The following is a 56,663-nucleotide window of genomic DNA, read 5'->3' on the forward strand; positions in this document are numbered from 1 at the left end:
CAACACCGCGATCTGACCCCGCTCACCCGCATCCAACCGACGACCCGGCATGCAACCACCCCTCCGTTGCAACAACCGTATGAAACCGCCCCCGGCGTCAGCGCAGCGGCGCCGTCGACGAGCGCAGCACCAGGCGGGCGGTGACCGCGGTCCGCTCCTGGCGCTCGCCGGTGCGGATCCGCGTGGCCAGCATCTGCAGGGCCTTCTCGCCCAGCAGCTGGTGGTCGAGGTGCATCGTCGTCAGCGGCGGCGAGTAGTACGCGGAGTCCGGCATGTCGTCGACGCCGACGATCGAGTAGTCGCCGGGCGCCGTCCGGCCGCGCTCGGCCATCGCGCGGAGGAAGCCGAGCGCGATCTGGTCGTTGGCGGCCGAGACCGCGGTGAAGGACTCCGGATCGACGGACCGGCCCTGCGCGGCTCCCGACTCGGCGTCCCACTCCGTACAGCGCAGCACCTCGAGCGGGGCGACCTCCGCCTCCGTCAGCGCCGCCCGGTAGCCGCGCTCGCGGTCGACGGCCTCGTTGCGGTCGCCGGGGCCGGCGAGGTGCAGGATCCGCCGGTGCCCGAGCTCGAGCAGGTGCCGGGTGCCGAGATAGCCGGCGCCGTAGGAGTCGGCGTAGGTCGAGTCGCCCGCGGGGCCGCCGCGCTCGGAGCGCGTCACGACCGGCACCGAGGCGGCGATGTACTCGACCAGCTCGTCGAGCCCGCCGTACGGCGTGCCGACGATGATCCCGTCGACCTGGAACGAGAGCAGCTTGTCGACCGCGTGCCGCATCTCCTCGCGGGCTCCAGGAGCGTCCGGCCCGACCTCGAGCAGGGCCGTGATCAGCGAGAGCCCCTCGGCGCGCGCGGCCCGGCTCACCCCGGTCAGCAGCTCGGAGTGCCCGTAGTTCAGCGGCCCCATCGCGAGGAAGCCGACGGTGTCGGTGCGCTGGACCCGGAGGTTCCGGGCGACGCGGTTGTGCCGGTAGCCGAGCTCGGCGATGGCCGCCTCGATGCGCACCCGGGTCGCCGGAGCGACGTAGCCGCCGGTGAAGAAGCGGGAGACGGTCTGCGCCGAGACCTCCGCATGCCGCCCGACGTCGGCCATGCTCGGCCGCGCGCGGGGCGGGGACGTGCTCGACATCGAGGCTCCCTCCCTGGCGGCGACCCGCTCACTCTACTGAGCCGGTCCCAAGCCGATCGCCGTTACCCGATCGTGACCCATCAACCGGTTGCGCGCATTGTCGCCCGAATGTGTTATCGATAACGTATCCCTCATCCACCGCCGCTGGAGCTCCAGTCCCGGCCCTGATCGGCGGATCCGACGTCGATGTCGCGCTGCTGCGATGTCGAGCAGCGAAAGGACGCGACGATGCGTGCTCTGACCCGTTCCAATGCTCTGACCCGATCCGTCGCCCTCGCCACGGGCGCCCTCCTCCTCGCAGGCCTGGCCGGCTGCTCCGCGAGCGGCGGCGACTCCGGCGGCAAGACCGAGATCACCTGGTTCAAGCTCACCGAGTCGGCCGACTCCGCGAACGCGACGATCAACGAGATCGTCAGCGACTTCGAGGAGGCCAACCCCGACATCACCGTCAAGGTCGAGCAGCGGGCGGTGGACGCGCACAAGGACGCGCTGCGCACCACGCTCGGCACGAGCGGCGCCCCCGACCTCTTCTTCTCCTGGGCCGGCCCCGGTCTCGGCGGCGAGTTCATCGACGCCGGCGCGAGCCTGGACCTGAAGGAGTACTACGACGAGTACGGCTGGGCCGACCGCTTCTCCGACACCACGATGTCCACCGTCACCCAGTACGGCGGCTACGACGGCGTGCCCTACACCCAGCGCACCGAGGCGGTCTTCTACAACAAGGACCTCTTCGAGCAGGCCGGCATCGACGCCGCGCCCACCTCCTACGACGAGCTCGTCGAGGACGCCGGGAAGCTGAAGGACGCGGGCATCACCCCCTTCGAGTTCGGCGGCACCGTCAACTGGCACGTGATGCGCCTGCTCGACAGCCTGCTCGAGACCGAGTGCGGCGCCGACGGCTACCAGGCCCTCGTCACCGGCGAGGCGAGCTGGGCCGACGAGTCCTGCGTCACCGACACCTTCACCGAGTTCGCCACCTGGACGTCGGACTACGTCAACGACGGCTTCATCTCGATCAACAACGACGAGTCGAGCTCGCTCTTCTTCGCCGGCAGGGCGGCCATGGCGATCGAGGGCGACTGGTTCAACCAGCAGATCCGCGACGCCGGGATGTCCGAGGACTCGGTCGGCATCTTCGCCTTCCCCACGGGCACCGACCGCATCTACGGCTTCAACGAGAACAACTACATCTCCGCGAACTCGGAGCACGCCGACGAGGCCGCGAAGTTCCTCGACTACCTGACCTCGCCCGAGGCGCAGTCGAAGTTCATCGCCACCTTCGGCAGCCGCTCGGTCAACGTCGACGTCACCCCCGAGGACCAGAGCGCCTTCGACGCCCTCTGGAACCCGATCACCGAGGCGGCGACCGGCGTCTACATGAACAACGACCAGAACCTCTCGCAGTCGCAGACCACCGAGTACTGGCGCATCCAGAACCTGGTCGCGACCGGCGACCTCGACCCGGCCGACGCCGGCGCCGAGTTCCAGAAGTTCATCGACCAGCAGTGACGCCCGGGGCGGAGGGGGCCGCGCGTCCCCTCCGCCCGAGCGCCGCCGTGCCCGAGCACCCCGCGTCCGAGACGTCCGAGAGGTCCGCCATGACGACATCCACCCCCGCCCGCCCGCGGCAGTCCGCGCCGGAGCAGCCGCGGAGGAAGCATCCGCGCCGCCGGGGCCTCGCCCGCTTCGGCGGCACCGGCTTCCTCGCCGCCCTGCCGTTCCTCGCGCCGGCGCTGGCCGCCTACCTCGTCTTCGTGGTCGGCCCCTCGCTCGAATCGGTGCGGCTCAGCTTCTTCGAGTGGTCCGGCTTCCAGGGCGCCCCGCAGGTCTTCGTCGGCCTGCAGAACTACGTCCGCATCCTCACCCAGGACCCGGTGTTCTGGACCGCGTTCTCGAACACCCTCATCTGGGTGGTGCTCTCGCTGTTCATCCCCGTCGGCCTCGGGCTGGTGATGGCGCTGGCGCTCAACCGCCCGCTGTTCGGGCGCAACGCCTTCCGCTCGCTCTTCTACATCCCGGGCGTGCTCGCCCCGATCGCCATCGCGAACATGTGGCGCTGGATGTACAACCCGAACTACGGCGTGGGTGTGAACCTCGCCCAGCTGTTCGACCTGCCGTGGCTGGCCGAGGTGCAGTGGCTCGGGGACAAGAACCTCGCGCTCTACTCGATCTTCGCGGCCTTCGTCTGGCAGATCGCGGGCACGAACATGGTGCTCTTCCTCGCGGGTCTGCAGAGCGTCTCGCCCGATCATGTCGAGGCGGCCCGGCTCGACGGCGCGAACGCCTGGCAGGTGTTCCGCAACGTGACGATCCCGGCGCTGCGACCGACCACGGTCATCGTCGTCGTCCTCACGATCATCAACTCGATCAAGGTGTTCGACCTGATCGTCGGCATGACCGGCGGCGGCCCGGCGCAGCAGACGCAGGTGCTCGCGCTGTGGTCGTTCCAGCAGTCCTTCAACAACCACGAGTACGGCCAGGGCAACGCGATCGCCACGGTCCTGCTCGTGATCACCCTCGTCATCGTCGTCCCCTACATGGTGTGGACGGCTCGTCAGGAGAAGAACTCATGAGCGTCACGAGCATCCCGACCAGCGCGCCCGGCCTGGTCGCGCCGTCCAAGCGCACCCGCCGCCCGGTCGGCGGCCGCGACTGGATCCGGATCGGCCTCTGGATCGCGCTGGTCTTCGCCGTCCTGATCTGGGCCGTCCCGCTGATCTTCATGGTCTTCACCTCGCTGAAGAGCGAGGCCGACATCTTCAGCACTCCGGCCTTCGTGCCGCCGTGGTCGCCCGACTTCGGCAACTACGTCGAGGCGCTCGACCGCGGCAACCTGCTCACCGCGGGCGGCAACAGCCTGATCATCGCGCTCTTCAAGGTGCCGATCGGCCTCTTCATCTCGGCGGCCGCCGCCTTCGCGCTGGCCCGGATGCGGTTCCGCCGGCAGCGCCTGCTGATGGGCGTGATCGCGCTCGGCGCGATGGTCCCGATCCAGGTCGCGATCGCGCCGCTCTTCCAGGTCATCAACGGGCTGGGGCTGCTGAGCAGCAATTTCGGCATCATCCTGCCGTACATCGCGTTCGGCCTGCCTTACCAGACCTTCATCCTCTACGGCTTCTTCCGCCAGATCCCCGAGGAGATCGACGAGAGCGCGCGGATCGACGGCGCCGGCAACTGGCGGCTGTTCCTGACGATCATCCTGCCGCTGGCCCGCCCGGCCCTCGCCGCGCTGTTCATCCTCGACTTCGTCTCCACCTGGAACGAGTACTCCATCGCGCTCGCGCTGCTGCAGAGCCAGGACTCCTGGACGATCCCGCTCGCGCTGCAGGGCTTCCAGTCGCAGTTCACCAGCTCGTACGGGCCGCTGAACGCCTTCACCATCATGTCCGTGTTCCCCGTGCTGATCGTCTACCTGATGTTCCAGCGCTACTTCGTCGAGGGCGCCTTCGCCGGCGCCGTGAAGGGCTGACCGTGCCGCACACCACCGACACCGCCGAGCGGTTCTCGCGCGAGACGCGCCTGTTCGAGGTCCTCCGGGACCCTCGCGGGCACGCGATCGTCGAGCGCCGCCTCCCCGGGCTGGTGCACTCCTCGATCCTGCACACGCTGCACGGGTATCCGATCGGGCTCGTCGTCGACACCGAGGAGTCGCTCGACGCCGCCGAGCGCGAGGCGCTGCTGGTCGAGGTCGCCGCGATCCCGACCGAGGAGCCGGCCCCGGTCCGCGAGCAGGAGCGGTACGTCGAGCCCTCCGGCGACTACGAGACCGCGGACGTCCCGCTGGCGTCGGCCGTCGTCTCCGCGCCGGCCACCGCCTCCGTCTTCGGGCGCTTCGAGATCGAGCTGCGCGGGCCCGCGCACGGCAACCCGTTCGTCGACGTCGCGCTGTCGGCGATCGTCGACGGGCCAGACGGGTCGGTGCGCGTGCCCGGCTTCTACGACGGCGACGGCGTGTACCGCCTGCGCTGGATGCCCGAGGCGCCCGGCGAGTACGCCTGGACCACCTCGAGCAGCGCCCGCTCGCTCGACGGCGTCACCGGCTCCGTCTCGGTGACCGCGGCCGTGGCGGGGCGGCACGGCCCGGTGCGGGTGGCCGACACCTTCCACTTCGCGCACGCCGACGGCACCCGGCACCGCCCGCTGGGCACCACCTCCTACGCCTGGACGCACCAGGGCGACGCGCTGGAGGAGCGCACGCTCGCCGCGCTCGCCACCGCCCCCTTCACGAAGATGCGGATGTGCGTCTTCCCGAAGTCGTACCTCTTCAACGAGAACGAGCCGGAGCTCTACCCGTTCGAGGGCTCGCCCGAGGCGGGGTTCGACTGGCAGCGCTTCGATCCGGCGTTCTGGGCGCACCTCGAGCGGCGGATCGAGCAGCTCGGCGAGCTCGGCATCGAGGCCGACTTGATCCTCTTCCACGCCTACGACCGCTGGGGCTTCTCGACGATGGACGCCGTCGCCGACGACCGCTACGTGCGCTACGCCGTGGCGCGGCTCGCCTCGTTCGCGAACGTCTGGTGGTCGCTCGCGAACGAGTACGACCTGCTGTTCGAGAAGACCGAGGAGGACTGGGAGCGCTTCGCCCGGATCGTGGGGGAGGACGACCCGTCGCGGCACCTGCTCTCGATCCACAACTGCCGCGAGTTCTACGACCACTCCCGCCCGTGGATCACGCACGCCAGCATCCAGCGGCAGGACGTCTACAAGACGGCCGAGATGACGACCGAGTGGCGGCGCTGGGGCAAGCCGGTCGTGATCGACGAGTGCGCCTACGAGGGCGACATCGACCAGGGCTGGGGCAACATCACCGGCGAGGAGCTGGTGCGGCGCTTCTGGGAGGGCGCGCTGCGCGGTGGCTACGTCGGGCACGGCGAGACCTACGTGCACCCGGACGACGTGCTCTGGTGGTCGAAGGGCGGCGAGCTGCGCGGGACGAGCCCGGCGCGGATCGCGTTCCTGGAGTCGGTGCTGGCCGAGGGGCCCGCTCGCGGCCTCGAGCCGATCCCGCTCGACTGGGACGTGCCGCGCGCCGGTGTCGAGGGCGAGTACTACCTCTACTACTTCGGCTTCGACCGGCCGACCTACCGCCGCTTCCTGCTCGAGCCCGACGTCTCGTACACGGTCGACGTCCTCGACACCTGGGCGATGACCGTCGAGCGCCTGCCCGGCACCTACTCGGGCCGCTTCCGCATCGACCTGCCGGGCCGCGAGCACATCGCGGTCCGCCTGCAGCGCGCGCCCGCATGCTGATCGAGTAGCCCGCGGAGCGGGCGCTTGCATGCTGATCGAGTAGCCCGCGGAGCGGGCGTATCGAGATCCACCCTGCTGACGACGGTGGTCTCGATACGCCCCTGCGGGGCTACTCGACCAGCATGGGCGCGGGTGCATCCGAAGCGTGGACACCTGTTTATCGAGGACTCGAATCAATTCGACTAGGCTCGACGGCATGACCGAGAACACAGGCACGACCGAGATCCCGGGGGAGCTGCGCGTCGGCGTCGTCGGCCTCGGCTTCGCCGGCACCACCCACCTCGACGCCTTCCAGGCCCTCCCCGGCGCGCGCGTCGTCGCGCTCGCCGGCCAGGAGGAGGAGCGCCTGCGCGAGCTCGGCGCCACCCGCGGCGTCCCCGACCTCTATGCCGACTGGGAGGAGCTCGTCGCCCGCGACGACCTCGACGTCGTCTCCATCGGCGTGCCCAACCACCTCCACCACCCGATCGCCGTCGCCGCGCTCGCCTCCGGCAAGCACGTCTTCTGCGAGAAGCCGCTGGCCACGACCGCCGAGCTCGCCGCCGAGATGGTCGACGCCGCCCGCGCGAACGACCGCGTCCTCGAGATCGCCTACAACCACCGCCGCCGCGCCGACGTCGCCTACCTGCGCACCTATCTCGACGACGCCCCGCTCGGCGAGATCTACCACGCCCGCGCGAGCTGGCAGCGGCGCACCGGCATCCCGGGCATCGGCTCCTGGTTCACCAGCAAGGAGCTCGCCGGCGGCGGTCCGCTGATCGACCTCGGCTCGCACGTCCTCGACATCGCGCTGCACCTGCTCGGCGAGCCGCGGGTGACCAGCGTCTCCGCCGTCGCCTACGGCGAGATCGGCCGCTCCGGCCGCGGCGGGCGCCCGCACGGCGTCGCCGCCACCGGCACGCACGCCTTCGAGGTCGAGGACTTCTCCAGTGCGCTGCTGCGCCTGGACAACGGCCGCAGCCTGCAGCTCGACGCCTCCTGGGCCAGCTACTCCAAGGTGCACGAGGACATCGAGGTCGAGCTGCTCGGCTCGGCCGGCGGCGCCCGCCTGCACGTCGCCGACTACGCGACGGAGGGGACGCTCACGTTCTACTCCGAGGTCGCCGGCGCCCCCACGGTCTCCCGCCCGGACGTGCCGGTGCCCGCCGGTCACCACCGCTCGGTGATCGCGGAGTTCCTGGCCGCCATCGCCTCGGGTGCCGACGCGCCCGCCGGCGGACCCCGCTACGCCGGCCACTACGGCGACTACGCGCTGCACCGCAGCCGGGTGGTCGACGCGATCTACCGCTCCGCCGCCGAGAAGAAGGAGGTGGCGGTCGCATGAGCGCACCCCTCGAGGTCCTGGTCTGGAACGAGTTCCGCCACGAGACGCGCGGCGACGAGACCGTGATGCGGCACTACCCCGACGGCATCCACCGCGTGATCGCCGACGGGCTGACGGAGTCGCTCGGCGACGCCGTCTCGGTGCGCACCGCGACCCTCCCCGAGCCCGAGCACGGCTTGACCGAGGAGGCGCTCGCGAGGACCGACGTGCTGCTCTGGTGGGCGCACATCGCGCACCCGGAGGTGTCGGACGAGGTCGTGCAGCGGGTGCTGCGGCACGTGCAGGAGGGCATGGGCATCCTGATCCTGCACTCCGGCCACTACTCGAAGATCTTCCAGGCGCTGATGGGCACGACCTGCTCGCTGAAGTGGCGGAACGACCACGACCGCGAGCTGGTCTGGACGATCGCGCCGACCCATCCGATCGCCGAGGGCGTGCCGAGCCCGATCGTCATCCCCGAGCAGGAGATGTACGGCGAGTACTTCGACATCCCGGTGCCCGAGGAGACGGTGTTCCTCTCGACGTTCTCGGGCGGCGAGGTCTTCCGCTCCGGAGTGACCTACACCAGGGGCCTGGGCAAGGTGTTCTACTTCTCGCCCGGCGACCAGGACTACCCCGTCTACCACCACCCCGACATCAAGCGGGTGCTGGCCAACGCCGTGCAGTGGGCGCGCCCCAAGCGCGAGCGCACGCCCCTGACCGCTGACCACCACCCCCGAGGCTGGTTCGAGTCCTGACCCCTCCCGCGAGATGCCACTTGTGCACGCTTTTCACGGCGTGTCGCGCGCACAAGTGGCATCTCGCGAAGGTGCGGTTACTCGGTCGGCGAGGCAGTCCGGCGGGCGTGCCAGGCGCGCAGGGCCGCGACGCCGAGGGCAGCGACCACCAGCGCCGTCGCGGGCGTGCGGAGCGAGACGGCCGGGAGCATCAGCGCGCTGGTGAAGACGGCCTGCGCGTAGTCGAGCATCTCGAGCGGATGGCGGGCCAGCACCCGCGAGCCGGCGGCGGCCGAGACGGCGGTGACCAGCACCGGCCCGACCCAGAGCACGGCGAGGCTCACGATCCACGCGATCACGCGGCCGACGGAGAGCACCCCGCACCAGGCGAGGGCGAGACCGGCCAGGATCCCCGGCAGCCACTGCACCGCGTTCAGCAGCGCGACTCCGGCGGCCGAGCCGTCGCGGCTGAGCGGCGCGACAACTCCGGTCAGCCAGCCGCCGGCGGCCACCGCCGCGAGCGAGATCGCGACGGCCGCCCCCGCCCGCGGTGCCCGGGCGATCACCAACATGAGGAGCGCGCCGACCGCGATCGCGGCGACGGTGCCGCCGACGATCGCCGCGAGGTAGAGGTCGGAGTCGCGGTCCTCCCGCAGCCCCGCGGACACGGTCAGCGCCGACTGCACCAGCGCGACGATCTGCACGCCGACCGCGCCGAGCGCCGCGCCGAGCGGGCCGATGCCGCGGCGCCGGCCGACGCGCGCCGCGAGTCCCGCGAGGGTCGACCCGACCACGATCACCGAGACGATCAGCGTCAGGAAGTACTGGCTGAACGGCAGCAGCGCGAGCGGCATCTCCTCGGGCAGCACGTCGGTCGCCCACAGGTTCTGCAGCGGCAGCCGCAGCCCGGTGAGCAGCCACGGCAGCAGTCCGAGCACGCCGGCGGCGACGCCGACCCCGAGACTCGGGAGCAGGCGCGGGCGAGGGTGGACGGGCGCTGCGGAGGAGGTCACCCGACCATCCTCGCGCGAGTGCTGTCCCGCGGGGGCCCGGTCGTGCGACTGTGAGGAGTCCCCGCTCCACCCCGCACCCGCGCCCCACACGAGAGGAGGGCCGCCGTGGCCCTCGACCAGACCGTCCGCTCCTCCGCGGCCGAGCTCGACCGCCTCGACCCGCTCGCCGGCTACCGCTCCCGCTTCGTCGGCGCGGACGACCCGGCGCTGCCCGCCTACGTCGACGGCAACTCGCTCGGCCGCCCGCTGAAGGTCCTGACCGAGCGCTACGCCGCGTTCGTCGAGCAGGAGTGGGGGACCCGCCTCATCCGCGGCTGGGACGACAGCTGGTTCCAGCTCCCGCTGACGCTCGGCGACCGCCTCGGCCGCTCCGTGCTGGGCGCCGGCGCCGGCCAGATCGTCGTCGGCGACTCGACCACCGTCTCGCTCTACAAGCTGATCCGCACCGCGCTGACCGCCCGGCCCGGCCGCTCCGAGATCGTCATCGACCGCGGCAATTTCCCGACCGACCGCTTCGTGGTCGAGGGGATCGCCGCCGAGACCGGGGCGACGATCCGCTGGATCGAGACCGAGTCGGGCTCCGGGGTGACCCCGGACGACGTCCGCGCGGTCGTCGGCGCCGACACGGCCGTGGTCGTGCTGAGCCAGGTCGCCTACCGCTCCGGCTACGCCGCCGACGTCCCGGCGATCACCGAGATCGTGCACGAGCACGGCGCGCTGGTGCTCTGGGACGTCTGCCACTCGGTCGGCGTGCTGCCGATCGAGCTGGACGCCTGGGGCGTGGACCTCGCGACGGGCTGCACCTACAAGTACCTCAACGGCGGCCCGGGCGCCCCCGCCTTCCTCTACGTGCGCCGCGAGCTGATCGCCGGGGCTCGGCAGCCGATCCAGGGCTGGATGGGCGTCAAGGACTCGTTCCGGATGGGCGAGGACTACGACCCCGCCGACGGGATCCGCCGCTTCCTCAGCGGGACGCCGCCGATCGTCGGGATGCTCGCGATGCAGGCGATGCTCGACCTGATCGAGGAGGCCGGCCTGCCCGCGATCCACACCAAGTCGATCGCGCTGACCGCCTTCGCCGTCGAGCTCTTCGACGAGCACCTCGCCCCGCTCGGCGTCGAGCTGTCGACCACCCGCGAGCCCGCGCGCCGCGGCGGCCACATCACCGTCGACCACTCGGAGTTCGCCGCGATGGTGCCCGTGCTCTGGGAGCGCGGGATCATCCCGGACTTCCGCACGCCCAGCGGTATCCGGCTCGGCCTCTCGCCGCTCTCCACCTCCTTCGCGGAGGTCGAGACCGTGATGCTGGCGGTGCGCGACCTGCTCCTCGAAGGGGCGCGCGAGTCCCGAGAGGTCCACGGCGGCGCGTGAGCGGGGTCCTCGACCTCGCGGCGCGCGAGGCCGACCAGGTGCTCCGCTACGGTGAGGCGCCGGAGCAGATCGCCGAGCACTACCGCGGCTCCGGTCGGGGTCTCGTGCTGTTCGTGCACGGCGGCTTCTGGCGCGCACGCTGGGACCGGAGCCACGCGCGACCGCTGGCCGCCGCGCTCGCCGACGCGGGCTGGTCGGTGCTGCTGCTCGAGTACCGGCGCGTCGGCGACGCGGGCGGCGGATGGCCGGGAACCTTCGACGACGTCCTCGCGGCCGTCGCGGCGCTCCCGCCTCTGGTTCCCGTCGCGGAGCGCCCGCGCACCGTCCTGGTCGGCCACTCGGCCGGTGGGCATCTGGCGCTGTGGTCGCAGGCCGCGCATCCGTCGCCGCACGTCGACGCCGTGGTCTCGCTCGCCGGAGTCGCCGACCTGCGCGCCGCCGCGGACGAACGACTGGGAGACGGCGCCGTAGCGGAGCTGCTCGGCCCGGACGGCCCGCTCGACGACCTCGACCCGGCGCGGCTCCCCGCCCCGCCGATGCCGACCGTGCTCCTGCACGGCGCCCTCGACGACGAGGTCCCGATCGCGTACAGCCGCCGCTACTGCGTCGCGCACCCGTCCGCGCGCCTCGTCGAGCTCCCGGACGCCGACCACTACGCCCCGATCGACCCGCGCACCCCGGCGTTCGCGACCCTCCTGGCCGTCCTCGATGGTCTGTGCGCGTCGCCTCAGAGGTGATCGTCCGCTGCGCGCGGGAAGACGACCGTGCGTCGTGCGCCATCTCGACAGTCCCCCTTTCCTTGTCGTCGTCAGGGGGGCTGTAATATCCTGGTGCCGAAGCCGCAGAAGTATCGAGATGTCGTATCGTTCCTTCGCTCGCGCGGGTGGGTGCTCCTGCGGCGGGGCAAGGGCAGCCACGAGATCTGGGGTCTGCCCGACGAGTCGGTGAAGGAGACGATCCCACGGCATGCCGAGGTATCGGCGGGCGTGATTCGTCAGCTCGGCAAGAAGCTTCCCGATGTCCCGAGGGAATGGCGCTAGGAGGGTGACCGTGACGAAGTACGACCTTGCAGCGACCGCTGAGCGGGACGGCCGCTGGTGGCTGGTGACGATCCCCGAGCTCGACACCGTGGGTCAGGCCCGAACGGTGGGCGAGGTCGACGCCGTTGCTCGAGAAGTGGCCGCGCTCTTCCTGAACGTCCCTGAGGAGGCCGTGAGTGTCACGGTCACCGTGCACGTGACTCCCGCCGCGGAGGCGGCCTGGCGCGAAGCGGAGGAGGCCGAGCGCGAGTCGCGGGAGGCGCAGGAGCGCTCGGCCGCCGCTCGACGCCGGGCCGTCGCGATCGCTCGCGCGGACCGCTACACGCTCGATGCGGCCGCCGCTGCCTTCGGTGTGTCCCGGACCCGGGTGCAGCAGCTCGAGCGCGGGACGACGCCCGTCGCCTCCTGAGTAGCGCTGAGAGGACGTCGCTTCGCGTCGTCATGCTGGGCGCAAGAGCGCGGCCGTCGGGCGTCGTCATGCTGGTCGAGTAGCCCCGCAGGGGCGTATCGAGACCCGCCCACCCTCGGCGCGGCGGGGTCTGCCGACTCGTCCTGCTGGCGGTGGTGGATCTCGATACGCCCGCTCCGCGGGCTACTCGATCAGCAGGGGCGGCTCTGCACGGAGGCGATGAGCGACCCGCGAGACGGCGGGTTCCGCCGCTACAGGGCGGGCGGGTAGAGGAAGAGGGGGACCTGCGCCGTGGGGAAGGTGCGGGTGACGTAGCTGTGGCGGCCGCCGTAGTTGTACTCCTCGAGGAGGACGGTGCCGTCGTCGTTGACCTGCTGCACGTAGGAGACGTGGTTGTAGGTCCACCAGGCGACGCAGCCGACGATCGGGACGGAGCTCGTGGCCCAGCCCTTCGCGGCCCAGTTGTCCGGCCACTCCCAGGCGCTGCCGCCCATCGGCGTGATGGTGCCCCAGGTGTACTTCCACGGCGCGGCGGTGGCGCCGGCGTCGCGGTTGAGGCGCCAGGCCACGAAGTCGACGCACTCGCGGTAGTAGTAGCCGAGCGGGGAGAGCCCGCCGCCGTTGTCGTCGATGGTCTCGTAGGGCCACGGGTAGTCGTCGCCGACGGCGCGGGTCTGCACGGTGCTGAAGCCGCCGCCGTTCGCGTTCTGCAGCACGGCCGCCTGGCGGCTGGCCTCGTCGAGCTGCGCCTGCGTCGGCGCGGCGAACGCGTCGCGGACGGCGGTCTGCCCGGCCGCCTCCGACGAGACGGTGAGGTTCTGCAGGCCGGCCCGGTTCGCGGCGGTGCCGGCCGCGGTGGCCGCGGTGCTGCGGGCGCCGTAAGCGGGGAGCGCGGCGGTGGCGAAGAGGCCGCCGACGATCGAGAACGTGGCGAAGCCGAGGGTGCGCCGGCTGAGCCCGCCTGAGCGAGCGGGCTGCGGGGCGGCGGGAGTGCGCGGGGCGACCGGAGTGCGCGGGGCGGCCGCGGCGCGAGGAGTCGCGACGGGCACGGAAGCGACGGGCACGGAAGCGGTGGGCGCAGAAGCGCCGGGCACGGAGGCGACGGTCGCGGCAGCGACAGGCACAGCGGCACTGGCCGCCCGTGAAGCGGCGGCGGCCTCAGCGGCGCGGGCCTCGCGGCGGGTGCGGTGCACCGGCGCGGAGGGAGAGGTGTCGTGACACTCCTGCGGGTCGGGAATGCCAGTGGTCGACACGCGTGCGCTCTCCTCGGGTGGGCGGACTGGGGTGGTGCAGGGGGGCCTGCGGGGTGGTGCGGGGCGCCGGCAGGGCCCGGCGACTCGTCACTCTAGCCCGCCACCGCGCGGTAACGGAATGATCACGACGGAACTCGTCGCGCAGCGTCTCCTCCCGCTCCGGCCCCGGTGGGAGGATGGAACGACCAGGGAAGGAGCCGTCCATGACCGAATCCACTCCCTCCGGACCCGTGCTCGTCGGCGTCGTCGACGGGCAGCGTCCCGAGGTCGTCCGCACCGCCGCGCAGCTCGCCTCCGGGCTCGGCGCACCGCTGCTGCTGCTCACCGTGGTCGCCGATCCGTACCTCGTCGGCGAGTACGTCGACCCGATGACCGGCGGCATCCCCGTCGGCCTCGTGCCGCGCTCCGGCGGCACCGGCGCCGGCCCGACCGAGCCGCCCGGACTCCGCGAGGAGATCGGCGCGGCCCTCGCCGGGACGGACGTCGACTGGACGCTGCGCACCGTCCAGGGCGAGCCGGCGCTGGTCCTCACCGACGTCGCCGAGGAGGTCGACGCGCGCATGATCGTGGTCGGCACCCGCGACGCCGGAGTGCTCGCGAGCATCGCCGAGTTCCTCAGCGGCAGCGTCGCGGTGCACCTCGCGCACCGCCAGCGCCGCCCCGTCCTCGTCGTGCCCCGCGCCGACGAGGGCACCCGCCGCCGCGTCCCGTGGGACACGGGGGAGTGACTCCGCCCCGCGCCAGCCCGCCCGTCGCCGCGTCGCTCAGCACCCGGCCGCCGCACCTTCGGCCGGGCGCGATCCTCCTGGTCGCCGCGGGCGGCGCCGTCGGCACGGCCGCCCGCTACGGGACCGCGCTCGCCCTGCCGCCGCTCGGCGCCGTCCCGGTGGCGACGATCGCGGTCAACCTCCTCGGCGCCTTCCTGCTCGGCCTGCTGCTCGCCGGCCTCGCCCGCCGCGGGCCGGACACCGGCGGCCGGCTCACCCTCCGCCTCCTCCTCGGCACCGGCGTGCTCGGCGGCTTCACGACCTACAGCACCTTCTCGCTCGACACCGTCGCGCTCGTCGAGGGTGGACGCTGGGCCGACGTCCTCCTCTACACGGCCGTGACGCTCGTGCTCGGCACCCTCGCGGCCGCGCTCGGCGTCGTGCTCGCGAGCCGGCGGCGGAGCGGGGCGATCGCGTGACGGAGCCGCTCCTCTTCCTGGGCATCGCTCTCGCCGGCGGCGTCGGCGCCGCGGCTCGCCTCGTCCTCGACGGCGTCGCGCGCTCGCTGATCCCGGTGCGCTGGCCCGTCGGCACGCTCCTGATCAACGTCTCCGGCTCGCTGCTGCTCGGCGTCGTCACCGGGCTGGCCCTGACCGGCGCCCTGGACGACTCCTGGCGCCTCGTGCTCGGCACCGGCGTCCTGGGCGGCTTCACCACCTTCAGCACGGCGAGCGTCGAGGCCGCGCGGATGCTGCTCGAGCGGCGCTGGGCCGCCGGCCTCGGCTACGGCCTCGGGATGTGGGCGGCGGCGCTCGCCGCGGCGGCGGCCGGGCTCGCACTGACGCAGGCGATCCTCGCTCGGTGAGACGGGATGTCTCCTCGACCGCTCCGCGACCCACCTCGCCTGCATCCCAGTGCCCCCCTTTGACGGGGTCCAGGGGCCTCTGAGCACGATCTCCGCCGATCCCGCCCCCGGCGCCGGGACAAGATATGCGGTGTGACGTTCGGGGGCGGTCTGCGGGAGCTGCGGCTCGCCGTCGTCGACGACCAGCCGCTCTACCGGCAGATGCTCGCGTCCCTGCTGCGCGCGGTGCCCGGAGTCCGGAGCGTCGTCGAGGCGTCCTCGGCCGCCGAGGCGCGCGAGCGGCTGCGGCCCGCCGAGCTCGACGTCGCCGTGATCGACATCGAGCTGGGCGACGGCGACGGGATCGAGCTCGGCCGCGAGCTGCGCGCCGGCGACCCCGAGCTCGCCGTCGTGCTGCTCTCGGCGGTCGACTCGATGCACCGCTTCCTCCGCCTCAGCCGCGACGAGGTGCGCGGCTGGAGCTACCTCTCGAAGAGCTCGTCGCTCTCGTCGCCCGCGCTGATGACCGCGATCCGGGCGACCCTCGACGGCCGGACCGTGCTCGACCCCGCCCTGGTCGCCGCGCGCACCGCCCGCCGGAGCTCGCCCGTCGACGCGCTCAGCCGCCGGCAGTACGAGGTGCTCGGCGCCCTCGCCTCGGGCCTCACCAACGCCGCGATCGCGGAGCGGCTCGGCATCGCGGTGCGCTCGGTCGACAACCACGTGAACGCCCTCTACGGAGCGCTGAGCCTGCGCTCCGACGGCTCGCGCAACCCCCGCGTGGAGGCGACCCTGCTGTTCCTGGAGCACACCCGGTGACCCTCCCCGACGACTCCCGGCCGCGCCGCGCGGACGACGCCGAGGACAACCGGATCCTCCGCGGGACCGTCGCGATCCTCGGCGGGGTGCTGGCCGTCCTCGCGGCGCTGCAGGCGGTCTTCGCGCTGGGCATGCTGTCGCAGACCGTCCGGGGGGTCGAGAGCGGGCCGGTCGTCGACGTCGTCGTGCGCGTGGTCGTCAACACCGCGTCGATCGGCCTCGCGGTCGTGCTCGTCGCTCTGCTGCGTCCCGAGCGCCGCGCGCGCACCGGGCGGCTGCTGGTCTCGGCGGGGATCGCGGCGGCCGTCGCCGTCGTCCGGGTCGCGCTGCAGCTCATCGTCGGGGTCTACCTGCCGACCGCGCTCGACGCCCTCGTGGTCGAGCTCGTGGTGGGCGCGGTGGTCGTCGGCCTGATCGTCTCGTTCGGGTTCCTGCTCGTCGATGCGACCCGACGGGTGCGCGAGAAGGAGCGGGAGCGCGCCCGCGTGCTGCTGCAGGCCGTCGACGCGGTGCAGGCGCTCCAGCAGGAGGAGCTGCGCGTGCGCCGCGAGGTCGCGCAGGGCCTGCACGGCCGGCTGCAGAACACGCTCGTGGTGCTGGCCGCGGAGCTGCGCGGGCTGGCCGCGACTCCTCCGTCCGCCGCGACCGCCGAGCGCCTGAGCGGGATCGCGAGCCGGCTCGACGAGCTGCGGGAGCAGGAGGTCCGCGCGGTCAGCGGGGCGCTCTACCCGGTCGACATCGAGCACGGGCTGGTCGCCGCCGCCCGTGATCTGCTCTCGCGCCTCCCGCCGGAGATCGCCGTCGACCTGGACGTCCACGACGACTACCCGGGCCTCGAGGAGCGCGGTGTCCCGATCGAGCAGCGGGTGCTGCTGGTGCGGCTGATCGAGGAGGCGCTGACCAACGCGCTCAAGCACGGCGGCGCACGGGCCGTGCGGCTGCAGCTCGACGTGGCGCGCGGGGAGCGGGAGCACGCCGTGGTGATCGGTCTCGACGACGACGGCGGCGGGCTCGCGGCCCCGCCGGTGCTCTCCGGGCTCGAGCGCCTCTCGCGCCAGTTCGCGGTCTACGGAGGCTCGATCGAGCTGGCCCCGTCGGCCGCCCTCGGCGGTGCGCGGCTCGCCGGCCGGCTGCCGCTGCGGCTGTCCTGAGCGGACGAGCCGTCCTGAGCGGACGGGCCGTCCTGGCACGACGAGGGGGAGGCGGATCCGTCCGCCTCCCCCTCGCTCCGCGCCGTCTCTGCGGCGCTCAGCCCGCCGTCAGCTCTGCGGCGGCGTGTAGAACTGGAGGTCGTTGCCCTCGGAGTCCTTGAAGGGGAGGATGCGACCCCACTCGTGGTCGCTGATCTCGCCCTCGATCGACGCTCCGCGGGCCTTCAGCCGCTCCAGCTCGTCCTCGATGCTGCCGTCGGGCTGGAACGAGATGACCGCTCCGCCGCTCTCCGCGACCGAGGCCGACTCGCGGGCGTTCAGCCCGATCATCAGTCCGCCCGCGTCGAGCTCCGACCAGTCGCTCGAGGTGCTCTTCACGTCGAGGCCGAGGGTGTCGCGGTAGAACGCGACCGCCCGCTCCATGTCCTCGACCGGCACCCATACCGTCGCCACTCCTGCTGCCGCCATGATCCGGTCTCCTTCGATCGATGTTCCCGTCCGCTCACGGTAGGGCGGGGCCCGAGGCGCGGAGGGGCGTCCTCACCGTTCGTCCAGCCGGCGGCCCGGTGACTGACGGCCGGCGACGCGGAGATCCACAGCAACGCGGGCGGCCAAGGGGTTGCTTCTTCGCCGGGCGTTTCGAGCGGGAGGGGCGCCTCTGCGCCGGCGCAGGGCGCGGGAGAGACCGACGTCCTCGGGGTGGGGAGGTCTCGATACGCCCCTTCGGGGCTACTCGACCAGCATGTATGGCCCTTTGCTGGTCGAGTAGCCCCGCAGGGGCGTAACGAATCTTGCTGGTCGAGTAGCCCCGCAGGGGCGTAACGAATCTTGCTGGTCGAGTAGCCCCGCAGGGGCGTATCGAGACCCACCTAGCTACAAACGTCGGCCTCCTCCCCGCCCTGCGCGCGAACCTGACGCGCTCCCTCCGCTCGATACGCTGACGGGAGACCGCGGCCGATCGCGCCGGTGCCCGCCGCGCCGCTCGCCCGCCGCTCGAAGGGACTCCCGTGACGACGCCCGCTCCGACTCCGCCCCGATCGACCTCGCCCCGCCCGGACCGCACCGATCGCGTGCGCGTCGTGGCCGCCACGCCGATCAGCGACGAGCTGATCGCGCGGGTGGTTGAGCTGGAGCCGCGGATCGACTTCGTCGCGGACCAGTCGCTTCTGCCGCCGATGCGCCACCCCGGGGACCACCCCGGCGACCCGTCGTTCGAGCGGACTGCGGAGCAGCAGGCGGCGTTCGAGGAGCTGGTCGACTCGGCCGAGGTGCTCTACGGGATCCCCGGCGAGGACCCGTCAGAGCTGGCCCGCACGGTCGGCGCGAACCCGGCGCTGCGCTGGGTGCAGACGATGCCCGCGGGCGGCGGCGCGCAGGTCAAGAAGGCCGGCCTGAGCGAGGAGCAGCTCGCCAGGGTCGCGTTCTCCACCTCCGCGGGCGTGCACTCCGACCCGCTGGCCGAGTTCTCCCTCTTCGGACTGCTCGCCGGCGCGAAGACGCTGCCCAAGCTGCAGGCACTGCAGGGCAGGCGCGAGTGGGGCTCGCGCTGGACGATGGCGCTGCTCTCGGAGCAGACGATCCTGATCGTCGGGCTGGGCACCATCGGCCGGGCGACCGCGCAGAAGCTGTCGGCCCTCGGCGCCCGGGTGATCGGCACCAGCCGGCACGCCGACTCCGTCGAGCACGTCGACGAGATCGTCCAGCCGTCGGCGATCGCCGACGCCGCGGGGCGGATCGACGGCGTCGTCGTCACCCTCCCCGGCACGGAGCAGACCGAGAAGCTCGTCGGCGCGGACTTCTTCGCCGCGCTGCGCCCGGGAGCGACGCTCGTCAGCGTCGGCCGCGGCACCGTCATCGACGAGGACGCGCTGCTCGCCGCGCTCGAGGACGGCCGGGTCGGCTTCGCCGCCCTCGACGTCGTCGCGGAGGAGCCGCTCGCGCAGGACAGCCCCCTCTGGAGCCACCCGAACGTGCTGCTCAGCCCGCACACCGCCGCGCTGAACGCGGCCGAGGACCGCCTGATCGCCGAGCTCTTCGCCCGCAACGCCACCCGCTACCTCGACGGCGAAGAGCTGATCAACCGGGTCGACACCGTCGAGTTCTACTGACGGCAGGGCCCGCGCGGCCCCCCGAGACCCCTCCACAACCGCCGATCCGGCGCGAATGCCCGCTCAGAGGCCGGATCTGCGCTCGCGCGCGCCTCCGACGGCCTACCGTTGCACTATGGCGTCCACCGATACACCCGAACCCGCCCCCCAGGCCGACGGCGCGACCGCGCCCGCCGCCGACAGCACCGCCCCGGCCGCGCCGGCAGACGAGACCGCCCCCTCGCTGGTCTTCTCGGACCTGGGTCTCAGCGACCCCGTCCTCAAGGCCCTCAAGGAGGTCGGCTACGAGACGCCCTCGGCGATCCAGGCCGCGACGATCCCCTCCCTCCTGTCCGGCCGCGACGTCCTCGGCGTCGCGCAGACCGGCACCGGCAAGACCGCGGCGTTCGCGCTGCCGATCCTCTCCCGCCTCGACGTCTCGCAGAAGACCCCGCAGGCGCTCGTCCTCGCGCCGACCCGCGAGCTCGCGCTCCAGGTCTGCGAGGCGTTCGAGCGCTACGCGTCCGGCCTGCGCGGCGTGCACGTGCTCCCCGTCTACGGCGGTCAGGGCTACGGCACCCAGCTGTCCGCGCTCCGTCGCGGCGTCCACGTCGTCGTCGGCACGCCCGGCCGCATCATGGACCACCTCGAGAAGGGCACCCTCGACCTCACGCACCTGAAGTACCTGGTGCTCGACGAGGCCGACGAGATGCTCAAGATGGGCTTCGCCGAGGACGTCGAGACGATCCTCGCCGACACCCCGGTCGAGAAGCAGATCGCGCTGTTCTCGGCGACCATGCCGTCGCAGATCCGCCGCATCTCGCAGAAGTACCTGAAGGACCCGGAGGAGATCACGGTCAAGGCCAAGACCACGACCTCCGCCAACACCACCCAGCGCTACCTGATGGTGTCGTACCCGCAGAAGGTCGATGCGCTGACCCGCATCCTCGAGGTCGAGAACTTCGAGGGCATGATCGTCTTCGTCCGCACCAAGAGCGAGACCGAGACGCTCGCCGAGAAGCTGCGCGCCCGCGGCTACACGGCCGCCGCGATCAGCGGAGACGTCGCGCAGGCCCAGCGCGAGCGCACCGTCGAGCAGCTGAAGTCGGGCAAGCTCGACATCCTCGTCGCGACCGACGTCGCGGCCCGCGGTCTCGACGTCGACCGGATCAGCCACGTCGTCAACTACGACATCCCGATCGACACCGAGTCCTACGTGCACCGCATCGGCCGCACCGGCCGGGCCGGCCGCAGCGGTGCCGCGATCAGCTTCGTGACCCCGCGCGAGCGCCGCCTCCTCTCCGCCATCGAGAAGGCGACCCGCCAGCCGCTGACCGAGATGCGCCTGCCCAGCGTCGAGGACGTCAACGTGACTCGCCTCTCCCGCTTCGACGACGCCATCACCACGGCGCTGGCCGACCGCGAGCGGCTCGACCGGTTCCGCGACATCATCGGCCACTACGTCGAGCACCACGACGTGGTCGAGTCCGACGTCGCCGCCGCGCTGGCGATCGTCGCCCAGGGCGACGAGCCGTTGCTGCTCTCGCCGGACGACCCGCGCTTCCGCCGCGAGGACAGCCGCGGCGACCGCCCCGAGCGCTCCGACCGGTCCTCGTACGACAACGACCGCGAGCGTCCCGAGCGCCGTCAGCGCTCGTCGAACAGCAACCTCGCGTCGTACCGGATCGAGGTGGGCCGCCGTCAGCGCGTCGAGCCCCGCCAGATCGTCGGCGCGCTCGCGAACGAGGGCGGTCTCAACCGCGGTGACTTCGGGCACATCGACATCCGCCCGGACTTCTCGATCGTGGAGCTGCCGGCCGACCTGCCCCAGGACGTGCTCGACCGCCTCGCCGGCACCCGCATCAGCGGCCAGCTGATCGAGCTCAAGCCCGACCGCCGCCCCAGCCGCGCCGGCGCCGACCGCGGCGGCCGCCCCTCGGGCCCGTCCCGCTCCACCGACCGCCCGGAGCGCAAGCCCCGCTACTGAGCCCTGCCCCCTCCTCCGCGAGATGCCACTTGTGCACGCCTTTCACGGCGTGTCGCGTACACAAGTGGCATCTCGCGGAGGTGTTAAGGCGCGTCAGAGGATGTCGGCGTCGGCCAGGCCCTCGGGGCGGAGCAGCTTCCATGCGCCGAGGATCTCGACGCCGATGAGGTGCCCGGCGGCGTCGAAGTCGAGGATGATCTCGCCGAACCCGTGCGGGTCGGCGATGTCGCACACCTGCTCGACGGACTCTCCGGCCTCGGGCTCACGCCCGACGGGCAGGTACGCGGCGTTCGCTTGCGGGTCGTATCGGATCCTCATGACTCCCACCGTGCTGACTCCTCCCGCGAGATGCCACTTGGGTACGCGTTTCGCGGCGTGTCGTGTACGCAAGTGGCATCTCGCGGAGGGGGGAGGGGCGGGGGTCAGCGGCGGAGGACTCGGCGGGCCAGGACGTTGCCGAGCAGCTGGACGAGCTGGACGATCACGATGATGACGAGAACGGCCGCCCAGGTGACGACGGGCTCGAACTGGCGGTAGCCGTACTGGATCGCGAAGGTGCCCAGGCCGCCGGCGCCGATGTAGCCGGCGACGGCCGACATGTCGATGATCGCGACGAAGACGAAGGTGTAGCCGAGGATCAGCGGTCCGAGAGCCTCGGGCAGCAGGACCGTGCGGACGATCCGGAAGCGGCTCGCACCGACCGAGCGTGCGGCCTCGATCACGCCGGGCTGCACGGTCAGCAGGTTCTGCTCGACGATGCGCCCGATGCCGAACGCCGCGGCGAGCGAGAGGGTGAAGACGATCGCGTCGGTGCCGATGCCGGAGCCGACCACCAGGCGCGCGAGCGGCTGGGCTGCGGCGATGAAGATGATGAACGGGATCGGCCGGAAGACGTTGACGATCACGTTGAGCAGGCCGAAGACGAAGCGGTTGGCGTAGAGCGCACCGCCGCGGGTGACGGCGAGTCCGAGCCCGATCAGCAGGCCGCCGAGCCCGCCGAAGAGCAGGCTGAGGGCCACGATGTAGAGGGTCTCGCCGGTCGCCTCGGCGAGCTGGGGCAGCAGCGGGATGAGCTCGTTCATCGGGGCACCTCCGTGAGGGCGACGCGGGCGCCGAGGCGGGCCAGCAGGGGGTCGATCACGGCGTCGGACGCGTCGAGGGCGACGGTGAGGTGGCCGAAGGCGCGGCCGCGGACGTCGGTGATGCCGCCGTAGACGAGCTCCAGCGGGACGCCGGCCTGCGCGATCTCGGCGAAGACCTCGCCCTGCGAGGCGGAGCCGTCGGAGAAGGACAGCGTGACGAGGCGGCCGGGGTGGCGCGCGCGCAGCACCGCCGCCTCCTCCCGCGAGGGCACCGTGCGCACGACCGTGGAGACGAAGCGGCGGGTGACCGCCTCCCGCGGGGCCGAGAAGACGTCGAAGACCGGGCCGCGCTCGACGATGCGCCCCGCCTCCATCACGGCGACCTTCGTGGCCAGCTGCTGGACGACGTCCATCTCGTGCGTGATGACGACGATGGTGACGCCGAGCTCCTCGTTGATCCGGCGCAGGAGCGCGAGGACCTCGCCCGTGGTGTCCGGGTCGAGGGCGCTGGTGGCCTCGTCGGCGAGCAGGATGCGGGGCGAGGCGGCGAGGGCGCGGGCGATGCCGACCCGCTGCTTCTGGCCACCGGAGAGCTGCTCCGGGTGGCTGCGGGCCTTGTCGGAGAGGCCGACGAAGCGGAGCATCTCGTCGACGCGGGCGCGCAGCTCGGCACGCGGCGTGCCGGCGACCTGCAGCGGATAGGCGACGTTCTGCTCGACGGTCTTGGAGCCGAAGAGGTTGAACTGCTGGAAGACCATGCCGATCCCGAGGCGCAGCCGGCGCAGCTCCCGCTCGGGCAGGCCGACGATCTCGCGGCCGTCGATCTCGATGCTGCCGCCGGTGGCGGGCTCGAGGGCGTTGATCAGGCGCGCGAGCGTGCTCTTGCCGGCGCCGGAGTAGCCGATCACGCCGTAGACGTCGCCGGCCTCGATGTCGAGGCTGACGCCGTCCACGGCGGTCAGGGCGGACGCGCCGCGCGCGAGCGGCGGGTAGACCTTGCTCACGTCGGCGAGGCGGATGAGCGGCACGGCGCTTCCTTCACTGCTGGTTGGGGCACTGCTGGGCCGCGGGGTCGCGGCGGGAGAGGGGCGGGTCAGCCCTGGGCGGCGGCGTCGGCCTCGACGGTGGCGAGCGTCGACTGCAGCTCGGCGGCGGGGGTCGTCGCGAAGACGGCGGTGCCGCCCGACTGCTCGGAGACGCCGTCGAGCACGTCCTGCGAGGTCTGGTAGACGTCGACGAGCTTCAGGTAGGTCTCGTTCTCCGCGTCGTCCGCGCGGGCGGCGAACACGTTGACGTAGGGCACCGCGGTCGGGTCGCTCGGGTCGTCCTGGGCGAGGGCGTCGGTGGCCTCGAGGCCCGCGCCTGCGAGGTAGTCGTTGTTGACGACCGCGGCGGCGACGTCGGGGAGCGAGGTCGGCACGAGCGCCGCGTCGAGCGCGGTGACGGTGACCTTCGAGGCGTCGGTGTCGATGTCGTCGAGGCCGGAGAAGGCGGTGCCGCCGTCCGTCAGCTCGATCAGGCCGGCCGACTGGAGGACGAGGAGCGCGCGGGCCTGGTTGGTCACGTCGTTCGGGACGGCGACGCTCTCGCCCTCGGGGATGTCCTCGACGCTGTCGTACTGGGTGGAGTAGAGGCCGAGCGGGTAGATCGCGGTCGCGCCGATCGGCACGAGGTCGGCGTCGGCGGAGGTGTTGTACTGCGCCAGGTAGACGAGGTGCTGGAACTGGTTGAGGTCGATCTCGCCCTCGGTCAGCGCGGGGTTCAGCTGGTTGTAGTCGGTGAAGTCGACGATCTCGACGTCGATGCCGGCGTCCTCGGCGGCCTGCTCGTAGGTCGCCCAGTAGGGGTCGCCCGCGCCGACCACGCCGATGCGGACGGTGTCGTCGCTCGCGCCGGCGGCGGACGAGCAGCCGGCGAGGAGGAGGGCGGAGGCGGCGATCGCGGTGGTCGCGAGGAGAGTGCGGCGCAGGGACATGCGGTGGATCCTTCCGTGGAGAGGATCCGGGCGGCGTCCACGGGCGGTGCTGGTCACCGCCGGCGCTGCGACCGGCCTCCGGTCGCTCGACGCCGCGACTGCGCGGATCCCGGAGACCACCGTACGCAGTGCGCCACCGGGCGCGCGAAACACGCCCGTAACACGGCGACTTCCGCGGGGGAGGGAGAGCGGGGGAGGAGGGTCAGCCCGCGAGGGCCTGGTCGCCCGACTCCGCCGCGAGGGCCTCGTGCTTCGCGAGACGCGCGGCGATCGCGTCGCGCTCGGCCCGGAGCGAGGCGATGGTCGGCTGGTCCAGGCGCGGGTCGGCCAGGTCCGCGAACGGGCTCGAGGTGCCGGTGCGGGCCGAGACGAGCGCCGAGTAGGCCTTCGTCGCGGCGCGGAGCTCGGACGCGGCACGCGCGACCTTGCTCGGCTTCGACGACTTGTCGCCGACGAGGCCGGCGTGCTTGTCGAGGGCTGCTACCAGGGCGCGATGCGCCGCGTCAATCTTCTTGCTCATCCAGGAAGTATGGCGCAGGATCGCCTCACGAGGCGAAGCCCCCGAAGTGCCCCCGCCCACCCCCTCCGCGAGATGCCACTTGTGCGCGGATTCTGCGGCGTGTCGTGCTCACAAGTGGCATCTCGCGGAGCGCGACCGGGGGACCCGGCGCGCAGGTCACGGGGTCGGGGTCAGGGTCCAGGCGCCGTCGGTGCGGATCGCGACCACGCCGGGGAGGGTGGCGTCGACGACGCGGGCGAAGGCCGTGGTGTCGCCGAAGGTCTGGCGGGTGCCGGCGGTGCCGAGGACGCGGCCGGAGAGCGAGTCCTCGCTGCTCGCGGGGCCGTAGGCGACGTCGAGGCTGTCGACGTCGTCGGAGAACGCGAGCACCGCGGATCCGCTGCCCGACTGCTCGCCGGAGAGCTCGGGCAGGTCGTTCCAGCTCTGCAGGGTGAGCGTCCAGTGGCCGGCGGTCCGCACGAGGAGCGACTGGTCGACGGGGTCGGTCGCGACGGTCTCGAGGAGCCACGACGACTGCGTCCCCGCCGCGGCCTCGCCCACCGGAGTGCTGCGCCCGGGCGCCGACACGGTGACGCTCCCGGAGCAGGCCGAGCAGTCGAGCGCGACGACCACCGCGAAGTCGCCCTGCCGCTGATAGGAGACGTCGACGGTCCCCGCGGCGGAGACGCTCGCCGAGGTGCCGTCCGCCACACCACCGGCACCGACCGCCGCCGGCCCGGACTCCGCCTCGACGCAGCCGCCGAGCAGCAGCGCGACGACCGCGACGGCCGCCGCAGAACCTCGTCGTCGGCGCATCGCCCCAGCCTGGCACTCCGCGCGCCGGTGTTCGGCGCCGTCCTCCCGGCCTGGAGTCGTCGGCGGCACAATGGAGGACGGGGCGTGTCCTGAGGGGGGAGCGGGTGGTACCGATGGCGATGCAGTTCGATGTCCGGTTGAGCGGGCACGGGGCGCCGGACGGAGAGCTCGACGCCGACGACCTCGTCGCTCTCGTCGAGAGCCTGCGCGAGGTCGCGTCCAAGATCGGTCGCGTCGAGACGAGAGCGCATCCTGCCGGGAGGCCGCCGTCGAGGACCCGCCGTGTCGCGCGACTCATGGTCGGGCTGGCGGCGGGGAGCACGACCGTGCGCGTGCACCGCGCCGGACTTCCCGGCGCGCTCGACTTCGAGCTCGCCGAGGAGCGGACGTTCGACGAGACGTTCGCGGGACTCGTCGACGGCATCGCGCGCAACCACCGTCCGGCCTGGGTGGGGGATCCGCTCGCACTGGCGACCGCTCACCTCGTGAGCGCACTGCGGCAGGCGGCCCCCCGTGTCGAGTTCGCCGTCGATGGAGTCTCCCGAGGCGCTGTCGAGACTGCGTCCCTGCATCGGGACCTCTGGCAGGTGCCGCTCCGGGCGGGGCCGGAGGAGGTCTCGGTGGTCGGCAGGCTCTACTCGGCGAATCTGCACTCGCACCGCTTCCGCCTCGAGGACGCGGTGGGGACACGGATCGTCCTCCCCTCGGTCGTGGACGACTCGGCCGCGGCTCGCCTGCTCGACGCGCTGGTCGTCGCCGTCGGCGTGCCGGAGTACGCCGCGGACGGCGGCATCGCCGCGATCAGGAACGCCACGATCTCCCCGGCAGCCGACGTCTCGGTGACCGGTCTCGTGCCGTCCGGCGTCCCGATCGAGGAGATCCTGGCGTCGGCTCCCGGGCCCGGCCTCGAGCACGCCCTCGACCTCACCGACGAGGAGTTCGATTCCTTCCTCCGCGCGGTCCGCGGATGAGCGCGTCAGCGCCGGTCCTCGTCGACACCGACGTCTTCAGTCATCTGTTCGTCCGGCGCCCGTCCGCCGTCCTCGCGGACGGGCCCGTCGCCGTCTGGCGGCGCCTGCTCCGGGGACGGCGCATCGTGATCTCCTTCCAGACCAGGGTCGAGCTGCTGCAGGGCGCGGCGGTCGCCGACTGGGGAGACGCTCGCGTCGCTGCACTCCGGTCACTGCTCGACAGCACGCCCACGATCGGCGTCGACGACGAGGTGATCGAGGCGCACGTGGCGCTGTTCGCGGAGTGTCGTCGCCGCGGGCACGCGCTGCACGACAAGCGGCACACCGGCGATCGGTGGATAGCCTCGTGCGCCCGGGCGAAGGGGCTCTCCCTGCTCGCGGCCGACGGTCTCTACCGCGGTGCGCCTGGGCTCGACCTCCTCGGCGACGGGGTCGGACGAGGGTCCCGGGAGTAGCGTCGTCCGGAGTCAGACCGGGCCGGTGCCGCGCTGGACGGGGGTGGACTCGGAGCGGTTGGCGGCGCTCGTCGAGACGGCGGCGAGGACGCGCTGGACCTCGAGGGCGTCGGCGAAGGTCGGGGTGGCGGGGGTGCCGGCCGCGATCGCCTCGACGAGGTCGACGACCTGGTGGCTGAAGAGGTGCTCGTAGCCGATGCCGTGGCCGGCGGGCCACCAGGCCGACATGTACGGATGCGAGGGCTCGGTGACCTGGATGGTGCGGAAGCCCTGGGCGTCCTCGGGGTCGCGGGCGTCGTAGTACTCGAGCTCGTTCATCCGCTCGAAGTCGAAGGCGATGCTGCCGGTCTCGCCGTTGATCTCGATCCGGTTGGCGTTCTTCCGGCCGGTGGCGACGCGGGTCGCCTCGAAGACGCCGAGGGCGCCGCCCTCGAAGGAGGCGGTGAAGGCGGCGGCGTCGTCCACCGTGACCGGGCCGCGCTCGGCGCCCTCCTCCGCGCGTCCGCCGAGGCCCGACTGCGTGGCGAGCACGGGGCGCTCGGTGGTGAAGGTGCGCAGGACCGCCGAGACGGAGGAGATCGGGGTGCCGGTCAGCCACTGCGCGCTGTCGATGATGTGCGCGCCGATGTCGCCGAGCGCCCCCGAGCCGGCCTTCGCGGCGTCGAGGCGCCAGGTCAGCGGGGCCTCGGAGTCGCTGAGCCAGTCCTGCAGGTACTGGGCGCGGACGTGGCGGATCGCGCCGAGCCGGCCCTCGCCGACGAAGCGCTTAGCCAGCGCTAGCGCGGGGGTGCGGCGGTAGCTGAAGCCGCACATCGCGACGCGGCCCGAGGCGGCGGCCGCGGCGACCATCCGCTCGGCCTCCTCGACCGAGTTGGCCAGCGGCTTCTCGCAGAGGACGTGCTTGCCGGCCTCGAGGGCGGCGATCGCGATCTCGGCGTGCGTGTCGCCGGGGGTGCAGATGTCGACGAGGTCGATGTCGTCGCGCGCGATCACCGCGCGCCAGTCGGTCGAGGACTCGCTCCAGCCCAGGGTCTCGGCGCGCTCGGCGGTCCGCTGCGGGTCGGTGCCCACCAGCACGGCCAGCTCGGGGCGCAGCGGCAGCGGGAAGAAGCGGGGGGCGGTGCGCCAGGCGTGCGAGTGGGTGCGGCCCATGAAGGCGGTCCCCACCATCGCGACGCGCAGTGCTCGGTCGTTCGACATCGTCGTCCTTTCGTCGGCGGGTCGACCCTCCCATGCCCGCGCTCGGCTCCGCCAGCTCTTTCTGCCGAGCGGGAGGGCGGCGACGGAGGGCTCGGAGTCCGAAGGTCACGATCCGGTTGCGGCCCGAACGGGATTCATAGGGTCGGAGAGCGCTCTATGACGAGACTCCGTGTCCAGACGCGCCGTGCACTGCGCCGTCAGATGTCGCCTAAACCCGCGGATCCCAGGGCTGGCGCGGGTGACGGAAGCGTTTCGACGCGCTGGGCGACCGCCGGGATCTCCTTCGAAACGGCTCAGAACTTTTGGTTGACCCGCGACTTAAGTCGCTGTAGCTTCGTCCGCATGGTCAACGCAGACCCCGGCGCCACCGCCGCCCAGCCTCTTTCCCGCACCCAGGACACCGCGTCAGAACTGCTTCTGCAGATGCGCGGCATCGTCAAGATCTTCCCCGGAGCACGAGCCCTCGACGGCGTCGACCTCGACGTCCGCCAGGGCGAGGTGCACTGCCTCCTCGGGCAGAACGGCGCCGGCAAGTCCACGCTGATCAAGACGCTCGCCGGGGCCCACCAGCCCACCGAGGGCGAGATCCTCGTGGACGGGAAGGTCGTCACGATCCCCTCGCCGACGGCCGCCCTCGCGCTCGGCATCGCCACGATGTACCAGGAGCTGGACGTCGTCGACGGCCTCTCCGTCGCCGAGAACATCTACCTCGGCCACGAGCTCTCCCGCGGCGGCTTCACCGCCCGCTCCAAGGCCGCGCGGATCACCCGCGAGCTGATGCAGCGCCTCGGCCACCCCGAGATCGCCCCGCACCGCGAGGTCGGCAGCCTCTCCGCCGCCGGCAAGCAGATCGTGCAGATGGCGCGGGCCCTCTCCCACGACGCGCGGGTCATCATCATGGACGAGCCCTCCGCGGTGCTCGACTCCGAGGAGGTGGAGAACCTCTTCCACGTGGTCCGCCAGCTCACCGCCGACGGCGTCGCCATCGTCTACATCTCGCACCGGCTCGAGGAGATCCGCGCCATCGGCGATCGGATCACCGTCATCAAGGACGGCGCGACGGTCGCGAAGAACCTCGCCGTCGCCGACACCCCGACCTCGAAGCTGATCACGCTGATGACCGGCCGCGCCGTGGAGTACGTCTTCCCGGACCGCACCGAGCTCCCCACCGAGGCCGAGACGCTGCTGAAGGTGGAGAACCTGGGGCTGCGCGGCTCGTTCGCCGACGTCTCGCTCGAGATCCGCGCCGGCGAGGTCGTCGGCCTCGCAGGGCTCGTCGGCTCCGGCCGCTCCGAGATCCTGGAGACCATCTACGGGGCCCGCCGCGCCAGCACCGGCACGGTCAGCGTCGCGGGCAAGCGGCTGCGGGCCGGCTCGGTCACCTCCGCGGTCGACGCCGGCATCGGCCTCTGCCCGGAGGAGCGCAAGAGCCAGGGCCTGCTCCTGGACGAGCCGGTCTACCGCAACATCACCCTCTCGACCTTCGACCGCTTCGCCAAGCGCGGCTTCCTCGACGAGCGCTCCGAGCGCGCGGCGGCGGCCGAGCAGGCGGTGGCGCTCGACCTCCGCCCGCACGGCGTCGACCGCGACGCCCGCACGCTCTCCGGCGGCAACCAGCAGAAGGCGCTCCTCGCCCGCTGGCTGGTGCGCGGCTGCCGCGTGCTGCTGCTCGACGAGCCGACCCGCGGGGTCGACGTCGGAGCGCGGGCCGAGATCTACACCCTGATCCGGGACCTCGCGACCAACGGCGCCGCCGTGCTCGTGGTCTCCAGCGAGATCGGCGAGGTCCTCGGGCTCTCGGACCGAGTGCTCGTGATCTCCGACGGCGCCGTGGTCCACGAGGGCCCCGCCGATTCGATCGACGAGCACCGCGTGCTCGATCTCGTCATGGAAGGAAGTGCAGCGTGAGCGGACAGCTCGACACCGCGTCACCGTCGATCGGCGGTCCGCAGGAGGACGCCGGACGTCACGCCTCGGCCGCGACCGGAGGGCCGAGCGGCGGGACCCCGTCGAAGGACGCCCGCTCCGGGCTCGCCGGGATGATGGGCGGCTCCCTCGGCCGCAACATCGGCCTGGTGCTCGCGCTGGTCATCCTCTGCATCGTCGGGTTCGCCACCGCGGGGGAGCGCTTCGCCAGCGTCGACAACGTGCTGACGATCCTCCGCCTGGCCGCCGTGATCGGCGTGCTCAGCATCGGCATGACCTTCGTCATCACCTCGGGCGGCATCGACCTCTCGGTCGGCTCGGTGATGGGGCTCGCGACGGTCTGGGCCAGCACCGTGTCGACGCAGTACTACGCGGCGAACACCTCCTGGCTGGTCATCGTGCTCACCGCGGTGCTGGTGGGCCTCGTCTGCGGGCTGATCAACGGGGCGCTGATCGCCTACGGCCGCGTGGTCGCCTTCATGGCGACGCTGGCGATGCTCGTCGCGGCCCGCGGCTTCGCGGAGCTGATCTCGAACCGGCAGACGCAGATCGTCACCGTCGACCCGTTCCTCGACTTCTTCCGCGCCGACGTGCTCGGCATCCCGGTCCTCGTGCTGATCTTCGCGCTCGTCGCGGTGGCCGGCTGGATCCTGCTCAACCGCACCACCTTCGGCCGCCGCACCGTCGCGGTCGGCGGCAACCCGGAGGCGGCCCGCCTCGCCGGCATCAAGGTCCGCCGGCACACCATGTACGTCTACGGCCTCGCCGGCCTGACCGCGGGCATCGCCGCGGTGATGATGCTCGCCCGCACCACGGCCGGCTCCTCGACCAACGGCACGCTCTACGAGCTCGACGCCATCGCGGCGGTCGTGGTCGGCGGCACGCTGCTCGCCGGCGGCCGCGGCACGATCGTCGGCACCGTGTTCGGCGTCCTGATCTTCACGACCCTCACCAACGTCTTCACGCAGAACAACATGTCGACCTCGGCCCAGGCCGTGGCGAAGGGCGCGATCATCGTCGCCGCCGTCCTGCTGCAGCAGCGCTTCGCCGCCCGCGGCAAGTCCTGACCCGAGGGGCCGCCGGCCCCACCTCTTCCCGGGGCGCTCGCCCCGCTTCCCAGCACCAGCAGCATCCACCTCGACCACTCCGGTCACCCTCCGCAGGCACCGCTGTGCCCTGCGGCCCCTCATGGATCCATCGAAGGAGATCACTTCCATGTCCGTTCGCCACCCCTCCGGCTCCCGCCTGGACCGCACCACCCGCCTGGGCCGCACCGCCCGCCTGGGCACCGCCGGCTTCGCCTTCGGCGCCGTCGCGCTGATGCTCACCGGCTGCATCTCCAACGCCCCCGTCGAGACCGGGAACGCCTCCGGCGGCGGCACCGCCGCCGCGGTCGCCGCCTCGGACAACGACGCCTCGGGCGACAACGTCGTGATCGGCTTCACCGCTCCCGCCGCCGACCACGGCTGGATGGGCGCCGTCAGCCGCGCGGCCATCGCCGAGGCCGAGAAGTACGACGACGTGGAGCTGCGCACCGCGGAGGGCACCAACGACGTCAACCTGCAGATCAGCCAGGTCGAGACCTTCATCAACGACGGCGTCGACGCGATCGTGCTGCTGCCGATCGACGGCGCGGCGCTGACCGAGGTCGCGACCGAGGCGATGGAGGCGGGCATCACCGTCATCAACGTCGACCGCGAGTTCTCCAGCCCGTTCGCCGCCCGCTCGACGGTGCTCGGCGACAACTACGGCATGGGCGTCAGCGCCGGCACCTACCTCTGCGAGCAGCTCGGCGACAACCCGGACGCGGTCGTGGCTGAGATCGCCGGCATCGACTCGCTGCCGCTGACCCAGGACCGCAGCCAGGGCTTCGCCGACGCGCTCTCGGGCTGCGGGCTCGACGTGGACAATCGCGTCGCCGCCGACTTCACCGTCCAGGGCGGCGAGCAGGCCGCGGCCAACCTCCTCCAGGCGGCGCCGCAGATCGACGCGATCTGGAACCACGACGACGACCAGGGCGTCGGCGTCCTCGCGGCGATCGACACCGCGGGCCGCGACGAGTTCATCCTCGTCGGCGGCGCCGGCTCGGCGAACGTGATGCGCTCGATCGAGGCCGACGACTCCGTGGTCAAGGCCACGGTCGTCTACCCCTCGACCCAGGCCGCGGACGGCATCAAGCTCGCCCGCCTGATCGAGCAGAACAAGTCGATGAGCGACACCACCTCGCTCGGCGTCCCGCGCCAGATCCAGCTCTTCGCGCCGGTCGTCACCAAGGACAACGTCGCCGAGTACCTGCCCTCGGCCTTCGAGTCCTGATCCGCTGATCCGGCCGGACCACTGATCCGACCGGCCCACTGACCCGCCGGCGCGGGGGAGACCCCGCGCCGGCCCGGACCAGCCGGAACCGCTCCCTTATTAAGAGGAGCGACCGGCGCCGCGACAGCATCCCGCGAGAGGAGGCGACGACGAAGACATCGGCCCACGGGCCGACCAGGGGAGACCGGATCCGCACGTCGTGCGGACAGAGACGGATCCGGCCTCTGCGATGAACACCTCGTTGAAGGAATCACATCACGCATGAATGGTAAGCGATCCACGAAGAGAAGCATCAGGTCTCTCTTCGCCCTCGGCATCGCCGGGATGGTGACGGTCTCCGGACTCACCGCCCTCGGCCTGCCCGCCTCGGCCCACGACGGAGTGGACCACGGCTCGGAGCCGGGCGCGGAGTCCGCGCTCGACTGGAGCAACTACGAGAAGGTGCTGCTGACGAAGAACGTCGGCGAACCGATCGACCTCGCCGTCCTCCCGGACAAGTCGGTCCTCCACACGGCACGGAACGGCGAGATCCGCCACACCGATCCGAAGACCGGCACCACGCGCGTCGTGGCCACGATCCCCGTCTACCAGAACTCGGAGGACGGACTCCAGGGCGTCGGCGTCGACCCCGACTTCGCCGAGAACCAGTGGGTCTACCTGGTCTACGCGCCCCAGAGCGGCACGCCGACCGGTGCGGCCCCGAACATGCTCCCCGCGGGTGAGGACGAGAGCTACTGGGACCAGTGGAAGGGCGTCAACCGCCTCTCCCGGTTCAAGTGGACCGGCTCCGGACTCGACCTGGCGAGCGAGCAGAAGATCATCGAGGTCGAGGCGCAGCGCGGGCAGTGCTGCCACGTGGGCGCCGACTTCGACTGGGACGCCGACGGCAACCTGTACCTCTCGACCGGTGACAACACGCCGGCGAGCGCTCCGGGGGCCGCGGGCTTCGCGCCGAACAACGACGCGCCCGGCATGAACCCCGGCTTCGACTCGCGTCGCGGTGCGGGCAACACGAACGACCTGCGCGGCAAGATCCTCCGGATCACGGTCCAGGAGGACGGCTCGTACACGATCCCCGAGGGCAACCTCTTCCCGGTGGGCACCGAGAAGACCCGCCCCGAGATCTTCGTGATGGGCGTGCGCAACCCGTTCAAGATCGACGTCGACGCGGAGACGAACACCCTCTCCTGGGGCGACTACGGTCCCGACGCGACGAAGGCCGCCGCGGCCGACGGCGTGCGCGGCCCGATGGGTCTCGTCGAGTGGAACGCGACCGGTCTCGACCAGCCGCAGAACTCGGGCTGGCCCTACGTGCACGGCCCGAACCTGCCGTACAACGAGTGGAACTTCGAGACGGCGACGCCCCGCGGCTTCTTCGACCCGCAGAACCTGAAGAACAACTCGCGCTGGAACACCGGCCTCGTGGACATCCCGGCGGCCACGCCGGCGACCGTCTACTACGGCGACAACCCCGGCGACCAGCCGTTCGACGAGCTCGTGAACTTCGGGACGAGCACCGGCCAGGGCCCGATGGGCGGACCGGTCTACCACTTCGACGAGGAGAACACCTCGACGTCGAAGTTCCCGGCCTACTGGAACGAGAAGACCTTCTTCGGCGAGTTCTCGCAGGACTACATCGCGGCGTTCACGCTCGATGACGACCGCGCGGTCACGCACATCGAGGACTTCCTGCCCAACACGGCGCTGAGCTCGCGCAACCAGCCGATCCACGACAACCCCATGGACATGGAGTTCGGCCCCGACGGGTCGATGTACGTGCTCGAGTACGGCGACGGCTTCTTCCGCGCCAACCCCGACGCCGGCCTGTACCGGATCGACTACGCCGAGGGCAACAAGGCCCCCCAGGCGCGCTTCACCGCGACGCCGCTGTCCGCCTCCGAGACGCCGCTCGAGGTGACGTTCGACGCCAAGGGATCCTCCGACCCCGAGGGCGACGCGCTCACCTACGACTGGGACTTCGACGGCAACGGCACCTTCGACGCCACGGGCGTCACCGCGAAGAACACCTACACCGAGCTCGGCCAGTTCACGGCCCGCCTGCGCGTCACCGACGCCAAGGGCAAGTTCAGCCTCACCTCCCGGGTGATCTCGGTGGGCAACCAGGCGCCGCAGATCGAGATCACGACGCCCGGCAACGGCTCGTTCTTCGAGTGGGGCGACGCGATCCCCTACCGGGTGACCGGTCGTGACGCGGAGGACGGCGACCAGATCGTCGGCAGCCGCGTGGGCTGGACCTACGGTCTCGGCCACGACGAGCACGCCCACCCCGAGGTCACCGGCACCGGTGCCACGGGAGCGTTCCCGACGTCGAAGGACTCGCCCGAGCACGGCCCCGGCGCGCTGCTCTACGGCACCGTCGTCGTGACCTACACGGACGCCGGCTACAACGGACTGCCCCCGGCCGCGGCCGAGGCGACGCTGCGGCTGAACCCGAAGACGCAGGAGGCGGAGCACGCCGCCCGCGAGGGCGTCCTGCCCTACGCGGACACCACCGCCAGCGGCGGCAACGCGGTCAGCGGACTCGGTGCGGGATCCTTCCTGCGCTGGGACCCGGTGAACCTCGCCAACCTGACCGGCGTCGTGGTCCGCGCCACCGGTGAGGGCACCGTCGACCTCCGCTGGAACGCCGCCGACGCGGCGCCCTTCGGAACGGCGACCATCCCCGCCGGCGCCGGCTGGCAGGACGTCCTCGTGCCGTTCTCCGGCCAGCCCGCCGGCACCGGCTCGCTCTACGTGACCTCGCCCTCCGGCCTGTCGCTCGACTCCCTCACCTTCCAGGGTGCGGGTGCCGGCGACAAGACGGCGCCGACCGTCAGCGCGACCCTCGACCCCGCAGCGCCCACCGGCGTCGGCGGCGTCTACAACCGCGCGGTGAACCTCAACCTGGCGGCCGCCGACAACGGCGCGCTCGCCAGCGTGCAGTACTCGGTCGACAACGGGACGACGTGGACCACGGTCCGCGCCGCGAACGGCGCCTACTCGGTGCCCTTCACCACCAACGGCGCCCGCACGGTCCAGTACCGCGCCACCGACACCGGCGGCAACGTCTCCGCGGTCGGCACGGTCTCGTTCACGATCGATCTCGCCGCGGGGAACGCGCCGACCGTCGACTCGACCACGACCGTGGCGCTCGGCGCCCCGCGCGTGACCTTCGGCGCTCCCGGATCGGCGACGGTCACCGTCTCCGGCCAGGGCGGCACCCCCGGCGGCGAGGTCGTCCTCTACGAGGGCGACACCGAGATCGGCCGCAGCGCCCTCGAGGGCGGGAAGGCGACCATCGCCCTGCCGCAGACCCTCGGGGCGGGAACGCACACCTTCCGCGCGACCTACGGAGCGGACGGCACCTTCAAGGCGTCGGCCGGCACCGCCCGCCTGATCGTGTCGAAGGCCGACTCCGTGCTCACCGCGACCGTCTCGCCGAACCCGGTCAAGCCGGGTGCCAGCGCGCAGGTCTCGGTCGAGTCGACGACGTCCACCGGCGTCGCCGGGACCGGCCAGGTCACCGTGATGGTGAAGAGGAACCTCTCCACCGTCGCGATGCTCACCGGCACCCTCGACGAGAACGGGAAGGTCGTCGTGACCCTGCCGAAGCTCGCGGCGGGCAGCTACAAGCTGACCGTCACCCACACCGCCACGGCGAACACCAACGCCGCGTCCAGCCTGCTGAACCTCACCGTTCAGCAGTAGCCGCGGCGGGACCGGCCGGCTCGCGCCGAGAGCCCGGGCCGGCCGGTCCCCCCCCTGATCCATCTGCATGTTCCGTTTCGAAGGAGAGACAATGCACCACCACCACGGATCCATCACGGCGAAGCCGATGAGCCGACGCGCGCTGATGACGGCGCTCGCCGCCTCCACGGTCGCCGTCGGAGTCGGGGCCGGCGCGCTGGCGCCCGGCGCCCTCGCCGCTCCCGCCCCCTCGTCCGGCGCCAACCGGCTCGTCCCGATCAACCGGATCGGGATCCAGCTCTACAGCGTCCGCGACAAGGTCTCGTCGATCGGCTTCCGGGCCGTCTTCGAGGAGCTGGGCCGCATCGGCTACAGCGAGATCGAGTTCGCCGGCTACACCCAGGGCAACGTCGGCGCGATCACCCCCCAGGAGATCCGCCAGCTGCTCGACGACAACGGCCTGCGGGCCGTCGGCTCGCACGTCGGCACCAACCTGCTCCGCTCGGAGCTGGGGAAGCAGATCGAGATCGCGCAGATCCTCGGCACCCCGCACCTCGGCACCGGCAACGCGCCGACCAACGTCAACACCGTCGCGGGCTACCGCGCCGCTGCCGACGAGTGGAACGCCTGGGGTCAGCAGGTCTCGGCCGCGGGCATGAAGCTCTACCAGCACAACCACGCGGGCGAGTTCGCCTTCGGCTCGGACGACCCGACGACGCGCCTCTACGACGTGTTCTACGACAACACCGACCCGAAGCACGTGTTCCTCGAGATGGACGTCTACTGGGCCTACGTGGGCAAGAAGCTCTACCCGGGCTTCGAGCCGCTCGACTACATCAAGCGCAACCCGCGCCGCTACCCGATCCTGCACCTCAAGGACGGCAAGACGAACAACGCCAACACCAACGGCTACGACATCATCGAGTTCGGCGCGGGCAACCTGCCGTACCAGGCGTTCCTGTCGGAGCTGCGCGACCGCGGCCAGCGCTACGGAGTCTGGGAGCAGGACACCGCGCCCACTCAGGCCGTCGCGCCCAACCCGGTGAACTCGCTCGGCAACGCCGCGCGCAGCTACGACGCCATCGAGGCCCTCCGTGGCTGAGTCCTCGCGCCGCGCCGGCGCCTCCCTTCCCCGCACCACCACGCGCACCGGCGCACCGAGGAGAACCCCCATGAAGTGGAAGACGACCACGGCGGTCCTCGCGGCCGCCTCCCTCGCGATGGTCGCCGCGCCGTCCGCCTTCGCGGCGACGACGGACTGCACGACCGAGCTCGGCAACACGACGATCGCAGGCGACCTGACCGTCGCCGCCGGCGAGACCTGCGTGCTGGGCAACGTCGTCGTGCAGGGCTCGATCACCGTCGGCGACGACGCCTGGCTCGACGCCACCTCGGCGACGATCGAGGGCGACGTCATCGGCACGGACGCGTACGGCATCTCGATCGACGGCACCAGCGTCGGCGGCGACGTCGTGTCCTTCTCCGAGGGCTCGCGCGCCGGCTTCCTCTACCTCCGCGACCTCACCGTCGCGGGCATGGTCGAGGCGGGCGGCATCGACGTCGAGCTCAGCGACGTCTCGGTCGACGGCTCGGTCAGCACCGATGCGGCGAACTACGTCGACGTGGCGCGCACCAGCGTCGGCGGCGACGCGACCTTCGCCGGCAGCGACTTCGGCGTGAGCGTCGGCGGCGCGATCGTCGGCGGCTCGCTGACGGTCAGCGGATCCTCGCGCGGCGTGCTCCTCGGCGCGAACGAGGACGGCTCCGCGGCCGCGCTCGGCAACACCGTCGGCGGGAACCTCGTGCTCTCGGGCAACTCCGGCAACGTCCAGCTCGCGGGCTCGACGGTCGGCGGGCGGATCACGCTCGCGGAGAACGCTCCGGCGGTCAACTTCGGCGCGGGCAACACCGCCGCCGGAGTGGACGGGGACTTCACCGGCACGGCCGCCGGCGCTGCGGCGCAGGGCGACCAGGCCGTCGCGGTCATCGTTCCGGACGCGCGCGAGGGCGAGCTGACCTGGAGCCTCGAGGGCACCAGCAACCTGGTGAACCTCGGTGTCGCCGAGGAGCAGGGCGACCACTTCGCCGCCTCGGGCGAGCTCGTGCCGGTCCGCGTGACCGACTCGCGCCTGTCCGGACCGGAGTGGTCGGTGACCGCTCAGATCAGCGACTTCCGTGCCGGCGACCAGACGGTCTCGGGCAAGTACCTCGGCTGGACCCCGAAGGTCCTGGAGAACGAGGGCGGTGCCGTCGCCGGTGCCCCCGTCGTCTCCGGGTTCGTCTCCGGCGAGGGCCTCGCCACCGCTCGCGTCCTCGGCTCCGCCGCGGCCGGGCACCCGACCGGATCCTCGGTCCTCGGCGCCGACCTCGACCTGCAGCTCCCGCTGTCGGTCGGAACCGGCACCTACACGGCGACGCTGACGCTCACCGCGCTCGGCTAGCCCCACTCGGCCGGCCGCCGGAGCCCCGGCGGCCGGCCCCCTCCTTCCTCCCCTCCGCGAGATGCCACTTGTGCACGCCTGACACGGCGTGTCGCGTGCACAAGTGGCATCTCGCGGGGGGACCCACCCCCCTCGAAAGGCTGGACGATGATGTTCCGCTCCTCACTCCGCTCGCTCGGTGTCCTGCTCGTCGTCGGGCTCGGGGCCGCCGTGCTGCCGGCGCAGGCCCTCGCCGAGGAGGCGAGCTCGCCGGCGAGCTCGCCGGTGACCTGGGGGGTGCGGCCCGCCGACACCGAGCAGGGCAGCGACCGGCCGAACTACGCCTACGCGCTCGAGCCGGGCGGGCAGCTGAGCGACGCGCTGATCGTCTCCAACTACGACGACGAGGAGCAGACCTTCCGCGTCTACGGCTCCGACGGCTTCATCACCGAGGCGGGGCAGCTCGATCTGCTGCCGGCCGCCGAGCCGTCCACCCAGCTGGGCAGCTGGATCTCCTTCGAGGCCCCGGACGTCGTCGTCCCCGCGGGCGAGAGCGTGCAGATCCCGTTCCAGCTCGAGGTGCCGGCCGACGCGGTGCCGGGCGACTACGCCGCGGGCGTCGTCTCCTCGATCCTCGTCCAGGGCAAGACCGGGGTCTCGGTCGACCGCCGCCTCGGCTCGCGGATGTACCTCCGCGTCGGCGGAGACCTCGCCCCGCGCCTCTCGGTCGACGGCCTCGCCGTCTCGTACCAGGGCGAGTGGAACCCCTTCGCCCCCGGCACGACCACCATCGACTACACCGTCACCAACGCGGGCAACACCCGCCTCGCCCCGGGCGCCGAGCTCGCGGTCTCCGGTCTCCTCGGCCTCGGCAGCGTCGCCGCGACCGATCCGGAGCCGCTGCCCGAGCTGCTCCCGGGCAGCTCGACCAGCCGGAGCGTCACCGTCGCCGGGGTCTGGCCGCTGTTCGTCGCGACCGCCCGGATCGCGCTGACCGGCACCGTCGTCACCGCCGACTTCGCGGGCCAGGCCGCCGACCCGGCCGCCGTGCCCGAGGTCGCCGCCGTCTCCTCCGAGGCCTCGACTGCGGCCGTGCCGTGGAGCGCGCTGCTGCTGCTGGCGCTGCTGATCGGGCTGATCGTGCTGGCGGTCGTGCGCCGCCGCCGCCGCGCCGCGGGCGAGCAGCGCCGCATCGACGCCGCCGTCGCCGCCGCGCTCGGTGCCACCGACTCCGCCACCACCTCGCGAGATGCCACTTATGACGAGGATTCGCGGCGTGTCGAGCTCACAAGTGGCATCTCGCGGGAGACGACGGACCCGGCAGCGACCGACCCGGCAGCGACCGACCCGTCCGCGTCCGGCCGTGCGGGGGTGCGCTCCTGACCTCCGTCGTCGCCGGGGCGTCAGTCGCCGGCGAGGGCTCTGCGCTCGACGAGGGCTCTGCGCTCGACGAGGGCTCAGTGCTCGACGAGGGCTCAGTGCTCGGCGAGGGCTCAGCGCTCGGCGAGGCTCTGCTCGCGGAGCTGCTCGAGGAACGCGTCGACGTTGCTCGGGCCGAGGAGGTGCTGCCGCAGCATCAGGGCCGCACCGCGGACGCCGCCGCTGCCGCCGAGCTCGGCGGTCACCACGTGCAGGCGCTGGGTCGCCAGCGGGAGGGAGCGCCGGTCGACGACCTCGCGCACCCCGGCCAGGATCTCCGGAGCGGCGAGCGCGACGCTGCCGCCGAGCACGATCACCGACGGGTTCAGCAGGCTGACGCAGGTGGCCAGGACCTCGCCGATCTGCAGGCCCGCGAGGCGCGCCGCCTCGATCGCCTCCGGGTCGCGGTCGCGCAGGAGCGCCAGCAGATCGCGGACCGAGTTCACGTCGCGTCCCGCCCCGGCCAGTGCGCGCACCAGGGCCCCGCCGCTCGCGAGCGCCTCGAGGTCGCCGTCGCGGCCGTCCGCCGCCTCCGGAGCGGTGCGCGGCACCTGGACGTGACCGAGGTCGCCGGCCGCGCCGAGCGCACCGCGCTGCAGGACGCCGCCCGAGACGATGCCCGAGCCGATGCCGGTGCTGATCTTCACGAAGATCAGGTCCTGCGCGTGCGGGAAGCGCGAGGCGCGCTCGCCGAGGGCCAGCAGGTTCACGTCGTTGTCGACGAGCACGGTGGTGTCGACGCGGCGGCGGATGTAGCCCGGGATGTCGAAGCCGTCCCAGCCGGGCATGATCGGCGGGCGCACCGGGCGGCCGCTCGCGTGCTCGACCGGGCCGGGCACGCCGAGGCCGAAGCCGGCCAGCGCCTCGGGCGCCAGGTGCGCGTCGGCGAGGATCTCGTCGCAGACGTCGAGCGCGTGGTCGAGCACCCGGATCGGGCCCTGCGCGATGTCGAGCTCCTCGCGCCGCTCGACGACGATGCGGCCGTCGAAGTCGGTCAGCGCGATCGTCGAGTGCGTCGCGCCGAGGTCGATGGTCAGGAACGCGCGGACCGACGGATCGAACACCAGCCGCGCCGACGGGCGGCCGCCGGTCGACGGCGCGCGGTCGAGGTGCGTGATCAGGCCCAGCTCGAAGAACAGGTCGAGCCGCGTCATCACGGCCGTGCGGGCGAGTCCCGTCTCCTCGACCAGCTCCGCGCGGGTGCGCGGACGGCCGTCGGCGAAGAGCCGCAGCAGGTCGCCGGTCTGCGAGCCGGCCCGCACGCCCACGCTCAGCGCCCGCCGTCCGTGCAAGCGCCGTCCGTGCGACGGCAGGCGACTGCTCGGGAGGTCGGGTGGCGGCTCGGCACACCTGAGGAAAGCAGTCGCCGCGAGGTGACGCAATCTCGACGCGCAGGGAGACCCCGAATGACGTCCCCCCGAACGACTCACCCATGAACGGCCTCCTCCCGAACGACATGCCCCGAATGAAGTCCACAGACAGGAGAGAACGATGACCTCGTCCGACACCACCAGCACCACCACCACCGACCGCGCCCCGCAGCAGGAGCGCATCGGCCTCTGGCTGATCGGAGCCCGGGGCAGCGTCGCCACCACGGCCGCCGTCGGCCTGCACGCCATCGCCTCGGGCGCGGCGCCCAGCAACGGCTGCGCCACCGCGACCCCGGCCTTCGAGGACGTCCCGCTCGCCGGCTTCGACGCGATCGTGATCGGCGGGCACGACGTCTCGTCGACCCCGCTGCTCGAGAAGGCGATGGGCCTGGCGGCCGGCGGGATGTTCCCGACCTCGGTCGTCGCCGAGGTCGCCGACCGGCTGGACGCGACCGACCGCGAGATCCGCCGCTCCTTCGGCGTCGAGGGCGGCTCGCAGCAGGACGAGATCGACCGCCAGGCGGCCGACATCGTCGAGTTCCGCGAGCGGCACGCGCTCGCCCGGGTCGTCGTGATCGACGTCGCCTCCACCGAGGTGCTGCCGCAGGACCGCCCCGAGTTCCACGACCTCGCCGCCCTGCGCGCCGCGCTCGCTCGGCCGGGCGAGACCGTGCTGCCGCCGAGCTCGATCAGCGCGCTCGCCGCGGTGACCGCCGGCTCGCCCTACGTCTGCTTCACCCCCTCCACCGCGCTGGCGCTGCCCGCGCTCGAGGAGTGGGCCGCGGAGGCGGGGATCCCGATCGCGGGACAGGACGGCAAGACCGGCGAGACCCTGCTCCGCAGCGTGCTCGCGCCGATGTTCACGGCGCGCGGGATGCGCGTGCTGTCCTGGGCGGGCGCGAACCTGCTCGGCGGCGGCGACGGGCAGACCCTCGCCGACCCGGAGGCGGTGCGCTCGAAGCTGGTCTCGAAGAACCGCGGGCTCCGCAGCCTGCTCGGCGACGAGGTCGTCACTCCGCTGCACATCGACAACGTGCCCGACCTCGGCGACGTGAAGACCGCGTGGGACCACGTGCACGCGGAGGGGTTCCTCGGCTCGCGGATCACGGTGCAGACCATCTGGTCGGCGTACGACTCCGCGCTCGCCGCGCCGCTGATCCTCGACCTGGCGCGACTGATGTCGCTCGCCGACGCGGCCGGGATCTCGGGGCCCGTCGCCGAAATGGGCTTCTTCTTCAAGGACCCGTGGGGGAGCGACGTGCACGGCTTCGCGGAGCAGACCGCCGAGCTGGTCGCCTGGTCGGCGCGCACCGGGGCGGCCGTCGTCCAGCGCTCGCTCGTGGCGGGCGGCGCTATCCGCCATGGCTGAGCTGCGCGACTGGCTCGAGCTCGTGCGCGCCAAGGCGGCGCTCTCGGTGCTCGGCGACACGGTGGCGGGGGCGGTGTGGGCCGGCCGGGCGCCCGGTGCGCGCACCGTCGCGCTGCCGCTCGCGTCCGCGCTCCTCTACTCGGCGGGCATGGCGCTCAACGACTACGCCGACGCGGAGCTCGACGCGGTGGAGCGGCCGGAGCGGCCGATCCCGTCGAGGCGGATCCGGCGCGGCGCCGCGCTCGGGCTGGCGGCCGGGCTGACGGGGGCGGGGATCGCGGTCGCGGTGCTCGTCGACGGGCGGCGCTCGCTCCTGCTGAGCGTGCCGCTCGCGGCGAGCATCTGGTCGTACGACCTGCTGGCCAAGCCGACTCCGCTCGGGCCGGTCGTGATGGCGGCGTGCCGCGGGCTCGACGTGCTGCTCGGGGCGGGAGCGTCCGGCGTGCGCGCGGCGGCTCCCGCTTCCGCCGCCGTCGCGGCGCACACCCTCGGCGTGACCGTGCTCTCGCGCGGCGAGGTGCACGGCACCCGACCGGCGATCGCGGGGGCGGCGGCCACCGGCACGGCCGCGCTCGCGCTCGCGCTGGGCGTCGGGGCGGTCCGGGCGAAGGGTGGCCCGGCGATCGGAGCGGTCGTCGGAGTCGCGATCGCGCGCTGGATCGCGCTCGTGCTGGTCCCGCAGCTGCGCGCCGTGCGGACGCCCGACGCGGCCTCGGCCCGGACGGCCACCCGCTCGGGCATCGCGGGGATGGTCCCGCTGCAGGCGGCGCTCGCCGGGCAGCGGCGGCCCGAGCTCGGCGCGGCCCTGCTGGGGCTCGACGCGCTCGGGGCCGTCGTGCTGCGGCGCCCGAGGGTCTCGGCGGACATCACATGAGCGGGCAGGACACGGTGGCGCAGAGTCCCGTCCTGGGCTACGGCACCAACGGCTTCGCCGACCACACCCTCGACGACGCCCTGACCGTGCTGCACGCGGCCGGCTACCGCTCGGTGGCGCTGACCCTCGGGACCCCGCACCTCGACCCGTTCGCCGACGACGTCCGCGAGCGCACCCTCGCCCTGCGCGCACGGCTCGACGAGCTGGGCTTCCGCGTGGTGATCGAGACCGGGGCGCGCTACCTCCTCGACCCGTTCGCCAAGCACCGGCCGACCTTGGTCGACGAGGAGGCCGGACCGCGCCTGGCCTTCCTGCACCGCGCGATCGAGATCGCCGCGCTGCTCGGTGCGGACGCCGTCTCGCTCTGGTCGGGCGTGCTGCCCGAGGGGATGGAGCGCGCCCGCGGCTGGCGGCTCCTGGTCGAGCGGATGCGCGGCGTCGTCACCGAGGCGGAGCGCTACGGCGTGCGGCTGGGCTTCGAGCCGGAGCCCGGCATGCTCGTCGAGACCGTGGCGGACGCGCTGCTGCTGCGGCGCGAGCTCGGCGACCCGGAGGCGTTCGGTCTCACCGTCGACCTCGGCCACTGCGTGGTCGTCGAGCCGGACGGCGTCGTCGGCGCCCTCCGCAGCGCGGCCGGCCTGCTGGTGAACGTGCAGGTCGACGACATGCTGCCCGAGCGGCACGAGCACCTCGAGCTCGGCACCGGCGTGCTCGATCTCGCGGCCGCCTTCGCGACGCTCGAGGAGATCGGCTACCGCGGGATCGCCGCGGTGGAGCTGCCGCGCCACTCGCACGACGCGCCTCGCCTGGCGGTCGCGAGTCTCGCGGCGATGCGGGCGGCGATCCGGACCCGGGGGACCGGGGCGGAGTCGCCGCAGCACCCCTGGACCGCCGACGCCTGCGCCGTGCTCCGCGAGCAGCCGCGGCGGATCGACCGCTATTTCCCGGCCGCCGGTCGGGAGGCCGGCCGCGCGCCGCTCCGCCCGGACACGGATCCGCAGGGCCTCGTGCACGGCACCGAGGACGACGCGGCGCGCTCGGCGCTGATCGCGGCCGCCGCCTCCGCGCTCGACGACGAGGACCTCGCCGCCCTGCTCCTCCGCCTCTACCGCGGCGGCGACGACGCCGAGCGCCGCGGCGTGCTGGTCGGCCTGCACGCGCTGACCGCCGCCGGCCGCGCGGGCGAGCCGCTCGCCGCGGCCGGTCGCGAGCTGATCGCGGACGCCCTGCGCGCCAACGACACCCGGCTGGTCGCCGCGGCGATGGGCCGCTTCGCCGAGGAGCACCTCGACGCGCACGCCTGGCGGCACGGCGTGCTCAAGCTCGTCTTCTGCGGGATCCCGCTCGCGGCCGTCTCCGGTCTCGAGCGGCGGAGCGACCCCGAGCTCGCCGCGATGGCCGGCCGCTTCGCCGACGAGCGCCGCGCCGCCGGCCGCACGGTGCCGGACGACCTGGCGGTGCTCCTGCCGAGCTGAGGGACCCCGGCGCGTCCCTCGACACGACCGCCGGCCCCGCACACCATCACGACCCCTCACGAGAAAGGCGCGACGATGCGCATCTTCGACCCGCACATCCACATGACCTCCCGCACCACCGACGACTACCAGGCGATGCACGACGCGGGGGTCCGCGCCGTGGTCGAGCCGTCGTTCTGGCTCGGCCAGCCGCGCACCAGCGTCGGCTCCTTCACCGACTACTTCGACGCCCTGATCGGCTGGGAGCGCTTCCGCGCCGCGCAGTACGGCATCCGGCACCACTGCACCATCGGGCTGAACCCCAAGGAGGCGAACGACCCGCGCTGCCGCGAGGTGCTGCCCGAGCTCGACCGCTACCTCGCCAAGGACGGCGTCGTCGCGGTCGGCGAGACCGGCTACGACTCGCTGACCGCGGAGGAGGACGCCGTCTTCCGCCACCAGCTCGAGCTCGCGAAGGACCACGGCCTGCCCGTGCTCGTGCACACCCCGCACCGCGACAAGGCGGCGGGCACGCAGCAGACGCTCGACGTCGTCGCCGAGTCGGGGATCGACGCCGGTCTCGTCGTCGTCGACCACCTCAACGAGACGACGGTCGACCTCGTCCTCGGCTCCGGCTGCTGGCTCGGCTTCTCGATCTACCCGGACACCAAGATGGACGAGACCCGCCTGGTGACCCTCGTCGAGCGGATCGGCCTGGACCGCGTGCTGGTCAACTCCGCCGCCGACTGGGGCCGCTCCGATCCGCTGACCACCGCCAAGACCGGGCACCTGCTGCTCGTCGCCGGCTTCAGCGCCGCCGAGGTCGACCGGCTGCTCTGGCAGAACCCGATCGACTTCTACGGGCAGAGCGGACGGCTGAACCTCGACCCGATCCCGGGCTTCGACGCGGTCGACGCGATGGGGCGGAGCTTCGAGGGCAACTCGATCCTCCGGGGCGCGCCGCGCGTGGCGGAGGTCGTCTGATGCACCTCTCCTACTGCACCAACGTCCACCCGGCCGAGGACCTCGAGGGCGTCGTCCGCCAGCTCGACGTCTACGCCGGGCCCGCCCGCGTCGCCGCGGGACTCGACACCGTCGGCGTGGGGCTGTGGATCCCGCGCGACCTCGCCGCCCGGCTGGTCGCCAGCCGCGAGGACCGCGCCGTGCTGCGCGCCGCGCTCGAGCGCAACGGCCTCGAGGTGCGGACGCTGAACGCCTTCCCCTACGCCGCCTTCCACGCCGAGGTGGTGAAGCTCGACGTCTACCGGCCCGACTGGACCACCCCCGAGCGCCTCGCCTACACGATCGACTGCGCGCGGATCCTCGCGGATCTGCTGCCCGCGGGCGCCGACGGCAGCATCTCGACGCTGCCGCTGGGCTGGCGCGAGGGCTGGGGCGCGGAGCAGGACGCGGCGGCGGTCCGGCAGCTCGCGCGGCTGGTCGACGAGCTGCGCGAGCTGCGGCGCTCGACCGGGCACGCGATCCGGCTGGCGATCGAGCCCGAGCCGGGCTGCATCCTGGACACGGTCGAGGACGTCGTCGCCTGGCTGCACCCGCGGATCGGCCTGGTCGACCCGGCCTACGTCGGCGTCTGCCTCGACACCTGCCACCTCGCGGTGTCGTTCGCCGACCCCGCGGCGGCGGTCCGGCGGATCCGGGACGCGGGACTCCGGGTCGTGAAGGTGCAGGCCTCGGCCGCGCTGCACGTGGAGGACCCGGCCGATCCGGCCGCGCGCGCGGCCGTCGGCGCGTTCGTGGAGAAGCGCTACCTGCACCAGACCCGCGAGAACGGCGCGGGCGGGGTGCTCCGCGTCGACGACCTGCCGGAGGCGCTCGACACGCTGCCCGGGGAGGGGCCCTGGCGCGTGCACTTCCACGTGCCGCTGCACCACCGGCCGGCCGCGCCGCTCTCGGCGACCACCGCGGTGCTGGCCGAGGCGGTCTCCGCGGTCGACGCGGCCTGGCCGTACGACGAGATCCACCTCGACGTGGAGACCTACACCTGGGCTGTGCTCGCGGACGCGCCGAGCGATCTGTCGGTCGGCATCGGCGCCGAGCTGGCGTGGGCGGCGGAGCACCTGCTGACCGCCCCGGCCCGCGCGGCGGTGCTGGAGGCGGGTGCCGCAGTGCCGCCGGTCGCCGCAGTCCCGGTCGCCGCCCTCGTCGCCGAGGAGGTCGCGCTGTGACACCGGTGCTGCTGCTCGACGTGGTCGGCCTCACCGCGACGGCGCTCGCCGACATGCCGCGGCTGTCCCGGCTCGCGCGGGCCGGCGGGCAGCTGCCGCTGGACACGATCCTCCCGGCCGTCACCTGCAGCGTCCAGTCGTCGATGCTCACCGGCACGATGCCCGCGCAGCACGGGATCGTCGGCAACGGCTGGTACTTCCGCGACCTCGGCGAGGTGCACCTCTGGCGCCAACACAACCGCCTGGTCACGGGGGAGAAGGTCTGGGAGACGGCCCGCCGGCTGTCCGACGGCGACCCCTACCGCGCCGCCAACATCGGCTGGTGGTACGCGATGGGGGCGACGACCGACGTCACGGTGACGCCGCGGCCGATCTACCACGCCGACGGCCGCAAGTCGCCGGACGCCTACGTCCGCCCGCCGGCGCTGCACGACGAGCTGGTCGGGAAGCTGGGCGCCTTCCCGCTGTTCCAGTACTGGGGGCCGACCGCGTCGCTGCGCTCCACGCAGTGGATGGTGGACGCGACCCGGCACGTGCTCGCCGGCGACGGCTCCGGGCCGCCGCAGCTGACCACGGCGTACCTGCCGCACCTCGACTACGACCTGCAGCGCTTCGGGCCGGACTCGCCCGAGGCGCGGCGGGCGGCGTCCGAGCTCGACGTGGTGCTCGCCCCGCTGCTCGACGACGCGGAGGCGCTCGGTGCGTCGGTCGTCGTGGTCGCGGAGTACGGGATCGCGGCGGCGGACACCCCCGTGGACGTCAACCGGGCGCTGCGGCGCGCGGGCCTGCTCGAGGTGTACGTGCAGGACGGCCGCGAGCAGCTGGACCCGTGGACCTCGCGCGCCTTCGCGGTCGCGGACCACCAGATCGCGCACGTCTACGTGCCGGACGCCGCGGATCTGCCGCGGGTGCGCTCGCTGCTCGAGGCGCTGGACGGGGTGGACGAGGTGCTCGACCGCGAGGCGCAGGCCCGGTACGGCCTCGACCACGAGCGCTCGGGCGAGCTGGTGCTGGTGGCGCGGCCGGGGGCGTGGTTCACCTACTACTACTGGCTCGACGACGACCGCGCGCCGGACTTCGCGCGCGGCGTCGACATCCACCGCAAGCCCGGCTACGACCCGGCGGAGCTGTTCTTCGACCCCGCCGACAAGCTCGTGAAGGCGAAGGCGGCCGGCAACCTCGCGAAGAAGGCCCTGGGCCTGCGCTACGCGATGAACCTCGTGCCGCTGGACGCGTCGCTGGTGCGCGGCACGCACGGGCGCCTGCCGGTGTCGGCGGCGGACACCCCGCTGGTGCTCACGTCGGACGCGGACCTGCTGCCGGCCGGCGCCGGGTCGCTGCCGGTGACGGCGGTGCGCGACCTGGTGCTGGCGGCGCACGGCCCGGCGCCGGCCCGGGCGGTGGCGGCGGCGCGCGCCTGACGCGCGGCCGCGCTCGGGGCGGCTCCGAGTGCCGCGCAACGGGCCTCCTCAGAACCGGGTCGGCCGCCGGCCCGCGACGGTGTCGGCACGCGCGGCGACGATGTCGGGCAGCCGGGAGTGGCTCCGGATCCAGGCGGCGAGGTCGTCGTCAATGCACTGCGCCAGCTCGCACAGGTATCGGTGGTCGACCATCAGGTCCCGAGCATGTACCGGCTCGTGGTGTGCGGCTCGATTGCGAAGCAGTCGCAGCCTCTCCAGGCGCGCGTGCAGGTCGCCTCGGCGGCCGGTGAAGGAAGGGAACGCGCGCGCGAGTGCAGGCTCCCATAGCGCGCGGTGGTAGCGGTTCACCAGGAGCCCCTCCCAGAACGACGCTCTCAGCTCAGCGACGACATGGCCGGCCGACCACTGTCCCGCGCCGCGACGCCGGTCGAGGAAGCGGATCGCGTCGCGGACCTGATCGCCTTCGTTCGCCCGCAGCGGCGCGACGTCCCACCACGAATCCCGCCCCCAATGCGCCGTGAGTGCTCGGTGCATCGCATTGCGCACACCGACGTCGAGGGCGGAGCTCGCTCCGAGGATCGCGGCGCTCGCTTCGATGTTCCAGCTGTAGAGCCGGAGCGCGGCGGACAGGTCGCCGGTCGAGGCGAGGTACGGGCCCAGACGATCGCTCCCGATCACCGTCGGAAGGTTCGGCAGAGTCGCCGGGTCGACGGGCGTCATCCGGCGTCCGGGGCCGGAGTGGATCTCGGGCTCCTGGTACCGTTCTTCACGTATGCCCCGGACGGGACGCGAGAGCGTCGGCGCGCCGGGGCGATCACCGTTAACGGGGTGCGGACGCTGTGCGTTCGATGACCGAGGAACATCCGTCGATCCTCGAGGGCCGGGTTTCCCGCCTCAAGAAGATGGCGCTCCAGCGGTCTTTCGGCGGGAGGCGGTCAGTCGGCGCCGTCAAGATCAGCGCCGTCGAGGTCCGCGAGGTCGAGGACGAAGCGGTAGCGGACGTCGTTCGCGGCGAGACGCTCCAGCGCGGTGCCCACCTGCGCGGAGGGCAGCACCTCGACGTCCGCCGTGATGCCGTGCTCGCCGCAGAAGGCGAGCAGCTCGCGGGTGCTGCGGGTGCCGCCGCTGCCGCCGGAGGTGAGGCTCTTGCGCCCGATCAGCAGGTCGGTGACGTCCACGGTGACCGGCGCGAGCATCCCGAGGACGCTCAGCGCGCCGTCCAGGGCGAGGACGTGCAGGTACGGCGCGAGGTCGTGCGGGGCCGAGACCGTGTCGAGGACGAGGTCGAGGCGTCCGCGCTGCGCCGCCATCGCCTCCTCGTCGCGGGAGACGACGACCCGGGTGGCGCCGAGCGCGAGGGCGTCGGCGGTCTTCGCGGCGGAGGTCGTGAAGACCGTCACCTCGGCACCGAGCGCCCGGGCGAGCTTCACGGCGAGGTGGCCGAGGCCGCCCAGCCCGACCACGCCGACCCGTGAGCCGGGGACGACGGAGTGCGCGCGCAGCGGCTCCCAGACGGTGACGCCCGCGCAGAGCAGGGGAGCGACGGCCGCCGGGTCGAGGCGGGCCGGCAGCGGGTGGGCGAAGCGGTCGCGGACGACGTACTCGCGCGAGAACGCGCCGAGCGTGGTGCTGCCGTCGTGCCGGTCGGTGCCGCCGTAGGTGAGGGTCGGGAACTCGCGGCAGAAGTTCTCCTGCTCGGCCGTGCACATGTCGCACGCGCCGCAGGAGTCGACGATGTTGCCGACCGCGACGGGGTCGCCGGGGAAGAACGCCGTGACGGCCGCGCCGACGGCGAGCACCGTGCCGACGAACTCGTGACCCGGGACGAGCGGGCCTGGGTCGGCGGTGGGGTCGGCGGAGTGCGCGGCGTGGGTCCGGAGGGCGTGCAGATCGCTGTGGCAGACGCCGCAGTAGTCGACGCGGACGGCGAGGTCGTCGGGGCGGAGGGCGCGCCGCTCGATGACGGCGGGAGCGAGGCCGCCCTCGGCGGTGGCCGCGTAGGCGGTGGTACTGATCATTGCGCGCTCGTTTCTACTAACCGGTTTGTTTTGTTGACGCTAGCACTCGCGGACGTCGGAGAACAGACCGGTCGGTAGTCTCGAGGGATGGGAGCGACACCGGCCACCGGCAAGGGCGAGGCGACGCGCGCGCGGATCATGGCCGCGGCGACGGCGGAGTTCGCGCGCTACGGCATCGCCGGCGCGCGGGTGGACCGGATCGCGGCCGAGGCCCGCAGCAACAAGGCGCAGCTGTACTCCTACTTCACCAGCAAGGAGCTGCTCTTCGACGCGGTCTTCGAGGCGTCCCTCGACCGGATCGTCGACGTCGTGCCGATCGACCCGTCCGACCTCGGCGACTGGGCCGTCCGCCTCTACGACGAGTACCTGCGCCGCCCCGACCTCATCCGGCTGGCCACCTGGGCGCGCCTCGAGCGCCGCCCGGCCGGCCACCTCGTCGCCGACGACGAGGCGCGCGTGCGCGAGGAGGGCAAGCTCGAGGCGATCCACGCCGCTCAGGCCGACGGCACGGTGGGCGTCGCGGCCGACCCGTTCGACGTGATGGCGCTGGTCATCGCGATGTCGATGGCCTGGTCGCCGGTGAGCAACGTCTACGCCGCCACGGCGGAGGAGGCCGCGTCGGAGCACGAGCGCCGGCGCGCGCTGCTGCGCCAGGCGGTCGGGCGCGCGTTCCCGCCCGCCTGAGCGGCGCGGGCGGCGTCAGGCCGCGGCGACGCGCGCGGTGCCGGTGCGACGGGCGGCGGCGACGCGGAGCAGGAGCGTCGCCACGAGCACGACGGCCGCGGCGATCAGCGCGGCGGTGCCGGCGGGGATCGACACGAGCTCGCCGGAGAAGCGGCCGACCGCGACCCAGGCCAGGCCCCAGCAGAGCGACAGCATCGGAGCGATCCGGCCGCGTCCGGTGACGGCGATCAGCACGCCGATCAGCGCGGCGACGATCAGGACGACGACCGCCCACGGTGCGGCGCCGGGTCCGTCGGCGCTGCCGATGCCCGCGCCGACGAGGCCGGCCGTGACGTTGGCGACCGTCGCGACGCAGACCCAGCCGAGGTAGAGGCCGAACGTGCCGTCGGTGAGGACCGCGTCGACGACGCCGCCGGTGCGGGTGCTGCGCAGGAGCACGAAGATCCGCGCGAGCACGGCGAGGAGCAGCGCGATCACCACGACGCTGAGCGCGAGCAGTCCGGCCTGCACGACCAGGATCCACGCCGCGTTCAGCAGGAGGCTCGCGGCGGCCCAGTAGCCGAGCCGGCGGTGGCGGGTGCGGGTGGTCTGCGACGGCAGGAACTGCCAGATCGCGTAGCCGAGGAGGCCGGCGTAGATGACGCTCCAGATCGCGAAGGCGGGTCCGTCGGGCGCGACCGGGGTCGAGGACGCGGACAGCGCACCGCCTGCGGCGTCCTGGATCTGGGTGCCGCCCGCGGCTCCCGAGCCGATGAAGGAGCCGATGACGGCGAGCACGGCGCTGACGGCGACGGTCGACTGCCGGATCCGGTCCGCGCGGGTGGGGGATGTCTTGGCGGTCATGTCACTCCTCGATTAATCAGCTGGCTGAGTAATGAGCGTAGCGTGCCGGGCGGTGCCGGCGCACGCCACCCTCGGGGGCAGGTGCCGACGTGCCGCTCGAGCAGCGCGCGCAGCGACTCCGTCGAGCGGAGGGGGCGCGTTCAGCGCCGGCGCAGGGCGGGGAAGAGGCCGATCTCTTCGGGTGGGCGGGTCGACACGCCCCGTCGGGGCTGTTCGACCAGCAGAGTCTGCGGGTGTCCCTTCGAAGAGGATCCAGGTTCTGCCGGGGCAGGTTCTCGATACGCGCTGCGCGCTACTCGACCAGCATGGAGGGGCGCACGCCGAGGGGCGCTGCGTGCGCTGCGTGCGCTGCTGGCGCTGCATGCTGATCGAGTAGCCCGCGGAGCGGGCGTATCGAGATCCACCGGTCAGAACGGTGCCGGCGCGTCGACGAAGTGCGGCCGCGGCGGCGGCTCGGGCGGCCGCCCGGGCAGTGGGGGCGGCCGGTTGCTGATCCGCCGGCCGGTGGGGCTCGTCCAGACGATAGTCCCGTCGTCGTGTCTGACGTAGGTCCACTGGTCGCCGTGCCGGATGTGGTGGTGCGAGGTGCAGAGCGAGACGAGGTTCTCGAGCGAGGTCTCGCCGCCGTTGCGCCACTCCAGGGCGTGGTCGGCCTCGGTGGTCGCGGCCGGGCGGGTGCAGCCGGCGAAGCGGCAGGTCTGGTCCCGCAGCTGGAGGTGCAGGCGCATCTGCGGCGGCGGGACCCGGTGGGTGCGGCCGACGGAGACGACCGCGCCGGTCTCCGGATCGGTGAGGACGCGGGTGAAGGAGGCGGCGGTGCGGATCAGTTCTCGGGCGATCGGTGCGGGGACCGGTCCGTAGCCGTCGAGATCCGCGGGCGCGTCGTCGAGACCGACCGCGGTCGAGGCGGCGAGGGTGAGGCGCACCTCGGCCCGCACTCCGGGGACGAAGGTCGGATCGGGCCGGTGCCCTTCGTTCGGCGTGGTTCCGGCGATATCTCCGTCGCAGAGCAGGTCCACGGCGGCGTCGGCGCTGAGCTGCTGGAGGGTGCGGGGGTCGCCGTCGTCGCGGAGGGTGCGCGCGATGCGGCGGAGGCGGTCGTACGCGCCCGTCACCGCCGGCGCGGGAGCGTGGACGCAGAGGGTCGCCATGCCGTCGATGTCCGGGGTGACCCAGACGGCGCGGTCCTCTTTCGCGCGGGCGTGCCGCTCGGCGAGGGGCTGCTCGTGCAACTCCTCCCGCCAGCGGGTCAGGGCTCGGCGCAGCTGCGTGGTCGTCATCGTGAGCGCGGCGTCGGCGGCGCGCTCGTCGAGGGACGCGCGGGAGGTTTCGGGGAGGCTGCTCGCGGTTCGGCAGATCGCCTCGCCCGCCTCCCAGAGGATCCGGGCGTCGCGGAGCAGGGCGCGGGTGAGGGGTAGGTGCTCCATCAGCATCTGCGCGGTCTCGAGGCGGCGGCAGACGTCCCGCTCGGACACGCCGAGCGTCACCGCGAGCTCGGCGCGGATGGAGCGCTCGACGAGGTCACGGGTCTCGCTCCGGGTCGCACCGCGGGCGAAGGATTCCGGAACGGTGAGCGCGACGCGGTAGCCGCGGTGGATGCGTTCCGCGGCTCTCAGGCGCGTCGGGGATGCGGCGCGCTCGGCGGCCGCGGCGTCGGTGAAGCAGTCGCGCACCTCCGCGAGTGCTGCCGCGTTCTCATCTTCTGACATACGCGTATTGAAGCAGGGACCACCGACAGCAGGATCGGAACCATGGGCTGACCGGGGATAACGCCGTCAGATCGCGAGTGTGGAGGAGGCTCGCTCCCGGATGTCTCGGCGATGGTGGGTCTCGATACGCCGCCGGAGGCGGCTACTCGACCAGCATGGAGGGGTCGCCGGTGGCGGCTGCTCGGCCTGCATGACGTTCACGACCCGCATCGCGGCTGCGGACGGCGACCCCCTGCTGATCGAGTAGCCCGCGCAGCGGGCGTATCGAGATCCACCCCGTCAGAACGGGAGTCTGCAGACGCGACCCGCTGACGACAGTGGGTCTCGATACGCCGCCGGAGGCGGCTACTCGACCAGCACGGGTGGGCCGCCGGAGGCGGCTACTCGGCCAGCCTGGAGGGGCCGCTGCTCGGCCCGCACCCACGCGCCGAGCCTCTAGCGTTGGCGTGTGCCCCTCCGACCGCCGTGCCCCCGCCCGTGAGCGCGCTCGTCGCGCGGCTCGAGCGGCGGCAGGTCGCCGTATACCTCGGCGCGATCGCCGCCGGCGCCGTGCTCGGGCTGCTGCTGCCCGCCGCGCGGCACCTGGAGGGCGCGATCGAGCCGGTGCTCGGGCTGCTGCTGTTCGCGACGTTCCTCGGCGTCCCGTTCGCGGCGCTCGGCCGCGCGCTGCGGGACGTCCGCTTCCTCGCCGCGGTCGGCGTCCTGAACTTCGTCGTCGTCCCGGTCGTCGCGTTCGGGCTGTCCCGCTTCGTCGCCGAGAGCCCCGCGCTGCTCTTCGGGGTGCTGCTCGTGCTGCTGACGCCCTGCATCGACTACGTGATCGTCTTCGCCGGCCTCGCGGGCGGCGCCGCCGACCGGCTGCTCGCCGCGGCGCCGCTGCTGATGCTCGCGCAGCTCCTGCTCCTTCCTCTCTACCTCCTCCTGTTCCTCGGGCCGGAGGGCGTCGCCGTGGTCGAGGTGGCCCCGTTCGCGCGGGCGCTCCTGCTGCTGATCGTGCTGCCGCTCACCGCCGCCGCGCTCGTGCAGGCGCTCGGCCGCCGGCATCGCGCGGGGCGGGTCGTCGAATCGACGATGCTCGGTCTGATGGTGCCGCTGATGGCGGCGACCCTCCTCGTCGTCGTCGCCTCGCAGATCGGCGCCGTCGGTGCCGCCGCGGGCAGGCTGCTCGTCCTCGTCCCCCTCTACGCCGCGTTCCTCGCGGTGATGGTCGCGGCCGGACTCGGCGTCGCCCGGCTCGTCCGCCTCGACGTCCCCTCGTCCCGCGCGCTGGTGTTCAGCGGCGCCACCCGCAACTCCCTCGTGGTGCTGCCGCTCGCACTCGCGCTCCCCGCGCCGCTGGCACTCGCACCCGTGGTCGTCGTGACGCAGACCCTGGTCGAGCTGATCGGCATGGTCGTGCTCGTGCGGCTGCTCCCGCGGCTCGTCCGCCAGCCGGCCACCTCCGATGCGCCCACCTCCGACGCACCCACCCCCGACGCGCCCATCCCCGACGCGCCCACCCCCGAGTAGGGCCGGCGCCCGGATCCGCTTCCCCGGCGGCGCCGCACCGACCTACGCTCGGTCGTGCCCACCCGTGCCGAGAGGATCCCGCCATGCCCGACCCGACCGCTCCCGCCGCGCCGCTCGCACGCCGCACCCTCGTCGGAGCGGCGTGGGCCGCTCCGGTCGTCGCGCTCGCCGTCTCCGCACCGACCGCCGCGGCCAGCGGGACGCTGCCGCCGCTCGGCGCCCGCGCCGACGGCCCTGCGGAGTACCGGCCGTCGTCCTCGACCGAGTACCGCGTCTTCGTGACCAACACCGGCTCCACCCCGCTCGAGGGCGGGTCCGTGATCGCCGTCCTCCAGGATCCGGGGGACGGCTACGTCTTCGACGGCTACAACGGTCAGCAGTGGAGCTACGCGTACGGGTTCCCGGAGGGGCGGGTCGCCCTCCGCTACGACCCGGCGCTCGCACCGGGCGAGGAGTCCGTCGTCCTCTTCCTGCTGATCGCCAACACCGACCGCACGCAGAGCCCGGTCCCCGTGGCGGACCTGGTCATCACCGCGCCGGGCTTCGACGTCACGGTGCTGTCGCTGTCGGTCCCGTACTGATCGGTCGCCGCACGACCTCAGGACGAGCGACTCGGAGCGTCGATTGCCATCGATTGCACAAGATGAGGAATTCCCAATCCCTCCGGCGACGCCGAGGTCGACCTCCTCGAACTCGTCGAGGACGTCTCGATCGCGCTCGGCGAGCAGCGGCGGGCCTTCGCCGTGTTCATCGACGAGATGCAGGATCTCGATCCCGAGACGATGGGTGCTCTGCTTGCAGCCCAGCACACCGCGAACCAGAGGGAGTGGCCCTTCTTCGTCATCGCCGCCGGCCTCCCGGACCTGCCGCGCGTCCTCACCGAGACGCGGTCGTACGCCGAGCGGCTGTTCAACTACCGGCGGATCGGCACCCTCGCTCCCACGGACGCGGCGCAGGCGCTCCGCGAACCCGCCGAGCGTCTCGGCGCCGAGTGGGCGACGGACGCCTTGACGACGCTCCTCGAGGCGGCGGGCGGCTACCCGTACTTCCTCCAGGAGTACGGGCAGGCGGCGTGGAATCTCGCCGCGGACCGTCTGATCGACCGGTCCGACGCGATCGCCGCCGTCCAGTACGGGACGGAGCAGCTCGACGCCGGATTCTTCCGCTCCCGGTGGCAGCGAGCGACCCGGTCGGAGCGGCGGATGCTGCTCGCCATGGCCGCTGACGGAGAGGGCCCGTGCTCGACGGCGCTCGTCGCCCAGCGGATGGGCCTGCAGACCAGCAGTGTCGGGCCGTACCGGGCCACTCTGATCAGCAAGGGTCTGGTCTACTCGCCCGAGCACGGACAGATCGCGTTCACCGT

52 protein-coding genes (1 of these 52 running past the window's edge) are annotated in these 56,663 nt (G+C 72.8%); 36 read left to right on the plus strand and 16 right to left on the minus strand.

Annotation, left to right across the window (positions count from 1 at the left end):
* Positions 1–97: 97 nt before the first annotated feature.
* Positions 98–1,126, minus strand: coding sequence for a LacI family DNA-binding transcriptional regulator (locus EDF17_RS00005; RefSeq protein WP_123444593.1), 1,029 nt, complete (start codon positions 1,124–1,126; stop codon positions 98–100).
* Positions 1,127–1,354: 228 nt separating this feature from the next.
* On the opposite strand from EDF17_RS00005, the gene EDF17_RS00010 reads away from it, so the two are divergent.
* From EDF17_RS00010 to EDF17_RS00035, 6 genes are all read left to right on the plus strand, one after another.
* Complete coding sequence (locus EDF17_RS00010) at positions 1,355–2,635, plus strand: extracellular solute-binding protein (protein WP_123445314.1); 1,281 nt, start codon at positions 1,355–1,357, stop codon at positions 2,633–2,635.
* An 89-nt stretch (positions 2,636–2,724) separates the two neighbouring features.
* Positions 2,725–3,699, plus strand: coding sequence for a sugar ABC transporter permease (locus EDF17_RS00015; protein ID WP_123444594.1), 975 nt, complete (start codon positions 2,725–2,727; stop codon positions 3,697–3,699).
* Positions 3,696–4,595 (plus strand): carbohydrate ABC transporter permease, encoded by a 900-nt coding sequence (locus EDF17_RS00020; RefSeq protein ID WP_123444595.1) that lies wholly within the window; start codon positions 3,696–3,698, stop codon positions 4,593–4,595. Before EDF17_RS00015 ends, EDF17_RS00020 begins: the two co-directional genes overlap by 4 nt.
* A gap of 2 nt (positions 4,596–4,597) precedes the next feature.
* On the plus strand, positions 4,598–6,376 hold the full coding sequence (locus EDF17_RS00025; RefSeq protein ID WP_243732735.1) for a DUF5605 domain-containing protein: 1,779 nt from the start codon (positions 4,598–4,600) through the stop codon (positions 6,374–6,376).
* A 196-nt stretch (positions 6,377–6,572) separates the two neighbouring features.
* Positions 6,573–7,700, plus strand: a complete 1,128-nt coding sequence (locus EDF17_RS00030) for a Gfo/Idh/MocA family oxidoreductase (protein WP_123444596.1) — start codon at positions 6,573–6,575, stop codon at positions 7,698–7,700.
* Complete coding sequence (locus tag EDF17_RS00035; RefSeq protein WP_123444597.1) at positions 7,697–8,437, plus strand: ThuA domain-containing protein; 741 nt, start codon at positions 7,697–7,699, stop codon at positions 8,435–8,437. Before EDF17_RS00030 ends, EDF17_RS00035 begins: the two co-directional genes overlap by 4 nt.
* Before the next feature lie 77 nt (positions 8,438–8,514).
* Here EDF17_RS00035 and EDF17_RS00040 read toward each other — a convergent pair whose 3' ends face one another.
* Entirely contained in the window at positions 8,515–9,429 is a 915-nt protein-coding gene (locus tag EDF17_RS00040) for a hypothetical protein (RefSeq protein WP_123444598.1), read from the minus strand.
* Between the two features lie 105 nt (positions 9,430–9,534).
* Between EDF17_RS00040 and EDF17_RS00045 the strand changes: the two genes are divergently transcribed.
* From EDF17_RS00045 to EDF17_RS00060, 4 genes are all read left to right on the plus strand, one after another.
* On the plus strand, positions 9,535–10,800 hold the full coding sequence (locus tag EDF17_RS00045) for an aminotransferase class V-fold PLP-dependent enzyme (RefSeq protein ID WP_123444599.1): 1,266 nt from the start codon (positions 9,535–9,537) through the stop codon (positions 10,798–10,800).
* The gene (locus tag EDF17_RS00050) at positions 10,797–11,537 is read left to right on the plus strand and encodes an alpha/beta fold hydrolase (RefSeq protein ID WP_123444600.1); all 741 of its coding nucleotides are present in this window, start codon (positions 10,797–10,799) and stop codon (positions 11,535–11,537) included. The genes EDF17_RS00045 and EDF17_RS00050 overlap by 4 nt, the downstream gene beginning before the upstream one ends.
* Positions 11,538–11,630: 93 nt before the next feature.
* A complete protein-coding gene (locus tag EDF17_RS00055) occupies positions 11,631–11,840 on the plus strand; it encodes a type II toxin-antitoxin system HicA family toxin (protein WP_123444601.1) in 210 nt (69 codons plus the stop codon).
* A 10-nt stretch (positions 11,841–11,850) separates the two neighbouring features.
* Positions 11,851–12,249 carry an antitoxin HicB gene (locus tag EDF17_RS00060; RefSeq protein ID WP_123444602.1) on the plus strand — a complete coding sequence of 133 codons (399 nt, stop codon included), beginning with the start codon at positions 11,851–11,853 and terminating at the stop codon, positions 12,247–12,249.
* Between the two features lie 251 nt (positions 12,250–12,500).
* Here the strand turns inward: EDF17_RS00060 and EDF17_RS00065 are convergent, their stop codons facing one another.
* Positions 12,501–13,313, minus strand: a complete 813-nt coding sequence (locus EDF17_RS00065) for a CHAP domain-containing protein (RefSeq protein WP_166649562.1) — start codon at positions 13,311–13,313, stop codon at positions 12,501–12,503.
* Between the two features lie 392 nt (positions 13,314–13,705).
* Here EDF17_RS00065 and EDF17_RS00070 point away from each other — a divergent pair, with 392 nt between their 5' ends.
* The 5 genes from EDF17_RS00070 (at position 13,706) to EDF17_RS00090 (ending at position 17,023) form a co-directional block, all read left to right on the plus strand.
* Entirely contained in the window at positions 13,706–14,230 is a 525-nt protein-coding gene (locus tag EDF17_RS00070) for a universal stress protein (RefSeq protein ID WP_159423666.1), read from the plus strand.
* Positions 14,227–14,688 (plus strand): CrcB family protein, encoded by a 462-nt coding sequence (locus tag EDF17_RS00075; RefSeq protein ID WP_123444605.1) that lies wholly within the window; start codon positions 14,227–14,229, stop codon positions 14,686–14,688. Before EDF17_RS00070 ends, EDF17_RS00075 begins: the two co-directional genes overlap by 4 nt.
* Entirely contained in the window at positions 14,685–15,074 is a 390-nt protein-coding gene (locus tag EDF17_RS00080) for a CrcB family protein (RefSeq protein WP_123444606.1), read from the plus strand. Before EDF17_RS00075 ends, EDF17_RS00080 begins: the two co-directional genes overlap by 4 nt.
* 132 nt (positions 15,075–15,206) lie before the next feature.
* Positions 15,207–15,872 carry a response regulator transcription factor gene (locus tag EDF17_RS00085; protein ID WP_243732736.1) on the plus strand — a complete coding sequence of 222 codons (666 nt, stop codon included), beginning with the start codon at positions 15,207–15,209 and terminating at the stop codon, positions 15,870–15,872.
* Entirely contained in the window at positions 15,869–17,023 is a 1,155-nt protein-coding gene (locus EDF17_RS00090; RefSeq protein WP_123444607.1) for a hypothetical protein, read from the plus strand. Before EDF17_RS00085 ends, EDF17_RS00090 begins: the two co-directional genes overlap by 4 nt.
* Positions 17,024–17,131: 108 nt before the next feature.
* Here EDF17_RS00090 and EDF17_RS00095 read toward each other — a convergent pair whose 3' ends face one another.
* The gene (locus EDF17_RS00095) at positions 17,132–17,491 is read right to left on the minus strand and encodes a VOC family protein (RefSeq protein WP_123444608.1); all 360 of its coding nucleotides are present in this window, start codon (positions 17,489–17,491) and stop codon (positions 17,132–17,134) included.
* Between the two features lie 539 nt (positions 17,492–18,030).
* Here EDF17_RS00095 and EDF17_RS00100 point away from each other — a divergent pair.
* Together EDF17_RS00100 and EDF17_RS00105 are read left to right on the plus strand one after the other, a co-directional pair.
* Complete coding sequence (locus tag EDF17_RS00100) at positions 18,031–19,131, plus strand: D-2-hydroxyacid dehydrogenase (protein ID WP_208110552.1); 1,101 nt, start codon at positions 18,031–18,033, stop codon at positions 19,129–19,131.
* Between the two features lie 115 nt (positions 19,132–19,246).
* A complete protein-coding gene (locus tag EDF17_RS00105; RefSeq protein WP_123444609.1) occupies positions 19,247–21,097 on the plus strand; it encodes a DEAD/DEAH box helicase in 1,851 nt (616 codons plus the stop codon).
* Between the two features lie 93 nt (positions 21,098–21,190).
* Here EDF17_RS00105 and EDF17_RS00110 read toward each other — a convergent pair whose 3' ends face one another.
* The 6 genes from EDF17_RS00110 to EDF17_RS00135 form a co-directional block, all read right to left on the minus strand.
* Positions 21,191–21,415 carry a DUF2283 domain-containing protein gene (locus EDF17_RS00110; protein WP_123445317.1) on the minus strand — a complete coding sequence of 75 codons (225 nt, stop codon included), beginning with the start codon at positions 21,413–21,415 and terminating at the stop codon, positions 21,191–21,193.
* 104 nt (positions 21,416–21,519) lie between these two features.
* Positions 21,520–22,179 carry a methionine ABC transporter permease gene (locus EDF17_RS00115; RefSeq protein WP_123444610.1) on the minus strand — a complete coding sequence of 220 codons (660 nt, stop codon included), beginning with the start codon at positions 22,177–22,179 and terminating at the stop codon, positions 21,520–21,522.
* Positions 22,176–23,207 (minus strand): methionine ABC transporter ATP-binding protein, encoded by a 1,032-nt coding sequence (locus EDF17_RS00120; protein WP_123444611.1) that lies wholly within the window; start codon positions 23,205–23,207, stop codon positions 22,176–22,178. Before EDF17_RS00120 ends, EDF17_RS00115 begins: the two co-directional genes overlap by 4 nt.
* A gap of 65 nt (positions 23,208–23,272) precedes the next feature.
* The gene (locus EDF17_RS00125) at positions 23,273–24,154 is read right to left on the minus strand and encodes a MetQ/NlpA family ABC transporter substrate-binding protein (RefSeq protein ID WP_123444612.1); all 882 of its coding nucleotides are present in this window, start codon (positions 24,152–24,154) and stop codon (positions 23,273–23,275) included.
* A 202-nt stretch (positions 24,155–24,356) separates the two neighbouring features.
* Positions 24,357–24,674 carry a hypothetical protein gene (locus tag EDF17_RS00130; RefSeq protein WP_123444613.1) on the minus strand — a complete coding sequence of 106 codons (318 nt, stop codon included), beginning with the start codon at positions 24,672–24,674 and terminating at the stop codon, positions 24,357–24,359.
* 156 nt (positions 24,675–24,830) lie between these two features.
* Complete coding sequence (locus tag EDF17_RS00135) at positions 24,831–25,469, minus strand: hypothetical protein (RefSeq protein WP_123444614.1); 639 nt, start codon at positions 25,467–25,469, stop codon at positions 24,831–24,833.
* A 137-nt stretch (positions 25,470–25,606) separates the two neighbouring features.
* On the opposite strand from EDF17_RS00135, the gene EDF17_RS00140 reads away from it, so the two are divergent.
* Together EDF17_RS00140 and EDF17_RS00145 are read left to right on the plus strand one after the other, a co-directional pair.
* Complete coding sequence (locus tag EDF17_RS00140; protein WP_133671803.1) at positions 25,607–26,440, plus strand: hypothetical protein; 834 nt, start codon at positions 25,607–25,609, stop codon at positions 26,438–26,440.
* Positions 26,437–26,895: a PIN domain-containing protein gene (locus EDF17_RS00145; protein ID WP_123444616.1), complete on the plus strand. Its 459-nt coding sequence runs from the start codon at positions 26,437–26,439 to the stop codon at positions 26,893–26,895. The genes EDF17_RS00140 and EDF17_RS00145 overlap by 4 nt, the downstream gene beginning before the upstream one ends.
* Positions 26,896–26,907: 12 nt before the next feature.
* On the opposite strand, the gene EDF17_RS00150 is transcribed toward EDF17_RS00145, so the two are convergent.
* Positions 26,908–28,095 carry a Gfo/Idh/MocA family oxidoreductase gene (locus EDF17_RS00150; protein ID WP_123444617.1) on the minus strand — a complete coding sequence of 396 codons (1,188 nt, stop codon included), beginning with the start codon at positions 28,093–28,095 and terminating at the stop codon, positions 26,908–26,910.
* A gap of 423 nt (positions 28,096–28,518) precedes the next feature.
* Here EDF17_RS00150 and EDF17_RS00155 point away from each other — a divergent pair, with 423 nt between their 5' ends.
* The 7 genes from EDF17_RS00155 to EDF17_RS00185 all read left to right on the plus strand — a co-directional run bounded on the left by EDF17_RS00155 (position 28,519) and on the right by EDF17_RS00185 (position 39,827).
* Positions 28,519–30,003 carry a sugar ABC transporter ATP-binding protein gene (locus EDF17_RS00155; RefSeq protein ID WP_123444618.1) on the plus strand — a complete coding sequence of 495 codons (1,485 nt, stop codon included), beginning with the start codon at positions 28,519–28,521 and terminating at the stop codon, positions 30,001–30,003.
* A 131-nt stretch (positions 30,004–30,134) separates the two neighbouring features.
* The gene (locus EDF17_RS00160) at positions 30,135–31,088 is read left to right on the plus strand and encodes an ABC transporter permease (protein WP_123445318.1); all 954 of its coding nucleotides are present in this window, start codon (positions 30,135–30,137) and stop codon (positions 31,086–31,088) included.
* A gap of 253 nt (positions 31,089–31,341) precedes the next feature.
* Positions 31,342–32,337 carry a substrate-binding domain-containing protein gene (locus tag EDF17_RS00165; protein WP_123445319.1) on the plus strand — a complete coding sequence of 332 codons (996 nt, stop codon included), beginning with the start codon at positions 31,342–31,344 and terminating at the stop codon, positions 32,335–32,337.
* Positions 32,338–32,598: 261 nt separating this feature from the next.
* Positions 32,599–36,045 carry a PQQ-dependent sugar dehydrogenase gene (locus EDF17_RS00170; RefSeq protein ID WP_123444619.1) on the plus strand — a complete coding sequence of 1,149 codons (3,447 nt, stop codon included), beginning with the start codon at positions 32,599–32,601 and terminating at the stop codon, positions 36,043–36,045.
* Positions 36,046–36,136: 91 nt separating this feature from the next.
* On the plus strand, positions 36,137–37,126 hold the full coding sequence (locus EDF17_RS00175) for a sugar phosphate isomerase/epimerase (protein ID WP_243732737.1): 990 nt from the start codon (positions 36,137–36,139) through the stop codon (positions 37,124–37,126).
* 70 nt (positions 37,127–37,196) lie between these two features.
* Positions 37,197–38,465 (plus strand): hypothetical protein, encoded by a 1,269-nt coding sequence (locus tag EDF17_RS00180; protein ID WP_123444620.1) that lies wholly within the window; start codon positions 37,197–37,199, stop codon positions 38,463–38,465.
* 150 nt (positions 38,466–38,615) lie between these two features.
* On the plus strand, positions 38,616–39,827 hold the full coding sequence (locus EDF17_RS00185) for a hypothetical protein (protein ID WP_133671805.1): 1,212 nt from the start codon (positions 38,616–38,618) through the stop codon (positions 39,825–39,827).
* A gap of 110 nt (positions 39,828–39,937) precedes the next feature.
* On the opposite strand, the gene EDF17_RS00190 is transcribed toward EDF17_RS00185, so the two are convergent.
* Complete coding sequence (locus EDF17_RS00190) at positions 39,938–41,155, minus strand: ROK family protein (protein WP_243732738.1); 1,218 nt, start codon at positions 41,153–41,155, stop codon at positions 39,938–39,940.
* Positions 41,156–41,354: 199 nt separating this feature from the next.
* Here EDF17_RS00190 and EDF17_RS00195 point away from each other — a divergent pair, with 199 nt between their 5' ends.
* The 6 genes from EDF17_RS00195 (at position 41,355) to EDF17_RS00220 (ending at position 48,537) form a co-directional block, all read left to right on the plus strand.
* Entirely contained in the window at positions 41,355–42,602 is a 1,248-nt protein-coding gene (locus EDF17_RS00195) for an inositol-3-phosphate synthase (protein ID WP_123444623.1), read from the plus strand.
* Positions 42,595–43,476 (plus strand): SCO3242 family prenyltransferase, encoded by an 882-nt coding sequence (locus EDF17_RS00200; RefSeq protein ID WP_208110553.1) that lies wholly within the window; start codon positions 42,595–42,597, stop codon positions 43,474–43,476. Before EDF17_RS00195 ends, EDF17_RS00200 begins: the two co-directional genes overlap by 8 nt.
* Positions 43,473–44,951, plus strand: a complete 1,479-nt coding sequence (locus EDF17_RS20195; RefSeq protein WP_123444624.1) for an EboA domain-containing protein — start codon at positions 43,473–43,475, stop codon at positions 44,949–44,951. Before EDF17_RS00200 ends, EDF17_RS20195 begins: the two co-directional genes overlap by 4 nt.
* A gap of 75 nt (positions 44,952–45,026) precedes the next feature.
* A complete protein-coding gene (locus EDF17_RS00210; protein ID WP_123444625.1) occupies positions 45,027–45,914 on the plus strand; it encodes a TatD family hydrolase in 888 nt (295 codons plus the stop codon).
* Positions 45,914–47,116: a metabolite traffic protein EboE gene (eboE, locus tag EDF17_RS00215; protein ID WP_123444626.1), complete on the plus strand. Its 1,203-nt coding sequence runs from the start codon at positions 45,914–45,916 to the stop codon at positions 47,114–47,116. The genes EDF17_RS00210 and eboE overlap by 1 nt, the downstream gene beginning before the upstream one ends.
* Positions 47,113–48,537, plus strand: coding sequence for a nucleotide pyrophosphatase/phosphodiesterase family protein (locus tag EDF17_RS00220; RefSeq protein WP_123444627.1), 1,425 nt, complete (start codon positions 47,113–47,115; stop codon positions 48,535–48,537). Before eboE ends, EDF17_RS00220 begins: the two co-directional genes overlap by 4 nt.
* A gap of 48 nt (positions 48,538–48,585) precedes the next feature.
* Here the strand turns inward: EDF17_RS00220 and EDF17_RS00225 are convergent, their stop codons facing one another.
* Complete coding sequence (locus EDF17_RS00225; protein WP_123444628.1) at positions 48,586–49,257, minus strand: hypothetical protein; 672 nt, start codon at positions 49,255–49,257, stop codon at positions 48,586–48,588.
* Positions 49,258–49,472: 215 nt separating this feature from the next.
* Entirely contained in the window at positions 49,473–50,555 is a 1,083-nt protein-coding gene (locus EDF17_RS00230; RefSeq protein ID WP_123444629.1) for an NAD(P)-dependent alcohol dehydrogenase, read from the minus strand.
* An 87-nt stretch (positions 50,556–50,642) separates the two neighbouring features.
* On the opposite strand from EDF17_RS00230, the gene EDF17_RS00235 reads away from it, so the two are divergent.
* Positions 50,643–51,239: a TetR family transcriptional regulator gene (locus EDF17_RS00235; RefSeq protein WP_123444630.1), complete on the plus strand. Its 597-nt coding sequence runs from the start codon at positions 50,643–50,645 to the stop codon at positions 51,237–51,239.
* Positions 51,240–51,254: 15 nt separating this feature from the next.
* Here EDF17_RS00235 and EDF17_RS00240 read toward each other — a convergent pair whose 3' ends face one another.
* On the minus strand, positions 51,255–52,082 hold the full coding sequence (locus tag EDF17_RS00240; RefSeq protein ID WP_123444631.1) for a tryptophan-rich sensory protein: 828 nt from the start codon (positions 52,080–52,082) through the stop codon (positions 51,255–51,257).
* Positions 52,083–52,489: 407 nt separating this feature from the next.
* Entirely contained in the window at positions 52,490–53,791 is a 1,302-nt protein-coding gene (locus EDF17_RS00245; protein WP_123444632.1) for an HNH endonuclease signature motif containing protein, read from the minus strand.
* A gap of 477 nt (positions 53,792–54,268) precedes the next feature.
* Between EDF17_RS00245 and EDF17_RS00250 the strand changes: the two genes are divergently transcribed.
* The 3 genes from EDF17_RS00250 to EDF17_RS00260 form a co-directional block, all read left to right on the plus strand.
* Positions 54,269–55,300, plus strand: coding sequence for a bile acid:sodium symporter (locus EDF17_RS00250; protein WP_123445322.1), 1,032 nt, complete (start codon positions 54,269–54,271; stop codon positions 55,298–55,300).
* Positions 55,301–55,383: 83 nt separating this feature from the next.
* Positions 55,384–55,881 carry a hypothetical protein gene (locus tag EDF17_RS00255; protein WP_123444633.1) on the plus strand — a complete coding sequence of 166 codons (498 nt, stop codon included), beginning with the start codon at positions 55,384–55,386 and terminating at the stop codon, positions 55,879–55,881.
* Positions 55,882–56,058: 177 nt separating this feature from the next.
* A protein-coding gene (locus EDF17_RS00260) for a hypothetical protein (RefSeq protein ID WP_133671808.1) crosses the window boundary here: on the plus strand, positions 56,059–56,663 show its 5' portion. The gene runs 70 nt beyond the window's last position; 605 of the gene's 675 nt are visible here — the first part of the coding sequence; its start codon is at positions 56,059–56,061; its stop codon lies off the right edge, out of view.

Source organism: Rathayibacter sp. PhB1 (genome assembly GCF_004362935.1).
Lineage (GTDB): Bacteria > Actinomycetota > Actinomycetes > Actinomycetales > Microbacteriaceae > Rathayibacter > Rathayibacter festucae.

What these genes read in the sequence shown, in the direction of transcription:
- EDF17_RS00020 (WP_123444595.1), top strand. Translation starts at nt 3,696, where the DNA reads ATGAGCGTCACGAGCATCCCGACCAGCGCGCCCGGCCTGGTCGCGCCG.
- EDF17_RS00180 (WP_123444620.1), top strand. Translation starts at nt 37,197, where the DNA reads ATGAAGTGGAAGACGACCACGGCGGTCCTCGCGGCCGCCTCCCTCGCG.
- EDF17_RS00160 (WP_123445318.1), top strand. Translation starts at nt 30,135, where the DNA reads ATGATGGGCGGCTCCCTCGGCCGCAACATCGGCCTGGTGCTCGCGCTG.
- EDF17_RS00210 (WP_123444625.1), top strand. Translation starts at nt 45,027, where the DNA reads ATGCGCATCTTCGACCCGCACATCCACATGACCTCCCGCACCACCGAC.
- EDF17_RS20195 (WP_123444624.1), top strand. Translation starts at nt 43,473, where the DNA reads ATGAGCGGGCAGGACACGGTGGCGCAGAGTCCCGTCCTGGGCTACGGC.
- EDF17_RS00035 (WP_123444597.1), top strand. Translation starts at nt 7,697, where the DNA reads ATGAGCGCACCCCTCGAGGTCCTGGTCTGGAACGAGTTCCGCCACGAG.
- EDF17_RS00255 (WP_123444633.1), top strand. Translation starts at nt 55,384, where the DNA reads ATGCCCGACCCGACCGCTCCCGCCGCGCCGCTCGCACGCCGCACCCTC.
- EDF17_RS00005 (WP_123444593.1), bottom strand. Translation starts at nt 1,126, where the DNA reads ATGTCGAGCACGTCCCCGCCCCGCGCGCGGCCGAGCATGGCCGACGTC.
- EDF17_RS00155 (WP_123444618.1), top strand. Translation starts at nt 28,519, where the DNA reads ATGCGCGGCATCGTCAAGATCTTCCCCGGAGCACGAGCCCTCGACGGC.
- EDF17_RS00185 (WP_133671805.1), top strand. Translation starts at nt 38,616, where the DNA reads ATGTTCCGCTCCTCACTCCGCTCGCTCGGTGTCCTGCTCGTCGTCGGG.
- EDF17_RS00235 (WP_123444630.1), top strand. Translation starts at nt 50,643, where the DNA reads ATGGGAGCGACACCGGCCACCGGCAAGGGCGAGGCGACGCGCGCGCGG.
- eboE (WP_123444626.1), top strand. Translation starts at nt 45,914, where the DNA reads ATGCACCTCTCCTACTGCACCAACGTCCACCCGGCCGAGGACCTCGAG.
- EDF17_RS00200 (WP_208110553.1), top strand. Translation starts at nt 42,595, where the DNA reads ATGGCTGAGCTGCGCGACTGGCTCGAGCTCGTGCGCGCCAAGGCGGCG.
- EDF17_RS00095 (WP_123444608.1), bottom strand. Translation starts at nt 17,491, where the DNA reads ATGGCGGCAGCAGGAGTGGCGACGGTATGGGTGCCGGTCGAGGACATG.
- EDF17_RS00105 (WP_123444609.1), top strand. Translation starts at nt 19,247, where the DNA reads ATGGCGTCCACCGATACACCCGAACCCGCCCCCCAGGCCGACGGCGCG.
- EDF17_RS00110 (WP_123445317.1), bottom strand. Translation starts at nt 21,415, where the DNA reads ATGAGGATCCGATACGACCCGCAAGCGAACGCCGCGTACCTGCCCGTC.
- EDF17_RS00115 (WP_123444610.1), bottom strand. Translation starts at nt 22,179, where the DNA reads ATGAACGAGCTCATCCCGCTGCTGCCCCAGCTCGCCGAGGCGACCGGC.
- EDF17_RS00125 (WP_123444612.1), bottom strand. Translation starts at nt 24,154, where the DNA reads ATGTCCCTGCGCCGCACTCTCCTCGCGACCACCGCGATCGCCGCCTCC.
- EDF17_RS00165 (WP_123445319.1), top strand. Translation starts at nt 31,342, where the DNA reads ATGCTCACCGGCTGCATCTCCAACGCCCCCGTCGAGACCGGGAACGCC.
- EDF17_RS00015 (WP_123444594.1), top strand. Translation starts at nt 2,725, where the DNA reads ATGACGACATCCACCCCCGCCCGCCCGCGGCAGTCCGCGCCGGAGCAG.
- EDF17_RS00135 (WP_123444614.1), bottom strand. Translation starts at nt 25,469, where the DNA reads ATGCGCCGACGACGAGGTTCTGCGGCGGCCGTCGCGGTCGTCGCGCTG.
- EDF17_RS00145 (WP_123444616.1), top strand. Translation starts at nt 26,437, where the DNA reads ATGAGCGCGTCAGCGCCGGTCCTCGTCGACACCGACGTCTTCAGTCAT.
- EDF17_RS00230 (WP_123444629.1), bottom strand. Translation starts at nt 50,555, where the DNA reads ATGATCAGTACCACCGCCTACGCGGCCACCGCCGAGGGCGGCCTCGCT.
- EDF17_RS00010 (WP_123445314.1), top strand. Translation starts at nt 1,355, where the DNA reads ATGCGTGCTCTGACCCGTTCCAATGCTCTGACCCGATCCGTCGCCCTC.
- EDF17_RS00150 (WP_123444617.1), bottom strand. Translation starts at nt 28,095, where the DNA reads ATGTCGAACGACCGAGCACTGCGCGTCGCGATGGTGGGGACCGCCTTC.
- EDF17_RS00070 (WP_159423666.1), top strand. Translation starts at nt 13,706, where the DNA reads ATGACCGAATCCACTCCCTCCGGACCCGTGCTCGTCGGCGTCGTCGAC.
- EDF17_RS00170 (WP_123444619.1), top strand. Translation starts at nt 32,599, where the DNA reads ATGAATGGTAAGCGATCCACGAAGAGAAGCATCAGGTCTCTCTTCGCC.
- EDF17_RS00175 (WP_243732737.1), top strand. Translation starts at nt 36,137, where the DNA reads ATGCACCACCACCACGGATCCATCACGGCGAAGCCGATGAGCCGACGC.
- EDF17_RS00245 (WP_123444632.1), bottom strand. Translation starts at nt 53,791, where the DNA reads ATGTCAGAAGATGAGAACGCGGCAGCACTCGCGGAGGTGCGCGACTGC.
- EDF17_RS00030 (WP_123444596.1), top strand. Translation starts at nt 6,573, where the DNA reads ATGACCGAGAACACAGGCACGACCGAGATCCCGGGGGAGCTGCGCGTC.
- EDF17_RS00130 (WP_123444613.1), bottom strand. Translation starts at nt 24,674, where the DNA reads ATGAGCAAGAAGATTGACGCGGCGCATCGCGCCCTGGTAGCAGCCCTC.
- EDF17_RS00195 (WP_123444623.1), top strand. Translation starts at nt 41,355, where the DNA reads ATGACCTCGTCCGACACCACCAGCACCACCACCACCGACCGCGCCCCG.
- EDF17_RS00240 (WP_123444631.1), bottom strand. Translation starts at nt 52,082, where the DNA reads ATGACCGCCAAGACATCCCCCACCCGCGCGGACCGGATCCGGCAGTCG.
- EDF17_RS00225 (WP_123444628.1), bottom strand. Translation starts at nt 49,257, where the DNA reads ATGACGCCCGTCGACCCGGCGACTCTGCCGAACCTTCCGACGGTGATC.